The 57,671-nt window shown below is 73.2% G+C and carries 42 protein-coding genes and 1 pseudogene (1 of these 43 running past the window's edge); 21 read left to right on the top strand and 22 right to left on the bottom strand.

The genetic code is table 11. The annotated features are described in order from the left end of the window. Nucleotides 1-83: 83 nt before the first annotated feature. Together ACFY3N_RS18285 and rpmF are read right to left on the bottom strand one after the other, a co-directional pair. Nucleotides 84-515 carry a Fur family transcriptional regulator gene (locus ACFY3N_RS18285; protein ID WP_390817698.1) on the bottom strand — a complete coding sequence of 144 codons (432 nt, stop codon included), beginning with the start codon at nucleotides 513-515 and terminating at the stop codon, nucleotides 84-86. Between the two features lie 226 nt (nucleotides 516-741). Continuing rightward, nucleotides 742-912, bottom strand: coding sequence for a 50S ribosomal protein L32 (gene rpmF, locus ACFY3N_RS18290; RefSeq protein WP_390817699.1), 171 nt, complete (start codon nucleotides 910-912; stop codon nucleotides 742-744). 321 nt (nucleotides 913-1,233) lie between these two features. On the opposite strand from rpmF, the gene ACFY3N_RS18295 reads away from it, so the two are divergent. From ACFY3N_RS18295 to ACFY3N_RS18310, 4 genes are all read left to right on the top strand, one after another. Then, nucleotides 1,234-3,153: an ABC transporter ATP-binding protein gene (locus ACFY3N_RS18295; RefSeq protein ID WP_390817700.1), complete on the top strand. Its 1,920-nt coding sequence runs from the start codon at nucleotides 1,234-1,236 to the stop codon at nucleotides 3,151-3,153. A 214-nt stretch (nucleotides 3,154-3,367) separates the two neighbouring features. Continuing rightward, nucleotides 3,368-5,752 (top strand): phosphoketolase, encoded by a 2,385-nt coding sequence (locus tag ACFY3N_RS18300; RefSeq protein ID WP_390817701.1) that lies wholly within the window; start codon nucleotides 3,368-3,370, stop codon nucleotides 5,750-5,752. Nucleotides 5,753-6,269: 517 nt separating this feature from the next. Beyond that, on the top strand, nucleotides 6,270-6,479 hold the full coding sequence (locus ACFY3N_RS18305) for a pyridoxamine 5'-phosphate oxidase family protein (RefSeq protein ID WP_390817702.1): 210 nt from the start codon (nucleotides 6,270-6,272) through the stop codon (nucleotides 6,477-6,479). Between the two features lie 147 nt (nucleotides 6,480-6,626). Further along, nucleotides 6,627-7,322 (top strand): response regulator, encoded by a 696-nt coding sequence (locus ACFY3N_RS18310; protein WP_390817703.1) that lies wholly within the window; start codon nucleotides 6,627-6,629, stop codon nucleotides 7,320-7,322. A gap of 215 nt (nucleotides 7,323-7,537) precedes the next feature. Here ACFY3N_RS18310 and ACFY3N_RS18315 read toward each other — a convergent pair whose 3' ends face one another. The 5 genes from ACFY3N_RS18315 to ppdK all read right to left on the bottom strand — a co-directional run bounded on the left by ACFY3N_RS18315 (nucleotide 7,538) and on the right by ppdK (nucleotide 15,513). After that, complete coding sequence (locus tag ACFY3N_RS18315; RefSeq protein WP_390817704.1) at nucleotides 7,538-8,203, bottom strand: DUF4389 domain-containing protein; 666 nt, start codon at nucleotides 8,201-8,203, stop codon at nucleotides 7,538-7,540. A 540-nt stretch (nucleotides 8,204-8,743) separates the two neighbouring features. After that, a complete protein-coding gene (adhE, locus tag ACFY3N_RS18320; RefSeq protein ID WP_390817705.1) occupies nucleotides 8,744-11,386 on the bottom strand; it encodes a bifunctional acetaldehyde-CoA/alcohol dehydrogenase in 2,643 nt (880 codons plus the stop codon). Between the two features lie 151 nt (nucleotides 11,387-11,537). Next, nucleotides 11,538-12,251, bottom strand: coding sequence for a CBS domain-containing protein (locus tag ACFY3N_RS18325; protein ID WP_390817706.1), 714 nt, complete (start codon nucleotides 12,249-12,251; stop codon nucleotides 11,538-11,540). 78 nt (nucleotides 12,252-12,329) lie between these two features. Beyond that, on the bottom strand, nucleotides 12,330-12,713 hold the full coding sequence (locus ACFY3N_RS18330) for a hypothetical protein (RefSeq protein WP_390817707.1): 384 nt from the start codon (nucleotides 12,711-12,713) through the stop codon (nucleotides 12,330-12,332). 103 nt (nucleotides 12,714-12,816) lie between these two features. Continuing rightward, nucleotides 12,817-15,513, bottom strand: a complete 2,697-nt coding sequence (gene ppdK, locus ACFY3N_RS18335; RefSeq protein WP_390817708.1) for a pyruvate, phosphate dikinase — start codon at nucleotides 15,511-15,513, stop codon at nucleotides 12,817-12,819. A 594-nt stretch (nucleotides 15,514-16,107) separates the two neighbouring features. Between ppdK and pflB the strand changes: the two genes are divergently transcribed. From pflB to ACFY3N_RS18350, 3 genes are all read left to right on the top strand, one after another. Next, nucleotides 16,108-18,366: a formate C-acetyltransferase gene (pflB, locus tag ACFY3N_RS18340; RefSeq protein WP_390817709.1), complete on the top strand. Its 2,259-nt coding sequence runs from the start codon at nucleotides 16,108-16,110 to the stop codon at nucleotides 18,364-18,366. Beyond that, nucleotides 18,363-19,118 (top strand): pyruvate formate-lyase-activating protein, encoded by a 756-nt coding sequence (pflA, locus tag ACFY3N_RS18345; protein ID WP_390817710.1) that lies wholly within the window; start codon nucleotides 18,363-18,365, stop codon nucleotides 19,116-19,118. The genes pflB and pflA overlap by 4 nt, the downstream gene beginning before the upstream one ends. 186 nt (nucleotides 19,119-19,304) lie before the next feature. Next, nucleotides 19,305-21,041, top strand: coding sequence for a GAF domain-containing protein (locus ACFY3N_RS18350; protein WP_390817711.1), 1,737 nt, complete (start codon nucleotides 19,305-19,307; stop codon nucleotides 21,039-21,041). A 15-nt stretch (nucleotides 21,042-21,056) separates the two neighbouring features. Here ACFY3N_RS18350 and ACFY3N_RS18355 read toward each other — a convergent pair whose 3' ends face one another. Then, the gene (locus ACFY3N_RS18355; protein WP_390817712.1) at nucleotides 21,057-22,040 is read right to left on the bottom strand and encodes an Acg family FMN-binding oxidoreductase; all 984 of its coding nucleotides are present in this window, start codon (nucleotides 22,038-22,040) and stop codon (nucleotides 21,057-21,059) included. Between the two features lie 498 nt (nucleotides 22,041-22,538). Between ACFY3N_RS18355 and ACFY3N_RS18360 the strand changes: the two genes are divergently transcribed. The 3 genes from ACFY3N_RS18360 (at nucleotide 22,539) to ACFY3N_RS18370 (ending at nucleotide 25,531) form a co-directional block, all read left to right on the top strand. Continuing rightward, complete coding sequence (locus tag ACFY3N_RS18360) at nucleotides 22,539-23,438, top strand: universal stress protein (protein WP_390817714.1); 900 nt, start codon at nucleotides 22,539-22,541, stop codon at nucleotides 23,436-23,438. Between the two features lie 33 nt (nucleotides 23,439-23,471). Next, the gene (locus ACFY3N_RS18365) at nucleotides 23,472-24,494 is read left to right on the top strand and encodes a zinc-dependent alcohol dehydrogenase (protein ID WP_390817716.1); all 1,023 of its coding nucleotides are present in this window, start codon (nucleotides 23,472-23,474) and stop codon (nucleotides 24,492-24,494) included. Nucleotides 24,495-24,799: 305 nt separating this feature from the next. After that, entirely contained in the window at nucleotides 24,800-25,531 is a 732-nt protein-coding gene (locus ACFY3N_RS18370) for a CBS domain-containing protein (RefSeq protein WP_390817800.1), read from the top strand. Between the two features lie 227 nt (nucleotides 25,532-25,758). On the opposite strand, the gene ACFY3N_RS18375 is transcribed toward ACFY3N_RS18370, so the two are convergent. Next, entirely contained in the window at nucleotides 25,759-26,655 is an 897-nt protein-coding gene (locus ACFY3N_RS18375; RefSeq protein WP_390817717.1) for a universal stress protein, read from the bottom strand. A 318-nt stretch (nucleotides 26,656-26,973) separates the two neighbouring features. Between ACFY3N_RS18375 and ACFY3N_RS18380 the strand changes: the two genes are divergently transcribed. Continuing rightward, nucleotides 26,974-27,726: an N-acetyltransferase gene (locus ACFY3N_RS18380; protein WP_390817718.1), complete on the top strand. Its 753-nt coding sequence runs from the start codon at nucleotides 26,974-26,976 to the stop codon at nucleotides 27,724-27,726. Between the two features lie 167 nt (nucleotides 27,727-27,893). Continuing rightward, nucleotides 27,894-29,210, top strand: coding sequence for an ABC transporter substrate-binding protein (locus ACFY3N_RS18385; RefSeq protein WP_390817719.1), 1,317 nt, complete (start codon nucleotides 27,894-27,896; stop codon nucleotides 29,208-29,210). A gap of 38 nt (nucleotides 29,211-29,248) precedes the next feature. Here ACFY3N_RS18385 and ACFY3N_RS18390 read toward each other — a convergent pair whose 3' ends face one another. From ACFY3N_RS18390 to ACFY3N_RS18400, 3 genes are all read right to left on the bottom strand, one after another. Continuing rightward, nucleotides 29,249-30,481, bottom strand: coding sequence for an ABC transporter substrate-binding protein (locus ACFY3N_RS18390; protein ID WP_390817720.1), 1,233 nt, complete (start codon nucleotides 30,479-30,481; stop codon nucleotides 29,249-29,251). Between the two features lie 153 nt (nucleotides 30,482-30,634). After that, nucleotides 30,635-31,204: a DUF6328 family protein gene (locus ACFY3N_RS18395; RefSeq protein ID WP_390817721.1), complete on the bottom strand. Its 570-nt coding sequence runs from the start codon at nucleotides 31,202-31,204 to the stop codon at nucleotides 30,635-30,637. A gap of 404 nt (nucleotides 31,205-31,608) precedes the next feature. Continuing rightward, nucleotides 31,609-31,905: a heavy-metal-associated domain-containing protein gene (locus tag ACFY3N_RS18400; RefSeq protein ID WP_390817722.1), complete on the bottom strand. Its 297-nt coding sequence runs from the start codon at nucleotides 31,903-31,905 to the stop codon at nucleotides 31,609-31,611. A 201-nt stretch (nucleotides 31,906-32,106) separates the two neighbouring features. Here ACFY3N_RS18400 and ACFY3N_RS18405 point away from each other — a divergent pair, with 201 nt between their 5' ends. Then, a complete protein-coding gene (locus ACFY3N_RS18405) occupies nucleotides 32,107-32,349 on the top strand; it encodes a DUF5302 domain-containing protein (RefSeq protein WP_390817723.1) in 243 nt (80 codons plus the stop codon). Between the two features lie 30 nt (nucleotides 32,350-32,379). Here the strand turns inward: ACFY3N_RS18405 and ACFY3N_RS18410 are convergent, their stop codons facing one another. Then, nucleotides 32,380-32,688 carry a hypothetical protein gene (locus ACFY3N_RS18410; RefSeq protein WP_390817724.1) on the bottom strand — a complete coding sequence of 103 codons (309 nt, stop codon included), beginning with the start codon at nucleotides 32,686-32,688 and terminating at the stop codon, nucleotides 32,380-32,382. A 195-nt stretch (nucleotides 32,689-32,883) separates the two neighbouring features. Continuing rightward, a complete protein-coding gene (locus ACFY3N_RS18415) occupies nucleotides 32,884-33,654 on the bottom strand; it encodes an ANTAR domain-containing protein (protein WP_390817725.1) in 771 nt (256 codons plus the stop codon). A 381-nt stretch (nucleotides 33,655-34,035) separates the two neighbouring features. Between ACFY3N_RS18415 and ACFY3N_RS18420 the strand changes: the two genes are divergently transcribed. Both ACFY3N_RS18420 and ACFY3N_RS18425 read left to right on the top strand, forming a co-directional pair. Further along, entirely contained in the window at nucleotides 34,036-35,115 is a 1,080-nt protein-coding gene (locus ACFY3N_RS18420) for an MFS transporter (RefSeq protein WP_390817726.1), read from the top strand. 9 nt (nucleotides 35,116-35,124) lie between these two features. After that, nucleotides 35,125-35,682 (top strand): GNAT family N-acetyltransferase, encoded by a 558-nt coding sequence (locus tag ACFY3N_RS18425; protein ID WP_390817727.1) that lies wholly within the window; start codon nucleotides 35,125-35,127, stop codon nucleotides 35,680-35,682. Between the two features lie 116 nt (nucleotides 35,683-35,798). Here the strand turns inward: ACFY3N_RS18425 and ACFY3N_RS18430 are convergent, their stop codons facing one another. Beyond that, a complete protein-coding gene (locus tag ACFY3N_RS18430; protein WP_390817728.1) occupies nucleotides 35,799-37,265 on the bottom strand; it encodes a non-reducing end alpha-L-arabinofuranosidase family hydrolase in 1,467 nt (488 codons plus the stop codon). A 781-nt stretch (nucleotides 37,266-38,046) separates the two neighbouring features. On the opposite strand from ACFY3N_RS18430, the gene ACFY3N_RS18435 reads away from it, so the two are divergent. The 5 genes from ACFY3N_RS18435 (at nucleotide 38,047) to ACFY3N_RS18455 (ending at nucleotide 47,695) form a co-directional block, all read left to right on the top strand. Then, on the top strand, nucleotides 38,047-39,480 hold the full coding sequence (locus ACFY3N_RS18435; protein WP_390817729.1) for an endo-1,4-beta-xylanase: 1,434 nt from the start codon (nucleotides 38,047-38,049) through the stop codon (nucleotides 39,478-39,480). Nucleotides 39,481-40,368: 888 nt separating this feature from the next. Continuing rightward, on the top strand, nucleotides 40,369-42,360 hold the full coding sequence (locus ACFY3N_RS18440) for a rhamnogalacturonan lyase (protein WP_390817730.1): 1,992 nt from the start codon (nucleotides 40,369-40,371) through the stop codon (nucleotides 42,358-42,360). Nucleotides 42,361-42,508: 148 nt separating this feature from the next. Continuing rightward, entirely contained in the window at nucleotides 42,509-44,059 is a 1,551-nt protein-coding gene (locus ACFY3N_RS18445; protein ID WP_390817731.1) for a GDSL-type esterase/lipase family protein, read from the top strand. 650 nt (nucleotides 44,060-44,709) lie between these two features. Then, nucleotides 44,710-46,254, top strand: coding sequence for an NAD(P)-binding domain-containing protein (locus tag ACFY3N_RS18450; RefSeq protein WP_390817732.1), 1,545 nt, complete (start codon nucleotides 44,710-44,712; stop codon nucleotides 46,252-46,254). Continuing rightward, on the top strand, nucleotides 46,247-47,695 hold the full coding sequence (locus ACFY3N_RS18455) for a class I adenylate-forming enzyme family protein (RefSeq protein ID WP_390817733.1): 1,449 nt from the start codon (nucleotides 46,247-46,249) through the stop codon (nucleotides 47,693-47,695). The genes ACFY3N_RS18450 and ACFY3N_RS18455 overlap by 8 nt, the downstream gene beginning before the upstream one ends. Nucleotides 47,696-47,739: 44 nt before the next feature. Here the strand turns inward: ACFY3N_RS18455 and ACFY3N_RS18460 are convergent, their stop codons facing one another. Genes ACFY3N_RS18460 through ACFY3N_RS18475 form a run of 4 tightly spaced genes read right to left on the bottom strand, consistent with a single transcriptional unit; the run spans nucleotide 47,740 to nucleotide 53,043 of the window. Then, complete coding sequence (locus ACFY3N_RS18460; RefSeq protein ID WP_390817734.1) at nucleotides 47,740-49,044, bottom strand: cation:proton antiporter; 1,305 nt, start codon at nucleotides 49,042-49,044, stop codon at nucleotides 47,740-47,742. Then, nucleotides 49,041-50,408: a cytochrome P450 gene (locus ACFY3N_RS18465; protein ID WP_390817735.1), complete on the bottom strand. Its 1,368-nt coding sequence runs from the start codon at nucleotides 50,406-50,408 to the stop codon at nucleotides 49,041-49,043. Before ACFY3N_RS18465 ends, ACFY3N_RS18460 begins: the two co-directional genes overlap by 4 nt. After that, nucleotides 50,402-51,472, bottom strand: a complete 1,071-nt coding sequence (locus ACFY3N_RS18470; RefSeq protein WP_390817736.1) for an alpha-hydroxy acid oxidase — start codon at nucleotides 51,470-51,472, stop codon at nucleotides 50,402-50,404. The genes ACFY3N_RS18465 and ACFY3N_RS18470 overlap by 7 nt, the downstream gene beginning before the upstream one ends. Beyond that, entirely contained in the window at nucleotides 51,469-53,043 is a 1,575-nt protein-coding gene (locus ACFY3N_RS18475) for an FAD-dependent oxidoreductase (RefSeq protein WP_390817737.1), read from the bottom strand. The genes ACFY3N_RS18470 and ACFY3N_RS18475 overlap by 4 nt, the downstream gene beginning before the upstream one ends. Before the next feature lie 62 nt (nucleotides 53,044-53,105). Between ACFY3N_RS18475 and ACFY3N_RS18480 the strand changes: the two genes are divergently transcribed. Further along, nucleotides 53,106-54,647, top strand: a complete 1,542-nt coding sequence (locus tag ACFY3N_RS18480; RefSeq protein ID WP_390817738.1) for an aromatic amino acid ammonia-lyase — start codon at nucleotides 53,106-53,108, stop codon at nucleotides 54,645-54,647. On the opposite strand, the gene ACFY3N_RS18485 is transcribed toward ACFY3N_RS18480, so the two are convergent. From ACFY3N_RS18485 to ACFY3N_RS18495, 3 genes and pseudogenes are all read right to left on the bottom strand, one after another. Then, nucleotides 54,553-55,881 (bottom strand): sensor histidine kinase, encoded by a 1,329-nt coding sequence (locus ACFY3N_RS18485; RefSeq protein ID WP_390817739.1) that lies wholly within the window; start codon nucleotides 55,879-55,881, stop codon nucleotides 54,553-54,555. The two genes, ACFY3N_RS18480 and ACFY3N_RS18485, sit on opposite strands and share 95 nt — an antisense overlap. Continuing rightward, nucleotides 55,878-56,558, bottom strand: a complete 681-nt coding sequence (locus tag ACFY3N_RS18490) for a response regulator transcription factor (RefSeq protein ID WP_390817740.1) — start codon at nucleotides 56,556-56,558, stop codon at nucleotides 55,878-55,880. The genes ACFY3N_RS18485 and ACFY3N_RS18490 overlap by 4 nt, the downstream gene beginning before the upstream one ends. Before the next feature lie 451 nt (nucleotides 56,559-57,009). Then, nucleotides 57,010-57,671: pseudogene (locus ACFY3N_RS18495) on the bottom strand (transposase); its annotated part runs 166 nt beyond the window's last position; the annotation flags it as partial.

Consider the following 57,671-nt stretch of genomic DNA (forward strand, 5'->3'; position numbering starts at 1 on the left):
GCGGGGGGGGGGGGGGGGGGGGGGCCCCCGCGGGGGGCCCCCCCGGGCCCCCCGGGGGGGGGCGGGGGGGCCCCACCGGCGGGTCAGGCGCCCGTCCGGCGGTCCGCCGGCCCGGGGCGGCAGCCGTCGCACACACCCGTGAGTTCGACGGTGTGGTCCACGGAGTGGAATCCGATGTCGCGCGCGGTCCTCACCACCCACTCCTCGACCTCCTCGGAGTCGACGGCCAGGCTGAGGCCGCACTCCCGGCAGACGAGGTAGTGGCGGTGGCCCTCGTCCGGCCTGGGCCGGTAGAGGCGTTCGCCGTCGCTGTCGCGCACCACGTCGACGTGCCCGGCCGCCTCCAGCAGCCGGAGGGTGCGGTAGACGGTGGACAGTCCCACCGCCGTGCCGTCCGTGACCAGGGCCGTGTGCAGGCTCTGCGCCGAGACGAAGACGTCGCGGGCGCGCAGGGCCTGGAGGACTGCGGCTCGCTGCGGGGTCGTGCGCCACGCGCCGCGGGCCCTTCCGTGCATGAGTGTGTCTCCCGTCGCTCGTGAGGGCCGTCCGGGCACCGCCGGGTCCGTGCCCGGACGGCCGCTGTCACGCCCTCGGGGCCGTGCCCCGGAACACCGGCCCGGCCGGTGTTCCGGGGAGGGAGGGGACCGGCGGCGGACTCCTGCTCGCCGCCTGCCGTCAACCGTGCGGAGAGGGCCGTGCGCGGGTCCGGCCGCCGCGGGCCGGCACCGATGGGCGCCGGGGTCAGTCCTCCGGGCGCAGCAGGCCGCGTCGGTAGGCGGGTACGAGGTGCTGGGGCACCCGGTGGGTCACCCCGTCCACCGTGACCGGCACCAGGTTCGGCGCACTCGCCTTCCACTGGGCGCGGCGGTGGCGGGTGTTGCTGCGGGACATCTTGCGCTTGGGCACGGCCATGGGGGTTCCTCTCGGTCGGGACGGTCCTGCGGCGCCGGACGCGCCGCCGGTGGACAGGGGGAGCGCCCCGACCGGGCCGGAGGCCGTCGGCCGTGATGCCGCGTCGGGGCGCCCTCAGCATACGACAACGGTTTTCATGTGCGATAGCTGTGGAGGGTCCCGCCCTCCCGGGCCGGCCGCCGGACCCGGACGGTCGGCACGGCGGAGAAGGTCCCGATGACGACGGCGCGGGTGTCCGGTTGTCGCCCGTACGTGGTAAATGCCTGGACCGGCGGCACCGTTCGACGGAAGACTTCCGAGTTCCGACCTCCGGGGGGTGTGATGGCGACGACAGAGACGCAGGGGCCGACGCCGGGCAGGAGCGCGGTCGTTCTCGCGCTGCGCCTCTACGGGCGGGAGATGCTGCGACTGCGACGGATGACCCTGCCCGCGCTGCTGCTGCCGGCCGTGGGCAACATCGGCATCCGCTACGTCGCCCCCCTGCTGGTGGCGAAACTGGCGGGGCAGGCCGCCGACGACGGTGGCCTCGCCCTCGCCCCGGCGCTGCCGTACGTGCTGGGCTTCGGCGCGGCGCTGCTGCTCGCCGAGACCGTGTGGCGGATCGGACAGCACTGCCTGAACCGTGTGGGCGCCCTCGGCATGGAGCACCTCTACGTGCTCGGCATGGACGAACTCCTCGCCAAGGACGCCGCGTTCTTCCACGACAACTTCGCCGGCTCCCTCACCAAGCGGGTGCTGAGCTTCGGCAGGCGCTTCGAGGACTTCGTCGACACGCTGACGTACCGGATCGTGGGCAGCCTCGTGCCCCTGGTGTTCGGCGCCGTCGTGCTCTGGCACTACGAACCGCTGCTCGTCGCCGGCCTCCTCCTGATGATCGCGCTGACCGTGCTGGGCGCCGCGCCCCTCATCCGTCGCCGTCAGGCGCTCGTCCACGCCCGTGAGGCGGCGGTCGCCCGGGTCTCCGGCCACGTGGCCGACAGCCTCACGAACATGGAGACCATCCGGGCGTTCGCGGCCGAGCGGCGGGAGGCCGACGAGCACCGCAGCCGGGTCGCGGACTCCCGGCGCCTGACGCTGAGGTCGTGGGACTACGGCAACCTGCGCGTCGACACCCTGGTCGCCCCCATGTCCGTGCTGACCAACGTGCTGGGCCTGCTGGTCGCCGTCGCCCTCGGCGGCCCGGGCCAGGGAGTGGAAGAGATCGTCGTCGCTTTCACCTACTACTCCAACGCGACCCAGATCATGTTCGAGTTCAACCAGATCTACCGGCGTCTGGAGAGCTCGATGACCGAGGCCGCGCAGTTCACGGAGCTGCTGCTGGACCCGCCCACCGTGCTGGACCCGGCGGAACCCGAACCGCTCGCGCCGCGGGACACCGGCATCCGCTTCGAGGCGGTGACCTTCGCCCACGCGGGCGCGAAGCCGATCTTCGAGGGCCTCGACCTGGACGTACCCGGCGGCGCGCGGATCGGCCTGGTCGGCAGGTCCGGCGGCGGCAAGACCACACTCACCCGGCTCCTGCTGCGGATGTCGGACCTCGACGGCGGACGCCTCCTGATCGGAGGTCAGGACATCAGCCGGCTGCGCCAGGCCGACCTGCGCTCACTGATCGCCTACGTCCCGCAGGAACCCGCGATGTTCCACCGCAGCCTGCGGGACAACATCGCCTTCGCCCGGCCCGGCGCCACCGACGAGGAGATCCACGCGGCGGCCGCGGCCGCACACGTCACGGAGTTCGCCGGTCAGCTGCCCGAGGGCTTCGCCACCCTGGTGGGGGAGCGGGGGGTGAAACTGTCGGGCGGTCAGCGCCAGCGGGTCGCCCTGGCCAGGGCGGTCCTGCGCGACGCCCCCATCCTGCTGCTCGACGAGGCGACCAGCGCACTGGACTCGGAGAGCGAGATCCTCGTCCAGGACGCCCTGTGGCGGCTGATGGACGGACGCACGGCCCTCGTCGTCGCCCACCGTCTGAGCACCGTCGCCGGCATGGACCGGCTCGTCGTCCTCGACCGGGGACGCGTCGTCGAGCAGGGCACCCACGGGGAACTGCTCGCCGCGGACGGCGCCTACGCCAAGCTGTGGCGGCACCAGTCGGGCGGTTTCCTCGGCGGGGCCGTCGGGCAGGCCCCCGGCGGCGGCCCCCCGGGAACCGGTCCCACCGCGCTGCCGGCACCGGCCGGCCCCGCGCCGGACCGGGACCGGAAGGCGCCCCCGCAGCCCCGTACGGGCACCGGGCCCGCATGACCGGCAGGCCCTCGCCGGGCCGCCGCGCGGCCGACGCCCCGGCGCGGCGTCGGCCGCCCGCGCGTACGTCGGCGCCGGTGGCCCGGTGACGGGCCCGGTGGCACGTCGGAGGGGCCGGCCCGGTCCCGTCGGGTACCCGACGGGCGGAGGCGGGCGCGGACGTGCGGATCCGCGAGCGTCCCCGGCCGAACCCCGATCCGCGAAGGAGCCCACGATGTCCGTCGACACGCGGCAGGCGTCCGCCCCGCTCACCGGCGACGAGCTGAGGACGCTGGACGCGCACTGGCGCGCCGCGAACTACCTGTCCGTCGGCCAGATCTACCTCATGGCCAACCCCCTGCTGACCGAGCCGCTGCTCCCGGAGCACGTCAAGCCGAGGCTGCTGGGTCACTGGGGCACCTCGCCCGGTCTGAACCTCGTGCACACCCACCTCAACCGGGTCATCAAAAGCCGTGGCCTGGACGCCCTGTGCATCTGGGGACCCGGGCACGGCGGTCCCGCGGTGGTCGCCAACTCCTGGCTGGAGGGGTCGTACACCGAGACCTACCCCGACGTCACGCGGGACGCGGCCGGAATGGCGCGGCTGTTCAAACAGTTCTCCTTCCCCGGCGGGGTACCCAGTCACGTCGCGCCCGAGACGCCCGGCTCCATCCACGAGGGCGGCGAACTCGGATACTCCCTGTCCCACGCCTACGGCGCCGCCTACGACAACCCCAACCTGCTCGTCGCCTGCGTGATCGGCGACGGCGAGGCCGAGACCGGGCCGCTGGCCGCGTCCTGGCACTCCAACAAGTTCCTCGACCCGGTCCACGACGGCGCGGTCCTGCCGATCCTCCACCTCAACGGCTACAAGATCGCCAATCCGGCCGTCCTCGCCCGGCTGCCCGAGTCCGAACTCGACGAGCTGCTCAAGGGGTACGGCCACGACCCGGTCCACGTCACCGGCGACGATCCGGACGCCGTCCACCGGGCCATGGCCCGGGCCATGGACACCGCGCTCGACCGCATCGCCGCGATCCGGCGCGCGGCCCGCGAGGAGGGCGCCGGCGAACGCCCCCGCTGGCCGGTGATCGTGCTGCGCACCCCGAAGGGCTGGACCGGCCCGGCCGAGGTCGACGGACTTCCCGTCGAGGGCACCTGGCGCGCCCACCAGGTCCCGCTGGCCGCCGTCCGGGACGACCCCGACCACCTGCGGCAATTGGAGGCGTGGCTGCGCTCCTACCGGCCCGAGGAACTGTTCGACGAGCACGGCGCGCCGCGGCCGGACGTGCTGGCCTGCGTCCCCGACGGCGCCCGGCGGCTCGGCTCCACCCCGCACGCCAACGGCGGACTGCTGCTGCGCGAACTGCCCCTGCCGCCGCTGGAGCGGTACGCCGTCCCCGTCGACGAGCCCGGCGTGACCCTGCACGAGCCCACCCGCGTCCTGGGCGGCCTGCTGGAGGACGTCATGCGGGGCACCGCCGACCGGCGGGACTTCCGTCTCGTCGGTCCCGACGAGACCGCCTCCAACCGCCTCCAGGCCGTCTACGCGGCCAGCGGCAAGGCGTGGCAGGCCGGCACCCTCGACGTGGACGAGCATCTCGACCGGCACGGTCGCGTGCTGGAGATCCTTTCCGAGCACACCTGCCAGGGCTGGCTGGAGGGCTACCTGCTCACCGGCCGGCACGGGCTCTTCTCCTGCTACGAGGCGTTCGTGCACATCGTCGACTCGATGGTCAACCAGCACATCAAGTGGCTGCGGGTCACCCGCCGGCTGCCCTGGCGCGTGCCCATCTCCTCCCTCAACTACCTGCTGACCTCCCACGTGTGGCGCCAGGACCACAACGGCTTCTCCCACCAGGACCCCGGCTTCGTCGACCACGTCCTCAACAAGAGCCCCGAGGTGGTGCGGGTCTACCTGCCGCCGGACGCCAACACCCTCCTGTCGGTCGCCGACCACGCGCTGCGCAGCCGCGACTACGTGAACGTGATCGTGGCAGGCAAGCAGCCCTGCTTCGACTGGCTGACGATGGACCAGGCGAAGGCGCACTGCGCGCGGGGCGCCGGGATCTGGGAGTGGGCCGGCACGGAGAACGGTGGGCGGGAGCCCGACGTGGTGCTCGCGGCAGCCGGTGACGTCCCCACGCAGGAGGTGCTCGCGGCCGCCCGGCTGCTGCGCGCACATCTCCCGGAGCTGACGGTGCGGGTGGTGAACGTGGTCGACATCGCCCGGCTGCTGCCCGCCGAGGAACACCCGCACGGGATGACCGACTTCGAGTACGACGGCCTGTTCACGCCGGACAGGCCGGTCGTCTTCGCCTACCACGGCTACCCCTGGCTGATCCACCGCCTCGCCTACCGCCGTACGGGCCACAAGAACCTGCACGTGCGCGGCTACAAGGAGATGGGCACGACCACCACGCCGTTCGACATGGTCGTCCGCAACGACCTCGACCGCTACCGCCTGGTCATGGACGTCATCGACCGCGTCCCGGGCCTGGCGGTGCGCGCAGCGGCCGTGCGCCAGCGGATGGAGGACACCCGGCTGCGCCACCACGACTGGATCCGCGTCCACGGCACCGACCTGCCGGAGGTCGCCGACTGGTCCTGGGACGGCTGACCCGCGCCGACGGGAGGCCCCGCGAGGGCGGGGCACCCGGCGCGGGGCCGGGGACCGGTGTCCGCACAAGGGCCGGACGGCACCGGCCCGGGGCGTCCGGCCCGTGGCGCGGCGGAGCGCGCGGGGACGATCGCCTCCGGCACGGTCCGCGGTCCGGCCGTACCGCCTCACCCCGCCGTACGGCCGGCCGCAGCGGGCCGGAGGCGTCGGGCGGGAGAGGACGGCCGGACGTGAGCGCTCCCGCAGTGCGACCCGCCGACCGGGCGTGGCCGTACGGAGGATGTCCGGTGACCCCGCGCGAGGAGGCGCCATGAGCGCCGGCCGGGGCGCGCATGGTCGAAGTGGGCCGGAAGGAAGCGCCGGAACTGCCGGCGAGCGTGTCCCCGGGACGGGTCGGCTTCACCGAGCGGGCGCTGCCGGCCATCCGGCCCGTCGACCACCTGGTGGACGCGGGAGCCGTCATCTGCGCACCCACCCGGGATCCGCTCTGCCGAGGCACTCGCTGAGCCCGGAGGCGGTGGCCCACCGGGCGGACGGCATCGACCGGGTGACGCACACCGGCTGGAGCGTGGCGGTGACGGGAGCCGCCACCCGCGTGACGGCCCCGGAGGAACCGGACCGCTGCCGGAGCCTCCTGGTGCCCTGGACCGGCGGCGGGACGGCGCACGTGGTGCGTGTCGTCCCGGAACTCGTCACCGGCTACCGTCCGGAGCGGTCACACGTGTGACCGACGGGCGGCGGCGCGCCGCCGTGCCGGTGCGGCCGGTCTCCTCCGTGGCGGGAACGCGTGCACAGGGCCGGGCGCTCCTGGCCTTTCGTCCCCGGGCCGGGGAAGGATGGCCGGTGGAGCCCGAGAGAGCATGAGGAGTCTTTGATGGCGGTCGGTGGGCAGGGCGGTCGTGCGGGTGGCCCGATCCGGGTGTTTCTGCTGGACGATCACGAGGTGGTGCGCCGGGGAGTGCACGACCTGCTGGACGACGAGGCGGACATCACCGTGGTCGGTGAGGCGGCGACGGCGGAGCAGGCCCTGGTGCGGGTCCCGGCGCTGCGTCCGGACGTGGCGGTTCTGGATGTGCGGCTGCCGGACGGCGACGGGGTGAGCGTGTGCCGTGAGCTGCGTTCGGCGATGCCGGAACTGGTGTGCCTGATGCTGACCTCGTTCGACGACGAGGAGGCGTTGCTGGACTCGATCATGGCGGGGGCGTCGGGGTATGTGCTGAAGCAGATCCAGGGTTCCGATCTGGTGTCGGCGGTGCGGACGGTGGCCGGTGGCCAGTCGCTGCTGGACGCGAGTGCGACGACCCGGTTGATGGCGCGGTTGCGGGGCGGCGGGCAGGCGGCCGAGGAGCCCGACGTCCTGCCGGGCCTGACCGACCGGGAGCGGGAGATCCTGGACCTGATCGGGGAGGGGCTGACGAACCGGCAGATCGGTCAGCGGCTGTACCTGGCGGAGAAGACGGTGAAGAACCACATCTCCCGTCTGCTGGCCAAGCTGGGGGTGGAGCGGCGCGTCCAGGCGGCGGTCATCGCCACCCAGGCCCGCGACCGGAAGCGCGACCAGGGACACTGACGCGACGCGCCGTGCGGGACCGCACCTCCCGCACGGCTCCGCGCGGGCGTCCGACGCGCGTGGACGTGACGCGGCCCGCCCACCCGGTGCGGGGAGGCCGGCCGCCGGGCACCGCGGTGAGGACGCCCGCGCCGCGCAGCACCCGGCGGCCGGCCACGGATCGACCCCGGCACCCTCGCGCGGCGGACCGGCGCGAGCCGCGACGAGAGCGGCGGTCACGGCTTCGGCCCCTCCCTCCCGGGCTCCGCGCCCCCCTGGTCGAGCCGGAAGGGCGGGTACACGTCGGTCATCAGGGCCGCGTAGGCCGCCACGCGCAGCACCCAGCGGTCGAGGCCGAGGAGGAGGTCGAAGACGCCGCGCGGGTAGCGGCCCGTGACGGCCAGGGCGACCCCGGCGAACAGGGCGAGCAGGCCGATGAGCCCGCCCGCGGTCCAGGCCGCGTCGGGGCTGCCCAGCAGGATCCCCAGGACCAGGTAGTGGGGAATGGCCAGCAGCCACCACTTCACCAGCACGAGGCCCCGGGACAGCTCGTGGGGGTACGCCAGGTCCCAGTGCGCCGGGTAGTCGGGGACGTCGGCGAGCGTGAACGGCGGATAGCGGTCGGTGGCCAGGGCGCCGTAGCCGTAGTACGCCACGCGCCACGACCAGCGCAGCACCCCGGAGTTGAAGTCGAACAGGGGGCGCGGGTAGCGGCCGGTGAAGAGGATCGCGAAGAAGGCCACCACGCTCACTCCCACGAACGCCACCCACAGGAAGCACAGGACGACGTAGTGGGGGAGGGCGAGCAGCCACTTGACCAGCCACAGCCAGCGGGACAGCGGCGCATCGAGCACCGCCGTCAGCCGGGCGGGATGGACCGGGCGCGTGAGGTGCGTGTTCATGGGAGCCGTTCCTTTCTGGATTCCGGGCGGTCACGGTCCGAAGCGGCGGGGCCGGCGTCGTGCCGCCGGCCGTCCCCGCCCGCCGGGGCGGAGGATCCGCCTCGGAGACCGCGCCGACGGCCCGCCGACGAGGCGCCGTCCGAGCCTGCGCACCCCTTCCTCGAACGGAGTGCCGGACTCGCCCGGAGCCGGAACGATGGGTTCCCTGCCGGGTCCTTCTGTGTCCAGCGTCCCCTGGACACCCCGGCCCCGCAGGGGCTGAGCGACCCCGGTGACGGGCCGAGGGGCCCCACCGCCCGTAAACAGCCGGACAGACGGCCGGCCCGCCGGCCACTGCCGTCCCCCGCGCCACCGATGCCCCGCCCCGTGCCGACAGGGCCCGGGGGACCTTGCCGGAGGCCCGCCGGTGCGCCGTGAGGGAAGCCGGGGCCGGCCCCCGCGGGAGTCCCGCCGGGTCCCGTGGGACGGCTCGGAGCCGGAGGGGCGAGGGGCTCGGCGGCCCCTCGCCCCTCCGGCTCCGCGGCCCGCCGGGGACCGTGCTCAGCCGTAGTAGGCGGTGCGCATGAGCTCCTGCATGTCGTCGAGCATCGGCATGCGGGGGTTGGCCGGTGCGCACTGGTCCTCGTAGGCGTTGAGGGCCTGCCGGGGCAGGGCGTCCAGGAAGGCCCGCTCGTCGATTCCCAGAGCCGCGAACGTCGGCTCGATGCCGACGGCGTCGCGCAGCCGTTCGACGGCCAGGGCGAGGGACTCCACGCCCTCGGCCGGGGTGGCGGCGGGCAGTCCCAGGGTGCGGGCGATGTCCTGGAAGCGTTCGGGGGCGCGGTAGCTCTCGTACTTGGGCCAGCCGGTGAGCTTCGTGGGCACGGTGCCGTTGTAGCGGACGACGTGCGGGAGCAGCACGGCGTTGGTGCGGCCGTGCGCGACGTGGAAGGTGGCGCCGAGGGTGTGGGACATGGCGTGGACGATGCCGAGGAAGGCGTTGCCGAAGGCCATGCCCGCGATGGTGCCGGCGTTGTGCATCTTCTCCCGTGCCTCCGCCGAGCCGTCGCGGTCGTTGACCGCTGCCTCCAGGTGGCCGAAGACCAGGCGGATCGCGTGCAGCGCGAGGCCGTCGGTGAAGTCGTTGGCGTACACGGACACGTACGCCTCGATGGCGTGGGTGAGGGCGTCGAAGCCGCTGTCGGCGGCCAGCGCCGGGGGCAGGGCGGTGGTGAGGAGGGGATCGACGATGGCCACGCTGGGGGTGAGCGCGTAGTCGGCCAGCGGGTACTTCTTGCCGCTGGCGGGGTCGGAGATGACGGCGAAGGGGGTGACCTCGGCGCCGGTTCCGGAGGTGGTGGGCACGCACACCAGGCGGGCCAGGGCGCCCAGGGTCGGGAAGCGGAAGGCGCGCTTGCGGATGTCGGAGAACTTCTGCCGCATGTCGGCGAAGTCGATGTCGGGCTGCTCGTACAGCAGCCACATCACCTTCGCCGCGTCCATGGGCGACCCGCCGCCCAGCGCGATGATCGTGTCCGGGCGGAAGTCCCGCATCAGGCCGGCGCCGCGCTGCACGGAGTCGATGCTGGGCTCCGGTTCGACGTTGTCGATGATCTGGACGGTCACCGGCTCACGACGCCGCTGCAGCACCCGCGTGATCCGGTCGACGAAGCCGAGGCGGGTCATGGTGGCGTCGGTGACGACCGTGACGCGGTGGACGTCCGGCATGGAGGTCAGGTAGCGGATGGCCTGCGGCTCGAAGTAGATCTTCGGCGGGACCTTGAACCACTGCAGGTTGTTGCGGCGGGTGCCGACCCGCTTGACGTTCAGCAACTGGGCGGCGGAGACGTTGTTGGACACCGAGGTGCTCCCCCAGGAGCCGCAGCCGAGGGTCAGCGACGGCAGCAGGCCGTTGTAGACGCCGCCGATCGCGCCCTGCGAGGACGGGGCGTTGACGATGACCCGCACGGTCTTCATGCGCGTGCCGTACGCCTCCGCGAGCTCACGGTCCTCGGTGTGGATGACGGCGCTGTGGCCCTGGCCGTGGAACGCGACCATGTCCGCGGCCAGGCCGAAGCCCTGCCGTTCGTCCTCGGCCCGCAGCACGGCCAGCACGGGGCAGAGCTTCTCCCGGGTCAGCGGCTCGTCCGGGCCGACGCGTCCGGCCTCGACGAGGATGACCGAGGTGTCCTCCGGAACGGAGAATCCGGCCCGCTCCGCGATCCAGGCCGGGCTCTGGCCGACGGCCGCCGCGTTGACCTTGGGTTCGCAGCCGGCGCCCGAGCCGCCGGCGGCGGGGAACAGGAAGGACTCCAGCTTCTCCTTCTCCTGCGGGGTGGCCAGGTGGGCGTGGAGGGCGCGGAACTCGGCGAGCGCCGCGTCGTAGATCCCGGCGTCGAGGATGACGGCCTGTTCGGAGGCGCAGATCATGCCGTTGTCGAACGACTTGGACAGGACCAGGTCGTTGACGGCCCGGCGCAGCTTCGCGCTCTTGTGGACGTAGGCGGGGACGTTGCCGGCGCCCACGCCGAGGGCGGGCTTGCCGGCCGAGTAGGCGGCCTTGACCATGGCGTTGCCGCCGGTGGCGAGGATCAGCGAGACGCCCGGGTGCCGCATCAGCGTGTCGGTGGCCTCGACCGACGGCTGCTCGATCCACTGCACGCAGTGCTCCGGCGCTCCCGCGGCGACGGCCGCGTCACGCACCACGCGGGCGGCCTCGGCGCTGCACCGCTGGGCGGAGGGGTGGAAGGCGAACACGACCGGGTTGCGGGTCTTCAGCGCCATCAGCGCCTTGAAGATCGTGGTGGAGGTCGGGTTGGTGACGGGGGTGATCGCGCACACGACGCCCACCGGTTCGGCGATCTCGACCATGTCCTCGATGTCGTCGCGGGCGATGACCCCGACGGTCTTCATGCCGCCCATGCTGTGCGTGACGTGCTCGCACGCGAACATGTTCTTGGCCGCCTTGTCCTCGAACACACCCCGTCCGGTCTCCTCCACCGCCAGGAGGGCCAGCGCGGTGTGCTGGTCCAGGGCGGCGACCGACGCCTTCTTCACGATGTGGTCGACCTGCTCCTGGGTGAGCCCCTCGTAGTCGGCGAGTGCCTTGAGGCCGGCCGTGACCAGACGGTCCACGGCGACCGCGGTGTCGGACGGGGCCTCGGTGCCGGTCGTGGCGGCGGTCCGCGAGTCCTGTCGGGTCATGGTGGTCTGCCTCCGTCGTCAGGGACCGCCGCGCACATACGGCGGTCTCGATGCGGGAGGGGCACCGCGGGGGACCGGCGCCCCTCCCTGACTCCACTGTGCTGCGCGCCCTGGTGCCGCGGCAGGCTCCGAAGGTCCCCCTCCGAGCCCGTCAGGCCCGGGGCGGCAGGGCCTGTCGGCCCGGGCCCCGGACGGGCCCGCCCGTCGGCCGGGCGGGGCACCGGGCTTCCGCGCGGCCGGCCGCGACGGGCGGGGCGCAGTCGTCGACGCGGAACGTCAGGGCGTTCATCACGCCGACGACGCCCTCCAGCCGCCATACGGCGTGGACGGCCTCCGGCACCTGGCTGCGCAGCTCCACCCGGCCGTCGAGGGTGACGACACCGTCGCGGACGAGGACGCGGACGGCGCCGGCCGGCAGCCCCAGGGCGCCGGCGAGGACCTCCCCGGTCACCTGGCGGCGGATGTCGTCGTCCGTGCGCAGGAAGACCCGGAGCAGATCCCGGCGGGTGGCGATGCCGATGAGCCGGTCCTCCTCGTCGACCACGGGAAGCCGCTCGACGCCACGGCGTTCCATCAGCCGGGCCGCGTCCGGGACCGTCTGCTCCGGGTGCACGGTGACCGCGGGACTCGACATCACGTCCGCCGCCGTGACGGCGGAAGCCGGGTCGCGGCCGGCCCGGTGCGCCCGCGCGCGGGCGAGGTCGGTCCCGGAGACCACACCGAGCACCTTGTCGTCGTCGTCGAGCACCGGCACTCCGCTGATCCGGTGGTGATCGAGCAGCCGGACGACCTCCTCGACCGGTGTCGCCGGGCGGGCCCGTACGACGTTCCCGGTCATCACTTCACCGACGGTACGCGTGGGCACGGTGGTTCCTCCTTCACGAGCACGGCGGGGAGGGGCCCCAGGGCCCCGGCTCCCCGCCGGGCCGGGCGCCGAGTGCGCCTATCGCTGCGGACCGCCGCGCCACGGGGGCGGCGTGGCCGCCTTGCGGGTGGCGTCCCCACGGTGCGCGACACGGTCCGTGGTGCCGCGCAGCCGGTCCTGCAGCCGGTCGGCGAGCTCCCGGGCGCTCGCCTCGCGGGCGTGGACGACCACGAGGTGGTTCCCCACCCGGACCTCCGCGCCGGCGGACCAGGGCAGCTCCACGTGGTGGGCCGCGGCCCTGACGACGCGCACCTCGCCGCTCGCGGGCGGCAGGCCGGGACGGTCCAGGGCGGCGCCGACCTTCTCACGGATGTAGGCGAGGGACTCCTCGTCCACGTCGCCCTCGGCGCGCACCCGGACGGTGGTGGCGAGGCCACGGGTACCGATGTCCTTGGCAGTCATGTGCTCCACTCCTCGTGATCGTTCCGGCACGTCCCCAGACTGCCGCGCGGCCCGCCCCGGCCCCAGGGGCGGTCGGCCCCTGGGCCGGGGCCGAGAGTCCTGCTCACCTGCTGTCGCTCACCTCGGTGTCCTCCAGTGCGGCCCGCCCCGCCTCCAGCCGTGCCACGGGGACCCGGAAGGGGGAGCAGGAGACGTAGTCGAGGCCGGCGGTGTGGAAGAAGTGCACCGATTCGGGATCCCCGCCGTGTTCGCCGCAGACGCCGATCTTGAGCTCCGGCCGGGTGGCGCGGCCCTCCGCGACGGCCATCCGGACGAGCCGGCCCACGCCGTCCCGGTCGAGCGTCTCGAACGGGGAGGCGGGGAAGACGCCCTTGTCGAGGTAGGCGGAGAAGAACTCCGCCTCGACGTCGTCGCGGGAGAAGCCCCAGGTGGTCTGGGTCAGGTCGTTGGTGCCGAAGGAGAAGAACTCGGCCTCCTCGGCGATCCGGCCCGCCGTCAGCGCCGCCCTGGGCAGCTCGATCATGGTGCCGACGGGGCACGCGACCGGTACGCCCGACGTCTCGGAGACCTCGGCCAGCACGCGCCGCACCTCGTCCCGGACGATCCGCAGTTCGCGGACGTCCCCGACGAGCGGGACCATGATCTCCGCCCGCGGAGCGCCACCGGCCAGAAGGCGCTGCGCGACGGCCTCGCCGATCGCCCGCACCTGCATGGCGACCAGGCCGGGGACCACCAGGCCGAGGCGTACGCCCCGCAGCCCGAGCATCGGGTTCTCCTCGTGCATGCGGTTCACCGCGGTCAGCAGTTCGACGTCGTGTGCGTCCGGCAGGTCGCCGCGCGCCTCGGCCGCGGCGATCCGCACCGCGAGGTCGGTGCGGTCGGGCAGGAACTCGTGCAGCGGCGGGTCCAGCAGGCGGATGGTGACCGGCAGGCCGTCCATCGCCTCCAGGATGCCCGTGAAGTCCTCCCGCTGGAGCGGCAGGAGGGCTGCCAGCGCCCGGTCGCGCTGCGGATCCGTACCGGCCAGGATCATCTCCTCGACCAGCTTGCGGCGCTCGCCGAGGAACATGTGCTCGGTGCGGCACAGGCCGATGCCCTGCGCGCCGAACCGGCGCGCGCGGGCGGCGTCCCCGGGGGTGTCGGCATTGGCCCGCACCTCCAGCCGCCGCACGGTGTCGGCCCTGGTCAGCGCACGGGCCACCGCGTCGACCACACCGGCCGCCCCCTCGCCGGCGCCGCCGTTCTCCAGGAACCGCATGACCGCCGAGTCGACGAGGGGCACCGTTCCCGGATACACGGCGCCCGCGGTGCCGTCCACGGACAGGACCGTGCCCTCCTCGACGACGGTGCCGTCCGCCGCGGTGAAGCGCCGCGCCCCGGTGTCCACGGAGAGCTCCTCGGCGCCGCAGACGCAGACCTTGCCCATGCCGCGCGCCACCACGGCGGCGTGGCTCGTCTTGCCGCCGCGGCTGGTGAGCACCGCCTGCGCGGCGATCATGCCGGGCAGGTCGTCGGGAGTGGTCTCCTGCCGGACGAGGACCACCTGTTCGCCGGCCGCGGCACGCCGTACCGCCTCCGCCGAGGAGAAGACGGCCGCTCCGACCGCGGCACCCGGAGACGCCGGGAGGCCGCGGGCGAGCGGATCGCCGTGCCGCGAGGCGTCGAAGCGCGGGAACATCAGCCGGGCCAGACCCTCCCCGCTCACCCGGGCGAGGCCCTCGTCCGCCGTGATGAGCCCTTCGTCGGCGAGTGCGGCGGCGAGGGCGAAGGCCGCCTCGGCGGTGCGCTTGCCGACGCGGGTCTGGAGCATCCACAGGGTGCCGCGCTCGATCGTGAACTCGATGTCGCACAGGTCCCGGTAGTGCCGCTCCAGCGTCTCCATGTGCGCCCGCAGCCGGGCGTACGACTCGGGGTCCAGGTGTTCCAGCTCGGTCAGGGGCACGGTGTTGCGGATGCCGGCGACGACGTCCTCGCCCTGGGCGTTGGGCAGGTAGTCGCCGTACAGGCCGGGGCGCCCGGTGGCCGGGTCGCGGGTGAAGGCGACGCCGCTGCCGGAGTCGGGTCCGAGGTTGCCGAACACCATGCGCTGCACGCTGACCGCGGTGCCCAGGTCGTCGGGGATGTGCTCGCGCCGCCGGTACAGACGCGCCCGCTCCCCGTTCCAGGACGCGAAGACGGCCAGGATCGCCCGGCGCAGCTGCTCGGCCGGGGACTGCGGGAAGTCCTCGCCCGTCTCCCGGCGGATCACGGACTTGTACGTCTCCACCAGCCCGGCCAGGTCGGCGGCGTCCAGGTGCACGTCGTCCGGGGCGCCCCGCAGCTCCTTGAGCCCGGCCATCTCCCGCTCGAACAGGCCGGCGTCGACCCCCATGACCGTACTGCCGAACATCTGCACGAGACGGCGGTAGGAGTCCCACGCGAAGCGTTCACTGCCGGAGGCCTCGGCCAGTCCGAGGACGGAATCGTCGTTGAGCCCGATGTCGAGGACCGTCTCCATCATGCCGGGCATGGAGAAGCGGGCCCCCGAGCGGACGGACAGCAGCAGCGGGTCGTCCCGCTGCCCGAGCCGCCGGCCCGCGGCCTCCTCGACGGCCGTCAGGTGGTCGGAGACCTCCCGCGACATGCCCTCGGGCTCTCCGCCGGTGGTGAGGAAGGCGCGGCAGGCCTCGGTGGTGATGACGAAACCGGGCGGGACCGGCAGCCCGAGCCGGGTCATCTCGGCCAGGTTCGAGCCCTTGCCGCCGAGCAGGCCGGCCATCTCGCGGCCGCCCTCGGCGAAGTCGTACACGTAACGGACCATGACACCGTGCTCCTCCACTAGGGGCCTGGTACCTCCAGCGTCGAACACCGGCGTCCTTCCCGCGAGGTGCCGGCGGTCCCGGCCGGGGGGCCGGCCGACCCGGCGTCGCCCTCCGCCCCGCAGGGCCGGAAGGACCCGGAAGAGGGCTGCACGGCCCCTGGGGATCCGCCTTCGCGCGGAGGAGGCCCGAAGACGTCCGCAAGCCGGTCGACCAGGGAGGGGACGCGTCATGCCGCACGACGTCGTGGCGGGAGTCGACGGATCGTCCGCGAGCCTCGCGGCCGCGCACCGGGCGGCCCGGGAGGCCCGGGAGGCCCGGCGGCGGGGGACCGGGTGGGCCGGCGGCCGTCCGCCCCGGACCGCCGCAGCGGCGGCCGCTCCCGGCGCCGACGAGCGCCGGGCCCGCCGCGGTCCTTGCCCGGTCCCCGCCCCGGGCCGGCTCCCGCGCCCAGGTGCGTGCCCCGAGGGCCGAAGGTCCCGGTGGTCCGGGGCCGGAGGGGACTCGGACCGTGCCCTGTCCGGCACTGCCCGCCCCCGGCCCGGACGACGAGCATCGTCGATGAGAAGACCGTTGATTCGACGAGAGGACCTGTGATGACCGCGACGGTGACAGCCGGCCCCCGGACCGCCGACGCCTGGCGGCAGTTCGCCGGAAGCGGATGGCGCGAGCGCATCGACGTGCGCGATTTCATCCAGGCCAACTACACGCCCTACGAGGGCGACGCGGCCTTCCTGGCCGGCCCCACCGACCGCACGCGCGCGGTCTGGGAGAAGGTCGGCGCGCTGTTCCCCGAGGAGCGGCGCCGGGGCATCCTCGACGTGGACACCGCCACCCCTTCCACGATCACCTCGCACGCCCCCGGCTTCATCGACCGCGATCGCGAGCTGATCGTCGGCCTGCAGACGGACGCCCCGCTGAAGCGGGCGATCATGCCGGGCGGCGGCCTGCGCATGGTGGAGAACGGTCTGCGGGCGTACGGCTACGAGGCCGACCCCTTCGTGTCGAAGGTCTTCGGGACCTACCGCAAGACCCACAACGACGGCGTCTTCGACGCCTACACCCCGGAGATGCGGGCCGCCCGCAAGGTGGGCATCATCACCGGGCTGCCGGACGCCTACGGCCGCGGCCGCATCATCGGCGACTACCGGCGCGTCGCGCTCTACGGCACCGACCGGCTCGTCGAGGCCAAGCGCGCCGAGCGCGCCCTGCTGGACGCCCGGCCGTCCACCGCGGACGTCGTCCGCGACCGCGAGGAACTGGCCGAACAGATCCGCGCGCTGGGCGAGCTGACCCGCATGGCCGCGGCCTACGGCTGCGACGTCACCCGGCCCGCGGCCACCGCGCACGAGGCGGTCCAGTGGCTCTACCTCGGCTTCCTCGCCGCGGTGAAGGAGCAGAACGGCGCGGCGATGTCGCTGGGCCGTACCTCCACCTTCCTGGACGTCTACCTCCAGCGGGACCTGGACGAAGGGCTCCTCGACGAGAGCCGCGCCCAGGAGCTGATCGACGACTTCGTCATCAAGCTCCGCATCGTGCGGTTCCTGCGCACCCCCGAGTACGACGCGCTGTTCTCCGGCGACCCGACGTGGGTGACGGAGTCCATCGGCGGCATCGGCGCCGACGGCCGGACGCTGGTCACCCGCACCTCCTTCCGCTTCCTGCAGACCCTGTACAACCTCGGGCCGGCCCCCGAGCCCAACCTGACCGTGCTGTGGTCGCCCCGGCTCCCGGACGGCTTCAAGGAGTTCTGCGCGCAGGTGTCCATCGACACCAGCGCCGTCCAGTACGAGTCGGACGACCTGATGCGCCCGCGCACCGGCGACGACACCGCGATCGCCTGCTGCGTCTCCGCGATGGCGGTCGGGAAGCAGATGCAGTTCTTCGGCGCCCGCGTCAACCTCGCCAAGGCACTGCTGTACGCCGTCAACGGCGGCCGCGACGAGATGACCGGCGACCAGATCACCCCCGAGATGCCGCCGCTGACCGGCGAGTACCTCGACTACGACGAACTGTCGGCCGCGTACGACCGGGTCCTGGACTGGCTCGCCCGGACGTACGTGGACGCGCTCAACGTCATCCACTACATGCACGACAAGTACGCCTACGAGCGCATCGAGATGGCCCTGCACGACCACCCCGTGCACCGCTTCATGGCGTGCGGCATCGCCGGCCTCTCGGTCGCCGTGGACAGTCTGTCCGCCGTCAGGCACGCCCGGGTCAAGGTGTTCCGCGACGCGACCGGACTGGCCGTGGACTTCAAGACCGAGGGCGAGTTCCCGGCCTACGGCAACAACGACGACCGCGCCGACGCGCTCGCCGTCGGCCTGGTGGAGTCCTTCATGGCGAAGGTGCGCGAGCACCCCACCTACCGCGACGCCGAGCACACCCAGTCGGTGCTGACCATCACCTCCAACGTCGTGTACGGCAAGCACACCGGCAACACCCCCGACGGCCGCCGTTCCGGACAGCCCTTCGCCCCGGGCGCCAACCCGATGAACGGCCGCGACCGGCACGGTGTGGCCGCCTCGGCCCTGTCGGTGGCCAAGCTGCCGTACGAGGCGGCCCGCGACGGCATCTCGCTGACCACCACGATCACCCCGGAGGGACTCGGGCACGTCCCCGGGGAACGCGCCGGTCACCTGGTCGGCATCCTCGACGCCTACATCGCCTCCGGCGGCTTCCACATGAACGTCAACGTCCTGGACCGGGCGACCCTGGAGGACGCCATGGAGCACCCGGAGAAGTACCCGGAGCTGACGGTCCGGGTCTCCGGATACGCCGTCAACTTCGTCCGCCTGACGCGCGAACAGCAGCTCGACGTGATCAGCCGCACCTTCCACGGATCGCTGTGAACACCACGGGCACCACGGCCGAGCCGGTGACGGGCCGGATCCACTCCTGGGACCTGTCCACGGGAGTGGACGGTCCCGGGACCCGGTTCGTGCTGTTCCTCAGCGGCTGCCCCCTGCGCTGCCTGTACTGCGCCAACCCGGACACCTGGCACATGCGGGACGGCAGACCGGCCACCGTCGACGAGGTGATGGCCGAGATCGGGAAGTACCGGGCCTTCGTCACCACCGCCGGCGGGGGAGTGACCCTCACCGGCGGCGAGGCCCTCCTGCAGCCGGCGTTCACGGCCGCGGTCCTCCGCCGCTGCAAGGAACTCGGTCTGCACACCGCCCTCGACACCTCCGGCTTCCTCGGCGCCCGCGCGAGCGACGCCCTGCTCGCCGACACCGACCTGGTCCTGCTGGACGTCAAGTCCTTCGACGTACGCACCTACCGGAAGCTGACCGGCGGCGACCTCGCTCCCACCCTCAACTTCGCCACCCGCCTCGACCGGCTGGGCAGGCGCGTGTGGATCAGGTACGTGCTGGTGCCCGGCTGGACCGACGACCCGGAGGCGGTCGACGGACTCGCCGCCTTCCTCGCGGGCCTCGGCAGCGTCGAGCGGGTCGACGTCCTGCCGTTCCACAAGCTCGGCGCCCACAAGTACGACGCGTTGGGCGTCCCCTTCCCCCTGCGGAACACGCCGGTCCCCGACGCGGCGCTGGTGGACCGGGTCCGCGGGCAGTTCCGGGAGCGGGGTCTGATGGCCCACTGAGGCGGTCGTCCCCGCCCGCCCGCACCGGGACGGGGGCCGCCGTCGGCGAGGACCCGGCCGCCGGACCGGAGCGGCGTTCCCTCCCGGCCTCGGCCGGTGATCCCGTACCGTCCGCCCGGCCGAGCCGCTACCGTGACAGGCGAGCGGCAGTTCGCCGACGGCTCGACGGGGTGTGGAGGACCAGCGTTGGGAAGCGCCGAGGGTGCCGGGGAGGCCCGGGTACGGCTGCCTCAGTTGCGGTTGGACGAGCTGCTGGAGGAACTGCAGGCCCGGCTGGACGCGGCCCGCGGAACCCGCGACCGGGTGCACAGCCTGCTGGAGGCGGTGCTGTCGGTCGGCCGTGAGCTGGACCTCGAGCAGGCGCTCCACAGCATCGTGGAGGCGGCGGCGGCACTGGTCGACGCGGAGTACGCGGCCCTCGGCGTGATCGGTCCGGACGGCAAGCGCCTGTCCGCCTTCCACACGGTGGGTGTCGACGACGAGCAGATCGCCCGGATCGGCCCCTACCCGGAGGGGCACGGCATCCTCGGCGAGCTGATCCGCCGTCCGGAGCCGCTGCGGCTGACGAAGCTCTCCGAGCACCCCGCCTCGTACGGCTTCCCGGCCCACCATCCGCCGATGAACAGCTTCCTCGGTGTCCCCATCCGGGTGCGGGACCACGTCTTCGGCAATCTGTACCTGACCGAGAAGCGCGGCGGCCAGCAGTTCGACGAGGACGACGAGTCGGTGCTGGCGACCCTGGCCGTGGCGGCCGGCGTGGCGATCGACAACGCCCGCCTGTACGAGGAGTCCCGGCTGCGCGAACGCTGGCTCCAGGTGAACGCCGAGATCACGCACACCCTCATGTCCGGCGCGGACCAGGGCGGGGTACTGCCGCTGATCGCCGAACGGGCCAGGGAGATCACCGCCTCCGCCCTGGGCGTGGTGGCCATGCCGGTGAGCGGGACGGACACCCTCGCCGTGGAACTGGCGATAGGCCAGGAGGCCGACGTGTGGCGCGGGATCGTCCTGCCCGCGGAGGGAACTCTCATCGGGCAGGCGTTCGTCCGGCGGGTGTCCGTCAGCAGCCCGGACGTCTCGCGCGACTCCCGGATCACGGCCGGTCCTGCGCGCTTCGACGGGCTCGGACCGGCCGTCGCCGTACCGATCGGCTCGGGCGACGGTGTCCGCGGTGTGGTCCTGCTGGCCCGGCGGTCGGGCGGCCGTGAGTTCTCCGAGAAGGAGACCGAACCGCTCCAGGTCTTCGCCGCCCAGGCCGCCGTCGCCATGGAGCTGGCGGAGCGCCGCGCGGACGCCGAGCAGATCGCCCTGCTGGAGGACCGCGACCGGATCGCCCGCGACCTGCACGACCTGGCGATCCAGCGGCTCTTCGCCACCGGCATGACGTTGCAGAGCGCCGACCGGTTCATCCAGCACGAAGGGGCCTCGGACCGGGTCCAGCGGGCCGTGAACGACCTCGACGAGACCATCAAGATCATCAGGTCGACGATCTTCGGCCTGCGCTCCCGCGAGGACGACGCGGCTCCCGGCCTGCGCTCCCGCGCGGTGCGCGCGGTCGGCGAGGCCGCTCCGCTGCTGGGTTTCGCCCCCAGTGTCCGCATGGAGGGCCTGCTCGACACGCACGTGCCCGCGGAGACCGCCGACCACGTCCTGGCGGTCCTCTCCGAGTCCCTGACCAACATCGCCCGGCACGCCCGCGCGGACCGCGCCGACGTGGTGCTGGAGACCGACGGCAGGGACGTGCGGCTGTCGGTCACCGACAACGGCGTCGGCATACCGTCCGGCGGCCGGCGCAGCGGTCTGGGCAACATGGCGGAGCGGGCGCGCAAACTCGGCGGGGACATGGAGCTGAGCAGTCCGGAGGGCGGCGGCGCGCGGATCGTGTGGCACGCACCGGTGGGACCGGCCCCGGACGCGGTGTGAGGGACGCCGGGGCGGTCAGGCGTCCTGCGCCGTGACGTCCCGGGCCGTGCGGCGCGGCGAGGCGGGCCCCTCGGGACCGTAGCCCAGCCGCAGCACCATCTGGACGCGGCCCGACGGTCCGTGGTCCGCCGGGTTCTCCAGGCGCCTCCGCAGGTCGGGCCATTCCAGCGCCTGGTGGAGCAGGGACGCCCGCAGTCCGTGGGCGGTCGCCACCAGCAGGACCCGTTCCAGTGCCTGGCCGGCGCGCAGCCAGTCCGCGCGCCGGTCGTGCGCCGTGTGGAGCAGGGCGAGCGCCGGGTGCCTCTCGTAGGCGCGGGCGGGCAGGACGGCGGGGTGCCGGTGGGCGCCGAAGTCCCTCATGGGGATCCGGTCCAGCGCGTCCTGAGGCCCCACGGCCTCCGCGGGCACCCCCAGTGACGAGCGCGCCGGACTCCCCGCCCAGCGGCGGCTCTCGGCGGCCCGGTCGGCGTCCGTCCTGTTGCGTTCCTCGGCCTCCCGGGTCACGCGCAGCAGCCGCTCGGTCCACAGCGGTCCGGGAAAGGACAGCGCAGCCCCTTCGGCGCGGGCCGCTTCGGCCAGCTCGGTGCGCACACGCGCGGGCAGCGGCCGGTCGGAGAAGGGGAAGCGGCTGCTGTGCCGGCGCCACAGGGCCTCGTACAGATCGGGCACCGTGGTCCTCCGGGCCGCCTCGGCGAGCCGGACCGTGGCGAGGAGACCGGGACGGGCGGGGCAGGGGAGCAGCCGTGTCACCGGCTCCAGGCCGAAGTGGGCCGCGGCGGTCCTCAGATTGAGGACCGCGCAGCCCACGGACAGGTGCACGGCGCGTCCGGCCGGGTCGGTGTGACGCAGCCCCCGGTCGACGGCGGCCAGGATCCGCACGGTGCGGGCCTCCGGATCCAGCCGGAACCGCCAGGGCTGGGTGTTGTGCAGGGACGGAGCGGCCACGGCCGCGTCGACCAGATGCTCCAGGTCCACGGCGTCGAGTGTCGCGGTGCTCATGGGAACCGCCTTCCCGCCCCACGCCGCGCGACGGGTGGGGCTGGTGGATGACCCCCTCAGCCTCCTCTCCCGGCCACCGGGCGGGGGAGGGGCCGCACGGCCCCTCCGCGCTCCGGACGGCCCCCGCCCCGGCCCGCCGCCGAACGTCCCCGCACGGAGAGGGCCGGCGGGCACCGGGGCCGCGGCCCGCCGGCATCCGGCCCGGGCCGGCCCCTCCACCGGGGCGAGTGGCCTCGGGAACCGGCCGGACCGTCCCCCGAAGGACCACCGCCACGGCCGTGCGCGAGCACCCCCGCCACACCGCGGGCCTCCCCCCGCCGTCCTCCCGCGGGAACCGGACCGCCGGCGCACCCGGGTCCGCCGGACGGACGGCAGCGCCGGACACCGGCGGTACCCGATGGGGCCGGTCGGTCCCGGCCGGGGACCAGCGGCCCCTGCCCCGGGAACGTACCGGCCGGGACGCTGGAACCAGACCACCCGATGCAGGAGGAGGCCACCATGGCCCGCACGATCACCGTAGGACTCGACGGCTCCGCCGAGAGCCGGGCCGCCGCCGAGTGGGCGGCCCGTGAGGCGAGGCTGCGCGGCCTGCCGGTCACGCTGGTCCACGTGTGGCAGCCGGTGCCGGAGCCGATGGCCCAGGACCCGCTGCCGGGCGCGCCGACGCACCGGCACCGGGCCGAGCGGATCCCCCGCGAGACCGCGGAGGGCCTGCGCCTGCGCCACCCCCGGATCGAGGTGGGCACCGAGCACCGCTCCGGCACGCCCTCCGACGTCCTCGTGGAAGCGGCCCGCGACGCGGAACTGCTGGTCCTCGGGTCCCGCGCGCTGAGCGGGCTGGGTGGTTTCCTGGTCGGTTCCGTCGGCCAGTCCGTGGTCGCGCGGACCGAGGTGCCCGTGGTCCTGGTCCGGGCCGGGGAACGGGCCGCCGACGAACACGTCATGGACCCGACCGGCGTCCCGTCCGCCGCGACCGCGTTCCGGCCCGTCGTCCTCGGCCTCGGCAGCCCCGACGACACCGTCATCGCCTTCGCCTTCGAGGAGGCACAGCGCCGCGGGAGCGCCCTGTACGCGGTCCAGGGCTGGAACCTGCCGGCGTACTACGCGTACAGCCTGGCCGCCGGCGTCGACACCACCGACGCGCTCGCCCGGCAGTACGCCGCCGGGCTCACCGAAGCCCTGCGCCCCTGGCGGCAGAAGTACCCGGACGTCGAGGTCGTCGAGACCTCCCGCCTCGGCAGCCCCGCCGGCCTCCTGATCGACGCCTCCCGCGACGCCTCCCTCGTCGTCGTGGGCCGGCGCGTGCGCCGCACCCCCTTCGGCACCCACATCGGTGCCGTCACCCACGCGGTGCTGCACCACTCCACCGCACCCGTGGCCGTCGTCGCGCACGACTGACGCGCCCCACCACGGAAGAGAAGCGAGGACATCATGAAGGCAGCGGTCGTACGGGAATTCGGCAAGCCCCTGGTCATCGAGGAGCGCCCCGATCCCGAGCCCGGCCCCGGTCAGGTCCGCGTCCGCGTGGAGGCGTCGGGGCTGTGCCACACCGACATCCACGCCGCGCACGGCGACTGGCCCGTCAGGCCCACCCCGCCGTTCGTGCCCGGCCACGAAGGCGTCGGCCTCGTCGAGAAGCTCGGCGAAGGCGTCACCCACCTCGCCGTCGGCCAACGGGTCGCCGTGCCGTGGCTCGGCAGCGCGTGCGGGCGGTGCGAGCACTGCCTGTCCGGCTGGGAGACGCTGTGCGAGAGCCAGGTCAACACCGGCTACGGCTGTGACGGCGGCCACGCCGAGAAGATGCTGGCCCGGGCCGACTTCGCCCAGCCCGTGCCCGAGGGCGTCAGCGCCGTCGACGCCGCCCCGCTGACCTGCGCGGGCGTCACCACGTACAAGGCCCTGAAGGTCGCCGGCGTCCGGCCCGCCCAGCTCGTCGCCGTCTCCGGCGTGGGCGGACTCGGCCACCTGGCGGTGCAGTACGCGAAGATCGCCGGCGCCACCGTCGCCGCCGTCGACGTCACCGACGACAAGCTCGAACTCGCCCGGGAACTCGGCGCGGACATCCTCATCGACGCCCGCACCCAGGACGTCGGCGCGGAGCTCAAGCGGCACGGAGGCGCCCACGCCGCCCTCGCCCTCGCCGTGAACCCCGCCGCCTTCGAAGCCGTCAACTCCGGCCTGCGACGCGGCGGAAAGCTCGTCATGGTCGCCCTGCCCGCCCACGGGACCATCCAGGTCCCCATCTTCGACACCGTGCTGGGCGGCACCTCGGTGATCGGCTCCATCGTCGGCACCCGGCAGGACCTCGCCGAGGTCTTCCAGCTCCACGCGGCCGGCCGGACCAGGGTCATCCAGGAGACCCGCCCGCTCACCGCCGTCAACGAGTCCATCGACGAGGTCCTGCGCGGTCAGGTCAAGGCCCGCATCGTCTTCGACCTCGGCGCGGAAGGCTGAGCACGATGCGCCCGCCCCCGGTCGTCGGAGTCGACGGGCCCGGCCCGCGGGCCGTCGACCCGGCGGGCCGGGAGCGGGCGCTCCACCGGCTGTCCCGGACGGGCGGCGCCCCGCCGCAGCCCGCCGGAACCGGCTTCCACCCGGTTCTCGCCGCGCCCGGCGGCTTCACCGCGCCCGGCGGCGTCACCGCGCCCGGCGGCGTCACCGCGCCCGGCGGCGTCACCGCGCCCGGCGCGCGGACGCGCCGGCCGCCGCGCCGGCCCGAGGACCCCTGTCCGCGGCGACCGCGCCGAGGAGGAACGGACATGAGGAACACGAAGGTCGGCTCCGTCATGACCACCGAGGTCGTGAGGGCCGAGTACGGCACCCCGTTCAAGGAGGTCGCCCGGCTGCTCGCCGACCACCGGATCGGCGGACTGCCCGTCGTCGACGAGGACGAGCACGTCATCGGCGTCGTCTCCGAGACGGACCTGATGGCCCACCAGGCCGGGACGCCGCTCCCGTACGATTCGCCGCCGCGGTTCCGGCTCGCGGCGCTGATGCCGGGCGCCCGCCGGCGGGCGGCCAGGGCCGGGGCCCGTACGGCCGGCGGCCTGATGACCGCTGAGCCGGTCACCGCGCACGCCGAGGACACCGTCGTGGAGGCGGCCCGTGTCATGGTCCGGCGCGGTGTGCAGCGGCTGCCGGTGCTGGACGAGGAGGACCGCCTGGTCGGCGTCGTCACCCGGCGCGACCTGCTGCGGGTCTTCCTGCGCACGGACGCCGACATCCGTGAGGAGGTGATCCACGAGGTGCTGGAGCGCGGGCTGTGGCTGGTTCCCGGCAGCGTCGACGTCACCGTGGTCGAAGGTGTCGTCACGTTGCGGGGCCGGACGGAACGGAGGAGCGAGGCCGAGACGGCCGTCTCCATGACCCGGAGGATCGACGGGGTCGTGGACGTCGTGGACGGGCTCACCCATCAGTTCGACGACTCGCGGTTCCAGCCCGACGCACGGATGCCGCACGGTGTCGCGGACGGCCGGCTGCGCCGGCTGTGACGGGAGGCGGACCACCACGCGGAAGAAGGCGCCGGCCGCGCACGGAACGACCGGCGGATCGCCGGAAGCGGACCGCCGGGACCAAGGCGGGCGCCCCGCGCACGGAGGGGCCGGCGGCCGAGGCCCTGCCCGGCCGGCCCATGACCGGTCCGGTCCTCCTGCGACGCGGTGCCGGCCGGCGGCCCGCGGTACGCGGTACGCCGGCTCGGTTCCGCCGCCGCACCCCGTCACTCGTGCGGGACCACCGCGACCGGCGCCGTGGCGTGGTGCAGCACCGCGTGCGCGACGGGCCCGATGCGGACACCGAGCGAGGTGTGCCGGGTGCGCCGCCCGATGACGATCAAGGACGCGTCGGCCGCCGCGTCCACCAGGTGGGCGCCGGGGTTCCCGACCGCGCTCTGTTCGACGACCCGCACGCCGGGGAACTTCTCCCGCCAGGGAGCCAGGACCCCCTCGACGGCACCCGCCTCCCGACGGGCCGTTTCGTCGTCGGGAGCGGTGTCCCCGGTGAGGCCGTAGGCGAGGTAGGACGGCATGCTCCAGCCGTGCACGACCCGGAGCCCGGCCGCGCGCCGTGCCGCGGCCTCGAACGCGAAGGCGATGACCGCTTCGGCGGGGCGCTCCGGGTCCAGGCCCAGGACGACGTCCCGGTAGGGCGTGCCGGCCGACGGACGGCCGTCCGCGTCCGGCCGGTGCCCGTCCTCGACGCGCGCGCCGGAGCGCACGAGAACGACGGGCCGGTCGGTTTCGGCGGTGAGCGCGAGTCCCACCGAACCGACCAGGAACCCCGCGACGCCGCTCAGCCCCCTGGACCCGATGACCAGCGGATCGGCCTCGGCGGACGCCGCGAGCAGCGCCGTCACGGGGGGCCGTCGCACCTGTTCCGAGGTGATCTCCAGACCGGGGTGACGGTCGTGCAGTCGCTCGGTCGCCTCGCGCAGGACACGCCCGCCCCACTGCCGCTGCGCCGTGTCGGAGGGCACCGCCCGGATGTACGGCTGCCAGTCCCAGGCGTGCACCAGGTGCAGGGGAAGGCCGCGGAGTTCCGCTTCGGCGGCGGCCCACTCCGCCGCGGCCAGACTCTCGGATGAGCCGTCCAGTCCGACGGTCACGGTACGGGGCATGGCGAGGACCTCCTGAGGGCTGTGGTGGCCTGTGGCGACCTGTCCCCACGGTGCCACCGGGCCACACGCGGGGGCAGGGCCGAGTGGCCCGGGGCCGTGCCGGCACACGGCCCCGACGGCAGGGCGGACCGGACCGGAGAAGAGAGGGTCCGGCGCCGGCGTGACGACACGCGGTGCGCGGGCGACGGGTTCGAGGCCGAACGTCCGCTTCTCCCGGTCCGGTCCGGGGTCACCGAAGCGAGGGAGCCGCTCGGGCGGACACGCCCCGGACGAGCGCGGACAAGGAAAAATGTCCTCTTTGTGATTAATCTGCCCGGAATGAACGGTGACCTGGTGATCACGACCCTGACGGAGCGGCCGGAGCTGCGCGCATCGCTGTGGAGCATGCCGCACACCTGGCCGGCGTTCATGCGGCACGAACTCGTCGGGGGCGAGAACCCCGAGTGGATCGCCGCCGAGTTCCCGCAGCACGTCCTGGTCGCCATCGGACCCGAAGGCGACCTGGTGGCCAGGGCGTTGAGCGTCCCGTTCGTCCTCGGCGCCGAGGGACGGCGGGAACTGCCCGCCACCGGATGGGACCAGACGCTGCGGTGGGCGCTGACGGACCTGCGGCACGGCCGTACGCCGGACACGGTGAGCGCGATCGAGATGACCGTCGCGACGGGGGCCCAGCGCAGGGGGATCGCCGGTCGCATGGTGTCCGCCATGCGGGACAACGCCCGCGCGGGCGGATTCAAGGAACTCGTCGCGCCCTCGCGGCCGACCGCCAAGCACCTGGAACCGGACACGCCGATGGCCGCGTACGCCGTCCGCGACCGCCGGGAGGACGGGCTGCCGCACGATCCCTGGCTGCGGGTGCACGTCCGGGCAGGCGGCGTCGTCGAGTCGGTCGCCCCCGCGTCCAGGACGGTCGTCGGCTCGCTCGGCCAGTGGCGTCGCTGGACCGGGCTGCCGTTCGACTCCGAGGGGCCGGTCACGGTTCCCGGTGCGCTGGTGCCGGTGCACTGCTCCCTCCGGCACGAGCACGCCGTGTACTGCGAGCCCAACGTATGGGTCCGGTACCGGCTCTGAGCGCGCGTACGGACAGGTCCAGCCGGGCGGACGGAGCGGCCCGGGCCGAGGTAACCCGGTCGGTGCCGTCCCGTGGCGGTACCGGCGGGGCGGTACCAGCATGGACCGCACACGACCGGCGGACGGCCGCCGATCGCACCGGTCACGTGGTTCGAGAGGAGGCTGCCATGCGCGGCACGCTGCGGGCCCTGGCCCTCCTGCTGGCCCTCACCCCCCTCCCGGCACTCACCGTGGCCTGTGCCGACCGCAGCGCGGAAACACAGGCCGAGCAGGTGAGGATCGGGGTTCTGGAACCGGTCTCGGGCCCGGATGCCTCGGCAGGCAGGGACGCGCGCAACGGCGCACAACTCGCCGCGGACATCGTCAACGGGGAATTCCCCGGACTGGCCGTCCCGTTGGCCGGCGAGTCCGGCCTGCCGGACCTGGGAGGGGCCAGGCTCGAGCTCGTCCACGCCGACACCGAGGGCGACCCGCGGACCGGGGCGAGCCAGGCGCAGCGGCTGGTGGCCGACCGGGGGGCGGTCGCCCTGACGGGCGCCTACCACTCGTCCGTCACCAGGACCGCCAGTGAACGCGCCGAGCGGCTCGGGATTCCCTTCGTCAACGGCGACTCCTCCTCGCCCGAACTGACCCGACGCGGCCTGCGGTACTTCTTCCGCACCGGCCCCAGTGACCTGACCTACGGCCGGGCCTTCTTCTCCCTGATCGAGGACCGCAGGGCCGCCGGCGCACCGATCTCGACCGTCGGGATCCTGCACGTCGACAACCAGTACGGCAACGACGGCGCCGCGATCACCCGGCAGCTCGCCCGGCAACACGGTCTGACCGTGGCCGCCGACGTCGGGTACGACGCCGACTCCTTCGACCTGGTGCCGTCTGTGCGGCAGATCCGCGCCGGGAAACCGGACGCGCTCTTCGTCCTGTCCTACACCAGGGACGCGTTGCTGCTCCAGAAGGCGTTCACCCGGCTCGGCTACCTGCCGCCGGCGGTGCTCGGTTACGGCGGCGGCTTCTCCGACCCCGAGTTCGTGGCCGGCCCGTCCCGGGCGGCCGACGCCCGGGGCTTCCTCCGCCGCACCGCGTGGTCGGCCGACTCGGCCGAACGCGACCCGACGGCCAGGAAGGTCGCCCGGAGGTTCGCGGCGGAGTTCGGCGCGCCCATGACCGAGAACTCCGCGCGCGCCTTCACCGCCGTGATGACCCTGGCCGTGGCGATCAACGGGGCGCGCTCCACCGATCCGGAGCGGATCCGCTCGGCGCTGCGCACCGTCAGCCTGCCGGGCCGGGACCTGATCATGGACTTCTGGGACTACGTCCGGTTCGACGCCAGTGGGCAGAACACCGGTGCCCGCGGGGTCGTCGAGCAGTTCCTCGACGGCCGTTGGCGCGTCGTCCACCCGAACGGTCTCCGGAGCCGGCAGGTCGTCTGGCCGATCTCCGCGGCGCGTGACCGTGCGCCGGCGGCGTCCACCGCGGGCAAATGACCGCGGTCCCCGGCTCGCTGGTCGGCCGGCGACCGGGTCTAGCGGCCGACCAGGCCGCGGGCCCGCCACTTGGCGAAGATCTTCTCCACCTCCGCCTCCGCCTGGGCCGCCGACTCCGCGGGCGACTGCCTGCCCTGGGCGGCGCGGGCCATCATGTGCGGCAGGACGAAGCCGGTGACCACCTCGCCGACGGCCGGGCTGGGCGGCCCCGGATAGCCGATGTCCGCGGTCCACGTTCCCGAGCCCCGCAGCAGTTCGAGCTTGCCGGACGGGCGTGACCCGAACGGGTCGGCGGACAGCCAGGAGTCGAGTTGCGGCACCCGGGTGGGGAAGGCGGGAAGGTTGTACAGCTCCGACTGGTACGTACTGGCAGCGTCGTTGGCCGACAGGTTGAGGAGGAACTCCTCGGCGGCGTCCACGTTCCCGGAGAACCGGGGGACGACGTGGACGAACACGGCGTGCTGGCAGGCGATCCCGAGCCCCGTCGGGCCCCTGAGCGCGGGGGTGAAGAAGACGTCGTCCGCGGTCCCGGGGGCGTCGGACTGGGCGGTGCGGTACGCGGAGACCGCGTTGAGGATGTAGGACAGACGCCCGGCGACGAGCCCCTTGTTGTGGGAGGCGGAGTTCCAGGAGAACACCTCCGGGGTCATCGTCTCCTGGTAGAGCCGGGCCATGTACGTGACGGCGGCGACCGTCTCCGGGGAGTCGAGCACCACCCGCTCGAGCTCGTTCTGCACGGAGGCGCCGTACGACCACAGGAGCGCGAGGGCGGCCATGGTGGAGTCGAGCTCGTCCGACATGCCGAGACCGAGGGGGATGCCGGACCTCTGCCTGACCGCCTTGCCACCCTCGAGCAGTTCTTCCCAGGTCGACGGCCCGTCGCCCATCCCGGCCCGGCGCCACAGGCTCTTGCGGTAGTTGCCCGGATCGGGCGTCCAGGCGTGGCTGCAGCCGTAGTACGTGTCCGTCGACGGGTTGTGGCCGGCCTTCTTGCAGAAGGGCTGCTCGAGGCCGAAGCGCTTGACCGCCTCGTCGTGCAGGTCGGAGAGGTCGACGACGTCCGGCTCCAGCTGGGAGGGAGGGCTGATCCATTCGATGAGGTCGTGGCCGGAGTCCGCCGAGATCTCCGCCGTCGTGCGCGCGACCAGGCTCTCCGGGGCTACGTGGTCGACCCGGACGTCCACGCCCACCCGTCTTCCCCACTCCTCGGCAAAGGTGTCGAACCACCGGTCGTAGCGGGGCACGTAGTGGCTCAGCTGGAGGATCGACAACGTGCCGCCGAGCCGGAGGAACCGGCCGTGCGCGGTGGGACGACGAGCGCGCAGGCCGGGGACCGGCGTGCGCGTGCGGGTGGGACGCCGAGCCGTGCGGCCCGCTCGGGCGCGGACGGCCCGGCCTGCGTCCGTGCCCCCCGCTCCGGGCGCCTACGCGCCGCCGGCGGGGGAGCGCCGGGCGGCACGGCGGCGCAGGCGCAGCGGCAGCACGTACCAGCAGAGGCCGAACCACAGCATGACCCCGCCGACGAGCACTTCGGCGAGGACGCCGGGAACCACGAAACGCAGGATCAGCAGCAGCGTGCAGCCGATGGTCAGCGCGAGCAGGACCATGCCGCACATCATCAGGCGGCCGGCGGCCTCCACCACTTCGTCCTTCATGCGCTGGCCGGACAGGAAGCGGTGGATGGAGACGGGCGCTATGAGCGATCCCGTGGCCGAAGCGCCCAGGACCACGGTGGTCACGTAGATGACGCGGTCCACCGTCCCCAGTTCCCGGAACAACGGGGTGAAGGCCACGCTCAGCAGGAAGCCGAAGAGGATCTGCACGCCGGTCTGGGTGACCCGAGTCTCCTGGAGGATCTCGTTCCAGCGCCGGTTGACCCGCTCACGCGGGGACTCCGGCGCTTCGGCACCGGACCCCGGGCCGTGGCCGTCGCGGTGCGCGCAGCAAGCGCCGGCCTCCTTCGCCGGCTCGGCGGACTGCTCCGTCATCGTCATGGTGCCTCCCCATTTCCCAGGCCGACCGTCTGCCCCGTCTCCGCGGTCTTCATGCAGGTCATGGGCTCGGAGGGCCGAACGCGGAGCGCGCCGCGCACGACGACGGCTTCGCGGCCGGGACGAGGCGCCCTGCCGGCGCGCGGCGGACGGACGTGTCGTGGGCATGAGCACGTACGGCATCCGACACCTGATCGGAGGCCGGCCACCCGGCACGGTGGAGGGCGTCCGCCGGGTGGCTCGGCGCGGCGGATGCGCCTGAAGCCCCGGGCGGGGACGTGATGCAGGAGGGGCCCTGCCGTCCGGCAGGGCCCCTCCTGGTCGGCGCGGGTCTCCTCGGGCCTGCGTGAAGAACCTCAGGGGCAGGCCGTTCGCCATGACGAACGCCGAAGAGACCGGGCCGGCCGTCAGCCCCGGCCGACGAGTTCGTAGCCGGCCTCGTCGACGGCGGCGCGGACGGCCTCCTCGTCGAGCGGGGCGGCGGACGTGACGGTGACCTCGCCGGTCCTGGCCACGGCCGTGACCGCGGTCACGCCGTCCAGAGCGGATATCTCCTGCGAGACCGCCCCCTCGCAGTGGCCGCAGGTCATACCGGACACCTTGTAGACGGTCGTGACGCCGAGGCCCTGGACGTCGGTCGTGGCGCCGGAGCCGCAGGAGCCGCCGGAGGAGCAGCAGGATCCGGAGTTCGTCTGGGTGGTCATGGGTGCTCCCTCGGGTGTGGATGCGTGGGTCTGCCGTCGGCGGGGCGCACCTGCGCGGCCCGCCCTCCGACGATGTCGATACTATACCCCCTGGGGGTATGAGGTCGACCGAGTTGCCGATGCCGAGGCTCCCTACGGCACCCCGTACGGCGCCCGGCATGACAAGCTGTGCCTGCCCACCCCCGAACCCAGGAGGCCGCCATGACCGCAGAGCCCGTACCCACGGAAGGCTCGGAGCCGACCGCCCCCGAGACGTCCCCTCCGGAGCCGGACGGCGACGGCACCCACGACCTCAAGCGCAAGTTCCGTGAGGCCCTGGCGCGCAAGCGCGGTGCGCAGGCGGACGCCGCCGACGGTGCCGCCAACCCGGGTGCGTCGAAGGTGCGCGCGGCGCACGGCCCGGCTGCGGGCCGGCGGTCGTTCAGGCGTAAGAGCGGCGGCTGAGCCGACGGACGAAGCCGCTTGCCCGGGCGCTCACGGCCTGGGATTCGTCCGGTGCCACCGGGGACGGGCGTCGCCGCCGCGGCGTCCTGCGACAGCGGCGCAGCGGGGGCACACGCGCCGGACGCGGTCCGCCGCGCCTCCGGATTCGGGGAAGGTGTCCTGCCAGGTCACATGCGGGAAGCGAACCAGTTCCGAGCGGCTCAGGGACAACCCGCAGACGGTCTGGTTCATACCCGGCTCCCAGGCGTGCACCTCGCCCGAGGGCAGCCGGCGGCGGCCCTCCTCCTGGTCCTTCCACTGCCCGCTGGCGGCTACGGCGTACTGCTTCACACGTGTCATGACGTTCCCTCCTGGCCCTCCGCAGTACCCGAACCGCCGGGCATCACGCCGAGCGCACGCCGTCCGCCGGTGCCGGCCGGGCGCGCCCCGGCGTGCCGTGCGAGGAGGTGTGAGCGGCCCCGGGCGCCGCGGAGGCCCGGACGAGTCCTGCCCGGTCGTCCTCGCCGGCCACGTATCCGTGGGCGGGAGGCGACGTCACCACGTCGACGGCAGCAGCGGAGCGGAATCCGCGGCGGCCGCCTGCCGCACGAGCGCGGCCGCGATCTCGCGGAGTTTGACGTTGGTCCGCTGGGAGATCCCGACCAGGATCTGGAAGGCGTCGTCCGGAGCGCAGCGGCGCTCGGCCTGAACGATGCCGATGGCCTGGTCGATCACCGCGCGCGAGGCGAGTGCCTGGCGCAGCTGGCCGACCTCGTTCTCCAGGCGTTCCAGCCGGTCGCGTTCCTCGTCCGCGTGGGCGAGGTAACGGACGAAGCGGCTCTGTGCCTCGGCGTCGTGGGCAGTGGGTGTCTCCATGCGTTCGTAGACCCGGCGGATCCGCCGCAGCTCCCTGTGGACGTCGGTCACGTCCTCCACGTGGTGCACGACCCCCACCAGGGCGCCCCCGGGATCGAGGATCGGGCTGTTGACCGGGCTCCAGAACTTCTCCGTGAAACCGGTGGGAGAGTTCTTCCACGGTATGTCGTACTTCTGGACGTGCATGGTGTCGGGCGTGCGGTCGTGTGTGACGCGCCGCAGCGACGCACCGAGCTTCGCCACGCCGTCCGCACGGGGATCGTGCGGGTTGTCCGGGAACGCCTCGAACATGTGCATGCCTGTCAGCTCGTCCCGTTCCCGCCGTGTGACGTGCGCGTAGGCGTGATTGACGTTCTGGATCCGCAGGTCGGTGCCCAGGATCACCATGGGGGCGGGCGAGTTGAAGAACGCGGCCTCGAAATCGACGGAGGGGGATGTGGGCGTCGGCATGGCGCCGCTTGTACCCAATGTCGAGATGTCGATACTTGGCGAAGCGTACGAGCATCGTCACAGCGGCCCGCGGCGCACGGCCCGGGGAACGCTCGCTCGGCGGAGACCCGCTGTGCCGCGCCGTTCGGGCGCCGGCGGGCGAGGAGGCCGGCGAGGAGGGAACGCCCGGGTCGGAGGGTGAGGGCCCGATGGCCCCCGCGGGCCGGGCCGTGCACCGCTCGGCTTCGAAGACCCTCCGATGGCCCAGGCGCGGTGGCCGTCGGCGGCGGGCAGGGCTCATGGTCGACAGGGCGACCCCCCACCGAGAACGGAGCGAGTCCGTGCGGGAAGCCGCACACGTCCCACCCCGGGTGATGGAGTCGATCTCGACTCCCGTGCGGTATGCAGGACCACTCCGGGAACGTCGCCGGCAACGTGGCGCTGGTCCCCCTCGTGCTCACCGTCCCGGTGCTGTCCCTCGCCCTGCTCGCTCCCTTCGCGGGGGTCGTCGTCGACCGGCTCGGCCGCAAGCGCCTGCTGGTCGCGGCGGCCGTCCTGTACGCGCTGTTCGGCACCGCCCCGCTGTGGCTCGACTCGCTGTACGCCGTCCTGGTCAGCCGGGTCCTGCTGGGGGTCGCCGAGGCGGCCGTCATGACCGCCTGCACCACGCTGATCGGCGACTACTGCACCGGACGGGTCCGCGACCGGTACCTCGCACCACAGACGATGTGCGCGTCGGCGTCCGCCACGGTCTTCTTCGCGGTCGGCGGGGCGCTGGGCACGGCGGGCTGGCGCGCGCCCTTCTGGCTCTACGCGGTCGGGCTGCCGCTCGCCCTCGCCACGGCCCGGGCACTGCCGGACCCGCAGCCGTCGGCCGCGGACGGGCAGCCCCATGCCGGGGCGGAGCCCCGTCCGTTCCCCGTGCGCCGGATGGCCGGCATCTGCCTGCTGACCGTGTTCGGCGCCGTCGTCTTCTGCACCGTGCCCGTGGAGATGTCCTACCTCCTCGACGACCTGGGCGTCGGCCTCGACGACCTGGGCGTCGGCTCCACCGGCGTCATCGGGGCCGCCACCGCGATCGCCGGCGCGGCCACCGTCGCCGGCTCCGTCGTCTTCCCCCGGCTCACCGACGGCCCGCGCCGCCGGCTCCCCGCCGTACTCCTGCTGTGCGGCACCGGGTTCCTCCTGATGGGGTTCGCCGACAGCGTGCCCCTGCTGGTCGCCGGCGCCGTGGTCAACTGCGTCGGCACCGGGCTGCTGCTGACCCGCTGTACCCCTGTGACGCTGCCGCCCCCGTCTCCGAGCGGCCCTGACACCGTGGGACCGGTCGCCGCCGCCGGGCGGACGCCGGCGGCGACCGGCCGGTGTCCGGGCCGCTCCCTCGGGCCGTCGTACGGGGCAGCGCCCCGTGAGCCCGGGCCGGGTCCGGGGCGCGGGCGCGGTCGGCCGAAAGCCGTCCTGTCGTGGTCCGGGCGGCCCTAACGTCGTACCGTGGCCACTGCTGACGACACCGCTTACCGGTACCGCACCGCCGTCCCCGAGGACGCCGGGGCCATCAGGGCCCTGGACGGCTCCTTCACCACCGGCACGGTCTTCCGGGTGATCGTCGCCGACGACGGGTTCGCCCTGCGGGAGACCGCGGTGGACCCGCCCCTGACCAAGGTGTTCCCCGAGGACGAGTATGACGGCGACGGCGGTGACGACGCGGACTCCCGTACCTTCGTCGCCCACGGGGCCGCCGGCGACCTGGCCGGGTTCGTCGCCGTCTCGTACGCCGGGTGGAACCGCCGACTGACCGTCGAGGACATCGAGATCGCCCCGGAGCACCGGGGGCGGGGGGTCGGCCGTGCGCTGATGGGGCTCGCGGTGGAGTTCGCCCGCGAGCGGGGCGCCGGGCACCTCTGGCTGGAGGTCACCAACATCAACGCGCCCGCGATCCACGCGTACCGGCGCATGGGCTTCGCCTTCTGCGGGCTGGACACCGCCCTCTACGACGGCACCCCCTCCGAGGGCGAGCAGGCGCTCTACATGAGCATGCCCTGCCCCTGAGCGGACAGCGGGCGGCACACGGACGGAGCGCCCCGCTGCCCGGCGGGTGGCGGGCCCGGCCTCGCGCCGAGCCCGCCACGCGGGCTCCCCACCGGAGCCGGACCCGCGTCGTGCCGTCAGCGCTGCAGTGTCAGCAGACCCGGACGGTAGGGCAGGAGGCCGTAGTCGCCGCCGGAGCTGGGGCTGCGTCCCTGGTAGAGCAACTGCAGATGGCAGGGATCGACGGTCATGGTCTGATCGGGACCGGTGCGGATCAGTTCGCCGTGGCTGATGTCGTTGGTCCAGGTGGCGCCACTGTTGGCCTTGCCGGCGAAGGGGTTGCTCTCGGTCGCGGCCTGGGGCGTCCACGCGCCGTTCAGGCTGGTGGCCGTGAACGAGCGGAAGTAGCGGCCCTGCGAGCCGATCGCCTCGACGATCATGAGGTAGCGGTTCTGGCCCTGCAGCTTGTAGACCTGCGGGGCTTCGAACAGGTTGTTCGTCGTATCGCTCATGACCACGGTCGAGGTCGAGCCGAAGCTGCCCGGGAAGTTCCCGATCGGCATGCTGGCCCGGTAGATCTTGCCGTTGTCGCCGGCGAAGAACAGGTACATGTTCGTGCCGTCACCGATGAGCGTCTGGTCGATGGGGCCTGTTCCGGAGCCGGAGATGCTTCCCGAGAAGAGCACCTGCTCGGACGACCAGCCGTTCGGGTTGGTGGGGTCGCTCGACGTCCGGTAGGAGAAGGCGGTCCCGCCCCACTGGTAGGCGAGTACCCAGATGTTCTTCGGCGCGAAGTAGAAGAGCGTGGGCGCGACGGTGGAACTGGACATCGTGTTCTGGCCGGCCGAGGCCATCTCCGACCAGTTGGTGAACAGGCCGAAGTTCATCGAGCCCCACCTGGTCCCCGTATCGTGCGTGGTCGCGTAGACGAGTTGTCTGCCGTTGTAGGGGGCGACGGTGAAGTCCTTGAGCGAGACCCACCCCTGCTTGGGCTGCGCCAGCGCGCCCGTCGAGGTCCAGCGGTAGGCCGACGGAAGATCGCACGAGCCGGGGGTGTCGGCGCCGACCTTGACGAGCTGCCACTGCTGGTTGGCGCCGCCCCAGTCGTCGTACTGGACGATGTTCGCGTTGTCGGCGGTGGAGGCGCCCTGCACTTCGAGGGCCTTGTTGCTGTGGCGCGAGATGAGCCTCACGTAGCCGTCCGAGCTGTCGGCCAGCCGCCACTGCTGGTTGGTGCCGTTCAGGTCGGACCACTGGACGATCGAGCCACCGTTCGCGGTGGACCAGTTGTGGACGTCCAGCACCTTGCCCGAGTGGCGGGACTTGATGCGGTAGTAGCCGTCCCCGGAGTCGACGAACTGCCACTGCTGCTGGTTCTGGTTGTTCCTGGTCCACTGGGTGATGCGGGCGCCGTCGTCGGTCGCCATGTTGTAGACGTCCAGGGCTTTGCCGCTGTTGCGGTTGACCAGCACATACGAGGCGTTGGGGTCCACGGTCGCGGCCTCGGCGGGCTGGGCACCGAGGAAGGCGGCCACCAGCAGCAAGGGCGCGAGGACGCCGAGTAAGCGTCTTGGACGGACCGGGGACGGGTGGCGAAACCACATGAGAGGGCCTCCTTGGAGAGCCGGGCGAGGTGACGCCGATGAACCGCGGAGCGGCCGCGCCGGCTGCGGGAACAAGTCCGAAAGTTTCGAAGTGATTCCGGTTCTGTGACGCCACAAGCTAGGAAGGCGAGGCCCTCCGGTCAAGGCCTGTCGCCGATCTGCCCACAAACAATTTCTCCTCCTCGGGCATGGCGAGCTGTCGGGTCGGCTGGAAATCCCAGCAAGCTCGCGATGCGGCTCGTCGACCCAAGGGTCTGCCCGGTTCGACGGAGCTGCGAAAGTTTCGAATTGAGGTCGGAAACTTTTCTCGTCACGAGGGTTGACGAGTCACTGTCAACGCCTCAATCATCCTGTCTGGTAAACCGACCGCAGACCGAGATTTCGAACCACATGGGCCCTGGGTGGACCGTGTTGCACGGCAGATCCGGGCGCCAGAGCACCCGCGCCACCCCGTTTTCGTTCCGGTGAGGTTCGCGTCGGCGCATCCTTGCTCTCCGCGCAGTCGGAGAGGTGTGCGACGCCGCGTGACGCCCCCGACTGAGCCGCGATGGAGTACCCCCGTGCCTGTGCCGAAGGACCGCCGCAGCCCGGCGCGCGTCACCCGGCGGCCGACCGGGCGCCATCCGTGCCGGTCGGGATCGTCCCGGGCCCCGTGACCGCGGTGTCCGGTGACTCCGTGCCGTCCGGGTTCCGGCCCGCCCGTCCGTCCGCCGAGCGGAAGCGGACGACGCTTTCTCCTGCGCTTCGGTCATTCCGTCGTTTCTACCTTGGAGGCACAACCATGGGCTCCTATGCCCTTTCCGGACCCGTCGTCCGACGGAAGGCCCGCGGTCTGCTGTGGGCGCTGGTCGCCGGCGTCCTCGGCGTGGTCGCCGCACTGGCCGCGCCGCCGACCGCACACGCCGCCGAGAGCACGCTCGGCGCCGCGGCGGCGCAGAGCGGCCGCTACTTCGGCGTCGCCATCGCCTCGGGCAGGCTGGGCGACTCGATGTACACGACGATCGCAAACCGCGAGTTCAACTCGGTGACGGCCGAGAACGAGATGAAGATCGACGCCACCGAACCGCAGCGGGGCCAGTTCAACTTCACCGCCGCCGACCGCGTCTACAACTGGGCGGTGCAGAACGGCAAGCAGGTACGCGGCCACACCCTGGCCTGGCACTCCCAGCAGCCCGGCTGGATGCAGAACCTCAGCGGCAGCGCACTGCGCCAGGCGATGATCGACCACATCAACGGCGTGATGGCCCACTACAAGGGCAAGATCGCGCAGTGGGACGTCGTGAACGAGGCCTTCGCCGACGGCAGTTCGGGAGCCCGGCGCGACTCCAACCTGCAGCGCACCGGCAACGACTGGATCGAGGTCGCCTTCCGCACCGCGCGCGCCGCCGACCCGTCCGCCAAGCTCTGCTACAACGACTACAACGTCGAGAACTGGACCTGGGCCAAGACCCAGGCCATGTACAACATGGTGCGGGACTTCAAGCAGCGCGGCGTGCCGATCGACTGCGTCGGCTTCCAGTCGCACTTCAACAGCGGCAGCCCCTACAACAGCAACTTCCGCACCACCCTGCAGAACTTCGCCGCCCTCGGCGTCGACGTGGCCGTCACCGAACTCGACATCCAGGGCGCCTCGTCCTCGACCTACGCCAACGTGGTCAACGACTGCCTGGCCGTCTCGCGCTGCCTCGGCATCACCGTCTGGGGCGTGCGCGACAGCGACTCCTGGCGCTCGGGGGACACGCCGCTGCTGTTCAACAACGACGGCAGCAAGAAGCCGGCCTACACCGCCGTCCTCAACGCGCTCAACGGCGGCACCACCACGCCTCCTCCGACCGACGGCGGACAGATCAAGGGCGTCGGCTCGGGCCGCTGCCTGGACGTGCCCAACGCCGGCACCACCGACGGCACCCAGGTCCAGCTGTGGGACTGCCACAGCAACAGCAACCAGCAGTGGACGTACACCGACGCCGGTGAACTCCGGGTCTACGGCAACAAGTGCCTGGACGCCGCCGGCACCGGCAACGGCGCCAAGGTCCAGATCTACAGCTGCTGGGGCGGCGACAACCAGAAGTGGCGCCTGAACTCCGACGGATCCATCGTCGGCGTCCAGTCCGGTCTCTGCCTCGACGCCGCCGGAGCCGGCACCGCCAACGGCACCCTGATCCAGCTCTACTCCTGCTCGAACGGCAGCAACCAGCGCTGGACCCGCACCTGACAAGGCCGCCCGCGAACGAAAGGGTGAACCGGTGACGGCCTGCGGCGCGGCTTCCCCCGCCCCTCCCCGAGGACGTCGCTGACGGTTCCGGGCCGCCGCCGTGACGGCGGCGGCCCTCGCGACCGGCATGCCCGCCGGGGTGAATCCGGCGGCCGCCGAGGCGGCGACAGTGGACACCGATGCCGGTCGGCATCGGTGTCCGTGTGCGTACGGGATCCGTTTCGGGGATCCGCTCGGCGAGCAGCGCAAGGACGGGGTGCTCCAAGGGTGCCCCGGTGAAGGACGCGGCGGAGCCTGTCGGAGCCCCGCGGGGCCGAGGGCGGCGCGGGTGACGCGGGATTCCCTGCCGAAGTCCCCGTGAAGACCGGTGAGGCCCGCAGGCGGTGCATGATCGCCCGGCAGGACGAGGCAGGACGAGGCAGGGCAAGGCGAGGCGGTCACCCGGGCGCCCGGGTGCGTGATGCGGTTCGGACGCGGTTCGAAGGCCGACTCCGGTCCTGCCGCTCGCATGCGGATCCGCACCGGCTCCGGCCTCGAGATCCGCGTCGAGGTCCCCGGAGGGCGAGGCCGACGTGCTCCTTCCCGACGGCACCGTGCGCACCGTCATCGGCGGCACGCACACGTTCCGCCCGGCGCCGTGAGCGGGCGCGCACCGTCACGCGGCGGGCAGGTGCGGAGCACGGCCGCCGCGGCCGGGTGACCGGACGGCATCACACACGGCCGCACCGCGACGTCCGGCGCCTGGGCACCGTTCGCAATGTTTCGCAACTACCGGCACCCACCCGAGTGTTGACCCTGTCGATCAGCCGTTGCCAGACTCGGACGGCCGGTTGATGAATCGATTCAATCCCGCAGAGCCTCTTGTCCTGCGAGCAAAGGAGCACCCGTATGGGCAGGGAATCCACCGTTCCCGGAAGTCGGCACACCGGACGCACCGCGGTCACCGCGACCGGCCCGTCCCGCTTCCGGCCGGCCGCCGTCTGCCTCGCCGTCCTGTCCCTGGCCGCCACCGCGTTCACCGGTCCCGCCTCCGCCTCCGGCGACGACCGGCCCGACCGCCCGGTGCGCCAGATGGAGAACCTCGACCGGGCGCCGGTCGCCGTGCGGACCGGGGACGGGGTCTTCGTCGGCTGGCGGATGCTCGGCCTGGACCCGGAGGGCGTCGCCTTCCACGTCTACCGGGACGGCCGCCGCGTCACCCGCACCCCGGTCCGCGGCGCGACCAGCCTCACCGACCCGCGCGGCACCGCCGACTCGGTGTACCGGGTCGAGGTCCTGCGCGGCGGCCGGGTCACCGAGCGCACCGACAGGTTCGGCGTCTGGTCCCGGCAGTACCGGGAGATCCCGGTCAACCGGCCCGCCGGCGGTGTCACGCCGGCCGGGCAGTCGTACACCTACCACCTCAACGACGCGAGCGTCGGCGACCTCGACGGCGACGGCCGGTACGAGATCGTCCAGAAGTGGGACCCGAGCAACTCCCAGGACAACTCCCGCAGCGGCTACACCGGCAACGTCTACCTGGACGCGTACACCCTGGACGGCGAGCAGCTGTGGCGCATCGACCTCGGCCGCAACATCCGCGCCGGGGCGCACTACACCCAGCTGATGGTCTACGACCTCGACGGCGACGGCCGGTCCGAGGTGACGGTGAAGACGGCCGACGGCACGGTGGACGGTACCGGCGCCGTGATCGGCGACCCGGCGGCCGACCACCGCAACAGCAGCGGCTACGTGCTGTCCGGCCCGGAGTACCTGACGGTCTTCGACGGGAGGACCGGCGCGGCGGTCGACACCGTGGACTACGTCCCGGGGCGGGGCGACACCTGCGCCTGGGGCGACTGCTACGGCAACCGAGTCGACCGCTTCCTGGCCGGCGTCGCCTACCTGGACGGCGAACGCCCCTCGGTCGTCTTCGCCCGCGGCTACTACACCCGCTCCACCCTGACCGCCTTCGACTTCGACGGCGAGAGGCTGAAGCAGCGCTGGGCGTTCGACTCCGACGCGCTGGGCGCCGAGTACAAGGGCCAGGGCAACCACAACCTGGCGGTCGCGGACGTGGACGGCGACGCGAAGGACGAGATCGTCTACGGCTCGCTCACCGTGGACGACGACGGATCGCCGCTGTACAACACCGAGCTGGGCCACGGCGACTCCCTGCACGTCTCCGACCTCGACCCGAGCCGCCCCGGCCAGGAGGTCTTCGCCGCCCACGAGTCGATGTCGGCCTCCGGCAACCGCGGAGCGACGTTCCGGGACGCGGCCACCGGCGAGATCCTCTACGACATGCCCGCGACCAGGGACATCGGACGTGCGGCGGCCGGCGACATCGACCCCGCCCACCCGGGCGCGGAGGCCTGGGCGGTCACCGCGACCGGCGCCTGGAACTCGCGCGAGGGCGAACTGCGGGCGGCCGACGGCACGCTGCTCGGCAGGTCCATCCCGTCGGCCAACCACATGATCTGGTGGGACGGCGACCCCCTGCGGGAGATCCTCGACCACGACTTCAACGAGTCGACCGACCCGGCGGGCCGGCCGTACGTCGCCAAGTGGGACGCGAAGACCGGCACCCAGCACACCGTGTTCCAGCCCGAGGGCGTCCACACCAACAACTGGACCAAGGGCAATCCCGTGCTCCAGGCCGACCTGTACGGCGACTGGCGCGAGGAAGTCGTCTACCGCGCCCAGGACGAGTCGGCGCTGCGGATCTACACCACGACCGCCGAGACGGAGCTGCGGCTGCGCACCCTGATGCACGACCCGCAGTACCGCCTCGGGGTGGCCTGGCAGAACGTGGCCTACAACCAGCCGCCGTGGACCGGCTACTTCATCGGACAGGACATGAAGCGGCCGGCCCGGCCGGCCATCCGCTACACCCGCTGACCGGCATGCGCCACGCGTCATGACACACGGCTGAACGCCCGTCCGGCGGCCGGACTCCCGGCCGCCGGACGGGCGAAGAAGGCGGCGCATCTGCGCCGACCGGAAGCCACTTCGGGCACACCCCGTCCTCGGCACGAAGGAGTCACTGATGAAGCGAACAAGGCACACGCCGGCCGGATCACCCGGACGGCCCCGACGCAGGGCGTCACTCGCCGCACTGGCCGCCGCGGCGTGCGCGGCGGCCGGGCTGCCGGCGCCTCCCGCCTCGGCCGCGGCGGACGACGGGATCACGGTCCACCTCGCCGGTGACTCCACGGTGCAGAGCTACGACCCGTACTACGTCCCCCAGGCGGGCTGGGGCCAGATGATCGACCGCTACCTGTCCGACGACGTGACGGTGGAGAACCACGCCATCGGCGGCCGCAGTTCACGCACCTTCGTCGAGCAGGGACGGCTCGACGCGATCCTGGACCAGATCGAGCCGGGCGACTACCTCTTCGTCCAGTTCGGTCACAACGACGCCTCGGTCGCCATCCCCGAGCGCTACACCTCGCCCGAGGACTACAAGGAGTTCCTCCGCACCGACTACATCGGCGGCGCGCGGGAACGCGGCGCCGTCCCGGTCGTCGTCACACCCGTCTCGCGACGCTCCTACAACAGCACGACGGGCCGGTTCAACGTCTCCTTCCCCGAGTACGTCGAGGCGGCGAAGGCGGTGGCCGCCGAGGAACACGTACCCCTGGTCGACCTCTCGGCCTCCAGCCGCGCCTACCTCGACACCATCGGCCCGGAGGAGGCGAAGTCCGTCTTCCTGCACGTCCCGGCCGGTGTCTACCCGAACCGCCCCAACGGCACGGCGGACGACACCCACTTCCAGGAGTACGGCGCGATCCAGATGGCCCGGCTGGTCGCCCAGGACGTCTCCGAGCTGGACACACCGCTGGCCCGGCACGTCGTCAACGCGGCGCCGCCCGCCAGAGTCCCGAAGAGGCCGGCCGCCCTGAAGGCGCGGACCGTGACCAACGAGGGGGCACGGCTGACCTGGAAGGCGGTCCGGGGCGCCGACGTCTACCGGATCCACAGGAGGGAGAAGCACATCAAGGGCGCCGGGTTCACCCTGGCGACGACCTCCACCGTCCCGGTGGCCGACGTATCCGGCCTGAAGGAGGGAACCGCGTACGAGCTGCGGGTGACCGCCGTCAACGGCGCGGGCGAGTCGGCGCCTTCGCGCGCACTGCGGGTCACCACCCGGGTGCCCGACCGGCGCTACGACTTCGGCCCGGCCGGCAGTCCGGTCCAGGAGGGGTTCACCGAGGTCACCCCGCAGACGCTCCATACCGCCGAACGCGGCTACGGCTTCACCGACACCACCGGCATGATCGGCCGCGACCGCGGCAGCGCCCTGGACGCCCTGCAACGGGACTTCGTGGCCCTGTTCGGCGGGCGGTACGAGTTCTCCGCGGACGTTCCCGACGGCGTGTACGCGGTCACCGCGCATGTCGGTGACCTGCTCGGCTCGGCGCGGACGAACCTGTCCCTCGAGGGCCAGGACCGCGGCGGACTGGCCGGCAGCCGTTCCGTGGTCAAGCACACCTTCGGCGACGTCGTGGTGAACGACGGGCGGCTCGACGTCGTGGTCTCCGGACAGACGGCCCACCTCAACGGCCTGGAACTCACCAGGACCGGCGACCTCCCCTGACCGTACGGCTGGGGAAGGCCGCCCAGCCCGGGGGAGAGGGCTCGCCGCCGGCCGCGGACGTCCTCTTCCCGGAAGGCCTCACCCGAGCTGTTCGAGGCCCGGCTCGTCGACGGTCACCGGCAGACCGGCTCCTCGGTCCGGTGCCAGTGCCGCTGGACGGTCAGGCGCCCGCCCTCCGGCCGCAGCGGGTCGTGTGCCGCGGCGCCGGGGTGGCCGAGGGGCCGAGCACGGCGTCGCCGTCCGCGTCGCGCTCGGCGAAGCCGCGCTCGACGACCTCCGGCTCGGCCCTCGGCCCCGTTCACGGTGACCCGGTAACCCTCCCGGGGGCCGCGCACGTTGAGGGAGCAGGAGAGGGTGGTGCCGCCCCGGTAGTCGACGAGGACGGCCATGTTGCCCTCAATGGTGACGCCGGGCGCGAACGGGTCCTGATCGCGGCGGTACCCGCCATGTACTTCGGCCCGCAGGCGGAGGGATTCCAGCCGGGGGTCGGCCCGCGGGTCCAGCGAGAACGGGTCCCCGGAGTGGCCGGTGCCGCCCGGTCCCCCCGGCCCCGCGCCGCTGCACCTCTCCCACGGGCGCGGCCCCCCACCTCGGGTCCCGGCGTCCGCAATCTCAGAGTCCTCTGATCCGGGCCCGCTAGCGTCCGCCCCATGGTGCGCGACTACCTCATCATCGGGGCCGGACCGGCCGGACTCCAACTCGCCGCTCTGCTGGAACGCGAGGGACGCGACTACGTCGTCCTGGAGCGGGGGAGCGGGCCCGGAACGTTCTTCACCCGATTCCCCCGGCATCGACAGCTCATATCGATCAACAAGGTCAACACCGGTTACACGGACCCGGAACTCGACCTCCGCATGGACTGGAACTCGCTGCTCACCGACGATCCCGAACTACGGTTCACCCGGTACAGCGAGCGCTACTTCCCGGCCGCCGACGACCTGGTGCGTTACCTGGGCGATTTCGCCCGGCGCAGCGGCGTCCGTGTCGAGTACGGCGTCCGGGCCACTCTCATCTCCCGCGACGGCGACGGCTTCCTGGTGCGCGACGACACGGACCGGACCTTCAGGGCCCGGCACCTCGTCGTCGCCACCGGTGTCTCCCTCCCCAACATCCCGGACATCCCCGGCATCGAAAGCGCCGAAAGCTACAACGACTTCGGCACCGACCCGACCTCCTTCACCAACCAGCGGGTGCTCGTCCTCGGCAAGGGGAACTCCGCGTTCGAGACCGCGGACGCCCTCATGGAGAAGGCCGCCGTCATCCACGTCGCCGGACCGCACTCGCTGAAAATGGCCTGGAAGACCCACTTCGTGGGTCATCTGCGCGCGGTGAACAACAACTTCCTCGACAGCTACCAGCTCAAATCGCAGAACGCCGTCCTGGACGGCACCGTCGAGCGGATCGAACAGCGGGCCGACGGCGGCTACCGGGTGGAGTTCCGGTACGCCCGGACCACCGAACGGCTCCGCGAACTCCACTACGACCGTATCGTGGTCTGCACGGGATTCCGCTTCGACGTCTCGCCCTTCGACACCGGCTGCCGGCCGGCCCTCGCCATCGACGACCGGTTCCCCGCCCAGACCTCCGCCTACGAGTCGGTGAACGTCCCAGGCCTGTACTTCGCCGGTACGCTCACGCAGCAGCGCGACTTCAAACGGTCCACGAACGGCTTCATCCACGGCTTCCGCTACGGCACGCGCGCCCTGCACCGCATCCTCGGTGCCCGCCACCACGCGACGCCCTGGCCGGCCCGCACCCTGCCCGCCGCACCGGAGGCCGTCGCCGACGCCCTCGTGGAGCGCGTCAACCGCTCCTCCGGCCTGTGGCAGCAGTTCGGCTTCCTGGGCGACGTGGTCACCGTCCATGACGACCGCGCCCTGTACCAGGAGGAGGTCCCGCTCGACTACGTCACCGACGGCGGACTCGGCCCCGCCGCACACCGGTTCGTCGTCGACCTGGAGTACGGGCCCGACCACGACCACGTCGACCCGTTCGACGTCACCGTGCCCCGCGTCCGCGAGAACGACCCCGAACACGCCGTGGACTCCACCTACCTCCACCCCGTGGTGCGCCACTACCGCGAGGGCGACCTCGCCGGCACCCACCACCTGGCGGAGAACCTGGAGAACGACTGGGACATCCCGGCCGTCCACCGGCAGCCGCTCGCCGCGTTCGTGAAGTCCTGCCTTGGCTGAGCAGTTCCCCGGCGCCGTCCTCGACCTCCTCGACGCGGCGGGCGACCGCCCCGTCTTCGAGCACGGCGACCGGGTCGTCACCGGATTCCAGCTTCTCGCTCTGGTGAGGCGGGTGACGAACGGCCTGCGCGCCCAGGGCGTCCGCCCCGGCGACGGCGTCGCCCTGCTGCTCGGAGTCAGTCCCGAGGCGTTCGCCGCCGTCCTCGCCGCCCACGCCGTGGGCGCCCGCGTCGTCGGCGTACGACCGGGACTCACGGCACGCCAGCGGCACCACCTGCTCACCGGCACCGCCTTCCGCGTCACCGACCGTCCGGACGGCACGGCCGACGGCCCGCACGGTACCGTCCTCGCCCTGGCCGGCCTGCTCGCCGCCGAGGACGACGGCGGCCGCCCGCGGATCTCGGCCCGCCCGCAGGACGTCGCCCGGCTCCTCCACACCAGCGGCAGCACCGGCGTCCCCAAGGCATGCGCCCAGACCTACGCCGCGATGACCGCGGCCTGGGCGGCACACCCCGACCGCTGGCCCCCCGCCATCCGTGAACTCGCCCCACGCCTGCAGCGGTTCCTCGTCTTCGGTACCCTGGCCAGCCAGGTCATGATGGAGTACGGGCTGCTCGCCCTCGCCGCCGGCGGCACCCTCGTCACCGCTGACACCCCGGCCTTCCCCGACAGCCTGGTGCGCCACCGGGCCACCGGCAGCGTCATCACCGTGGCCCGCCTGACGAAGCTCGTCGCGAGCGTCCGGGCCCGGCCCGTCGACCTCGCCGCACTGCGCGCCCTGATGGTCTCCGGCTCCCCCCTCGACGCCGCTCGGCTGCGCGAGGCCACCGACGTGCTCGGACCGGTCGTCTTCCACGGATACGGCCAGACGGAGACCGGCATGATCTCCATGGCCACCCCGTACGACGAACCGGGCTCGCTGGGCGTCCCCCCGGTCGAGCTGGAGGTGAGGGACGCCGATGGGCGGCCCCTGCCACCCGGCACGGACGGCGAACTCTTCGTCCGCACCCCCTCCCAGGGGTGCGGCTACTGGGGCGAACCCGCCCTGAGCGCAGAGGTGTTCACCGACGGCTGGGTCCGCACCCGCGACATCGGGCACCTCGACCGCGAGGGCCGGCTCCGGCTGACCGGGCGCGCCCGCGACGTGATCATCGTCAACGCCCACGTGTACTACGCCGGACCCGTCGAGCGGGTGCTCGCCACCCACCCGGCGGTGGGGGAGGCGTACGTCGTCGCCGTCCCCGACGACAGCACCGGCGAGGCCGTCCACGCTTTCGTGGTGCCTGCACCGGGCCGGGTCCCCCGTCTCGGGGAACTGCGCGCCCTGGTGGCGGCCGAGCTGGGCGAGGCCACCGCCCCGACCCGGCTCACCCTGCTCGACGAGGTCCCGCTCACCCCCGCCGGGAAACCCGACAAAAGCATCCTGGCGGCCGGAGGCTAGCCGCCCCCGCCGGACCCGTCCACCGGGCTCCGCCGACGCGCGGGTCACGCGTCGGTGGAGCCCGGCCCTGCCTCAGCGGCCCAGGGGGCTCGGGGTGCCATCGCCACCGGGTGGGACGGGCCGCCGCCCCGTGCCCGCTCCCGCCGGTCGATCCACGTCAGCAGCGGTGTCGCCATCACGGTGGTGACGACGGCGACCACCACCAGCGCGCTGAACAGCGCCTGCGTCACGATGCCCGCCGCCAGGCCCAGGTTGAGCGCGATGAGCTGCATCAGCCCCCGCGCGTTCATCAGCGCCCCCACCCGCAGCGCCACCGCCCCCGGCTCCCCGGCCAGCCGCGCTGCGAGCCAGCACGCGCCGAACTTCCCCGCCACCGCCACCAGGACGCACCCCAGGGTCAGCAGCAGCACCGGCCCGGAGGCCAGCAGCGTGAAGTCCGTGTTCAGCCCCGAATAGGTGAAGAACAGCGGCAGGAACACCGTGCCCACCGGCTTCAGCGTCTCCACCGTGTGATCCAGCCGCTCCGACCGCGGGAAGACCAGCCCGAGGCTGAACGCGCCGAACACCGCGTACAGCCCGATCTCGTCGGTGTACCAGGCCACCAGGAACAGCGCGCCGACCAGCACCGGCAGCAGGCTCTCGGGCGCCGCCCGCTCCGTGAGCCGCACGGTGCGGCCGTGCAGGCGCGTCACCACCGCCAGCACCACGACGAGCCCGAGGGCACCGGCGACGGCCAGCGACACCAGCCCCGCGCCGCCCCCGGAGATGCTGAAGACACCCGCGAGCAGCACCCACGCGACCGCGTCGTCCACGGCACCCGCACCGAGCGCCAGCGACCCGAACCGGGTCCCGGTCAGGCCCCGTTCGGAGATGATCCGCGCAAGCATCGGAAACGCCGTCACCGCCAGCGCCACTCCCACGAACAGCGCCGACACCACCAGCGGCACCCCCGGCGCCAGGGTGCCGGTCCGCTCGCCGACGGCGGCGACCAGCGCCGACCCGAGCACCACCGGCACCAGCACCCCGGCCGCGGAGACCAGCCCGGCCGGCCGGGCGACACCGCGCAGCCGGTCCACCCGGAAGTCCCAGCCGACGTGGAACATGAACGCGACGAGGCCGATCTGCCCCACCACGTAGAGGACCGGCCGCAACTCCTCGGGGAAAAGGCCCGCCTCGACACCCGGGAGGAGGGCGCCGAGCACCGAGGGCCCCAGCACCACACCCGCGAGCATCTCCCCGACCACGGGCGGCTGCCCCACTCGTTGCAGCAGCGCCCCGACAAGCCGGCAGACGGCCAGGATCACCACGACGGCGAGGAAGAACGCGGGGGAGAGGTCCGAGGGCGTCATGCGCTGTCTCCTGTGGAGTGGACGACCGGGCACCGGCCGGGCGGAAGCTGTTCGAAGTACCGTGCGGCCTGCCGCTGCCGGCGGGCGTGCAGCACCATCACCGTGCCGAGCACGAGTTGCCGCACACCCCGGGTGACGTCCTCCACGCCGTCGCGCACCCGCAGGAAGCCCCGCAGCGGCGCCAGGCGCGCCCCGGGCTCCAGCCCGCGCGGGATCAGCAGACACGGCGCGCGGTGCGGGATGGACCGGGTGTGCGAGACCGACGAGTCCAGACGGAAGCGGCGCAGCACCTCCCGCACGGCGGCCCGCAGTACCAGCGGCGACAATCGCCACGCCGGGCACGGGCGGTTGGCCGCCACACCGAACGGGATGTGGTGGGCGTTCCCGGCGGACAGCGACGCCCAGCGGTCCGGATCGAAGACGTCCGGCCGCTCGTAGCCCGTGGCGTGGTAGTCCGGGTAGCTGAAGCACACCACCGAGCCGGCCGGCAGCGTGGTGCGGTCGTCGAGCGGGATCTCGTCCGTGGTGATGCGGTGCGCGATGCCGAACAGCGGATACAGCCGCATCGTCTCGTCGAGCACGTGCGTCAGGTACCGGTCGTCACCCGGGTCGTCCGCGAGTCGCCGCTGCACCCGCGGGTGGCGGGCCAGGGCCAGCAGCAGGTGCGCGGTCGCCTCCGAGAGCTGCACGACGGCCGTGTTGAAGAACGTGCCCTGGAGGTAGAAGACCTGCTCCTCCGGCGACAGCGAGGCCGGCAGCCGGTGCGGCACGTCACCGGCCGCCAGCCGCTCGCGCACATACGCCGTCAGTCGCGCCCTGCGCCGCGTATGGCGCAGCCCCGTGCACTTCAGGGCGCTGATCACGTCGTCGGCGTGCGCGGTGATCAGCTTGCGGGCGCGCGGCGGGCACGGCTCGCGGAACACCAGCCCGTAGCAGAACTCCGCCCAGGCGGGCATCACCAGGTCGCGCAGCCGCACCAGGCTGATCCGGTCCGCGGGCAGCGTGTCCAGGACACCGGCGATCGCGCGGGTGGCCGCCGCCGCCAGGTCCGCCGAGCCGCCGGCGAGGATGCGCCGGGTCGCCCGGGCCACGTCCTCGTAGCGCGGGCCGGGTTCCAGATGCTCCTGGTGCACCTCGGGCCCCGGCGACAGCCAGTACCAGAACAGGTCGGACAGCCCCGCCCCGGCACTGCGGCCGTTCGCGGCCGGATGGGCGTACACCCGCTCGAACACCTCCGGCCCGTACACCGTATTGGGCAGCGTCACCACCCGGTCGCCGTTCACCTTCTCGAAGATGCGCGCCCGCAGCGCCACCACACCGCGCGGCAGCCACCACGTGTCCGGTTTCCGCCCGCCGCTCACCACGTCCCGCCTCTCCGGACCACCATGTCCCGCGTCAGATCGGCATTGCGACCGCCCCCGCACAGCGCCAGCGTGTGGTCGTAGCCGTCGCGCAGCTCCGCGAGGACCCGCCGCACCCCCGCCTCGCCGTCCGCGGCCAACCCCCACAGCACTGGACGGCCCACCCCGACCGCCGCCGCGCCCAGCGCGAGCGCGACGGCCACGTCCCCGCCCCGGCGCACCCCGCCGTCGAGCAGCACCGGCACCCGGCCATCGACCGCCTCGGCGACCGCCGGCAGGCAGTCCACGGCGGCCGGCACGGTGTCGCACTGGCGTCCGCCGTGGTTGGAGACGACGACCCCGGCCGCCCCGTGCGCGACGGCCAGCAGCGCGTCCGCCGGATGCAGGACCCCCTTCACCCACACGGGCAGCGCCGTCGCGGCCCGCAGCGCGTCGAAGTCCCTCCAGGACAGGGCCGGGGACATGGGAATGTCGGTGAGACCACCTGGCGGGGCGCCGGGCAGGTCCCGCATGTTCTCCGCGGCGTAGCCGGGCGGCAGGTCCGTGAACCCGTTGCGCAGGTCCCGGGGGCGCCGGCCGAACACCGGCGCGTCGGCGGTGACCACCAGCGCCGTGCAGCCCGCCTCCTCCGCCCGCCGCACCAGCGCCTCGGTGACCTCGCGGCGCGGGTGCATGGAGAGCTGGAACCACACGGCCGCGCCCGCCGCCCCCTCCCGGGCCGCTGCGACCACCTCGCCGACCGCGACGGTCGCGGCCGTGCCCGTCACCAGGACGGCGCCCTCCGCCGCCGCGGCCCGGGCCGTGGCCCGCTCGCCGTCCGGGTGCATCAGCCGGTGGAAGGCGGTCGGCGCGACCAGCACCGGACCCGCCCGGCGGGCGCCCGGCAGATCGACGGACGTGTCCCGCCGCTCGCTGCCGCGCAGCACCCGCGGCAGCAGCGCGTACCGGTCGAACGCACGCTCGTTGTCGGCCAGGACGCGCTCCTCGCCCGCGCCGCCCGCCGCATAGTCGTAGTGCACCGGGGCCAGGACCCGGCGGGCCCTCTCGTGCAGTGCGCGCAGCGTCACGGCGCCACCGGTGCGGCCGGGCCGCACCGGGCGGCGAGGAACGCGCGCAGCGGGGCCCGGTGCACGTCCTCGCTGTCCCACTCGTTCTCCAGGTTCTCCGTCAGGTGGTGCTCGGCGACGTACTCCCCGTCGCGGTACCAGCGCAGCACCGGATGCAGATAGCGGCCGTCCAGCCCCGACGTGTCCCGCTGCGAGGGGCGGCCCGCCGACACGTCGAACGGGTCCACCCTGTCGTGGTCGGCCCCGTACTCCAGGGTGATCACCGCGTGGGCGGCGACCTCCCCGAAGTCTCCGGCGCGCACCGCCCCCGGCAGGTGTCCGACCGGGACCTCCTCGGCGTAGCGCATCGTGCCGTCCGGGGAGAGCAGCAGGAGGTCTCCGAGGACACCGAACTGCTGCCACAGCGCGGAGGACCGGTTGACCCGCTCGATGATCCGGCCGACGGCCGTCTCGGTGTCCCCGCCCAGCTCCGCCACCGGCCAGGGCTCGCCGTGGTGGCGCCGGCGCAGCTCCCGGTGCAGGGCGCGGACCGAGTAGCGGAAGCCGTGCACGAAACCGGTGGTGGACTTCTTGAAGTCGCGGCCCTGCGTCAGTGTCCCGGCGAAGTACAGCTCCGGCACGTTCACCGACTCGCCGACGGGGGTCACGGCGGGGAACCGGCCGCCGACCACCGTCTCGGGCGCGCAATTGCCGTCGAACACCGACGCGTCGAAACGGAAACCGGTCGCGACGATCACCCGGTCGTAGCGCAGGTCCTTCACCACCTCGCCGACCCGTTCGAAGGCCACCGGCACGCGGAAGCCGTCCCCGTCCCGCCGGATCTCCAGCACCCGCCCGTCCAGCAGGGCGTTCTGGGACTTGAGCTGGTAGCTGTCCAGGAAGTTGTTGTTCACCGCCCGCAGATGGCCCACGTAGTGCGACTGCCAGGCCATGCGCAGCGAACCGGAGCCGACCAGGTGGATGACGGCCGCGGTCTCCATCAGGCCGTCGGCCGTCTCGAAGGCGGAGTTGCCCCGCCCGATCACCAGCACCCGCTGGTCGGTGAAGGCCTCCGGGTCGGGGTCGAACGTGTCGTAGCGTTCGGCCAGTTCGATGCCGGGAATCGCCGGCAGGTTCGGCAGCGGCACCCCGGTGGCCACCACCACGCGCCGCGCCCGCCAGGTTCCCCCGGCGGCGTCGGTCACGGTGAACCCGCCGGCGTCGCGGGAGACCCGCTCCACGGTGGTGTCGTACCGCACGCGGACGCCGGTGCGTTCCGCGAAGTCCGCCAGGTAGCGGACCATGTCGTCGGCCGCCGGGAAGTAGCGTCGGCTGTACCGGGTGAACAGCAGTTCGGGATCGTCGCTCAGCAGGGAGTTCCAGTCCATCCGCAGCCGCAGCTCCGGATCCTCGTATCCGGTGTGCACCTTGTTGATCGAGATGAGTGTGCGGTGCCGGGGGAACCGTGTGAAGAACGTGCCCGGACCGCTGCCGCGCTCCAGAACCACGTAATCCGCACCGTCGCGCTCCAGGAAGGCGGCGAGCTGAAGTCCCGCCGGCCCCGCTCCGATGATCAGGTAGTCGTGCGCCATGGACCGGAAGCTATCCAGCGGATTTCAGAGCGTTCTGAGATTCCCCGCCTACCGTCGCGGACGTGCTGACCACCACGGACACCGTCTCGCTCACCGAACCCCTCGAGCCCGCCGCCCTGCGCCGCGCGGCCGAGCCGCTGACCGTCACCGTGGACGACGCGGCCCGCGCCCGGCTGGACCGCGGGCGCCGCCTCTTCCGCGCCCTGCGCGACGGCGACGGTGGCGCCGGGGGACGGCCGATCTACGGCGCCACCACGGGCTTCGGCGCCCTCGTCGGCTTCGCCGGGCGGGCCGACGAGGCCGACCAGTGCGACAACACCCTCGCCCACCTCGGCGCCGGCCAGGGCCCCGACCTGCCGCACGGCATCGTCCGCGCCGCCCTGCTGGTGCGCACCCGGTCCCTCGCCCAGGGCCTGTCCGGGGTGTCCGTCGAGGTCGTCGAACGGCTGACGGAGATGTTCGCCACCACGTTCTCGCCCGCCGTGCCGCGCTACGGCTCCGTCGGTGCCAGCGGCGACCTCGTCCCGCTCGCCTACGCCGCCCAGGCGCTCCGCGGCCGGGGACACGCCTACGTGGACGGGCACCGCATGCCCGCCGCCGAGGCGCTCGCCGCCACCGGACTGCACCCCCTCGTCCTGGACGGCCGCGACGCCCTCGCCCTCGTCAACGGCACCTCCGTCACCACTGCGGCCCTGGCCCTGGCCCACGACACCGTCCGCGCCGCCCACCGGGCACTCACCGCCCTGACCTGCCTGCTGGCCGACCTGCTCGGCTGCGACCCCGGCTTCCTCGACGCCGACCTGCTGCGTGCCTACGGCCACCCCGGCGCGGTCGACACCGGCGCCCGCATGCGGCGCCACCTGGCCGGCACCGTGCCGTCCGGCGGACGCCCGTTGCAGGAGCCGTACAGCATCCGCTGCTCCCCGCAGTTGCTCGGCGCCGCCGAGGACGCGCTGCGGTACGTCGACGCGGTGACCGCTGCGGACCTGGACGGGGTCAGCGACAACCCGCTGTTCTTCCCCGGAGCGGAAGACGCCGTGGACCCGGACGCGGACCCGGGGGAGGGGAGGGCGGTGCACGGCGGGAACTTCTTCGGGCAGCCCGCGGCGTTCGCCGCCGACCTGCTCGCCTCCGTCACCGCACAGCTCGGCAACCTCGCCGAACGCCAGCTCGACCTGCTGGTGGACCCGGCCCGCAACGGCGGCCTCCCGCCCATGCTCGCCACCGAACCCGGCGCCCAGCACGGCCTCCAGGGCGTGCAACTGGCGGCCACCGCCTTCGTCGCGGAGATCCGCCGTTGCGCGACCCCCGCCGCCATGCAGAGCCTGCCGACGAACCTTCACAACCAGGACATCGTCCCGTTCGGCACCCAAGCCGCCCTGCGCGCCCACGACATGGCCGAACTGTTCGGCCTGCTGTGCGGCTCCCTCGCCCTCGGCCTGCGCCAGGCCGTCCACGTCGGCGCCAGGCGACCCACCGCGTCCCGGTGCGCCGCCCTCCTCGACACCCTCAGCGCCGCGATCGACCCGGTCGACCCGGACCGGCCGTTGGACGCGGACGTCCGGACAGCGGCACGGGTGCTCGCCACCCACGCCATGTCCTGACCGCGCGGTCCGCGACCGTCGGGGGCGACGACGCGCTCTGCGGCAGCCGGAGGGTGAACCGCGCACCGCGCCCCGGCCGGCTCGCCGCCACGACCGTGCCGCCGTGGCTCGTGACGACCTCCCGCAGCAGGGCCAGCCCCAGCCCGTACCGGCCGCCGCCGCCCCGGTGGAACCGACGGAACAGCCGCTCGGCCTCAGCGGCGTCGAAGCCGGCCCCGGTGTCCGTGACCGCCAGTACCACCGTCGTGCCCGAACGGGACAGCGCCACCTCGATCCGGCCGCCCGGCGAGGTGTGGGCGATGGCGTTGGCCAGCAGCTCCCCGACCGCCCGGCGCAGGGCGGACGCGACCCCGTCGACCCACAGCGGATGCGACGGCCCGTCCACGCGGACGGTCAGCCCGCGCTCCCGGACGCGTTCCGCCTCCTCTGCGGCCGCGGAACGGGCCAGGGCCACCAGATCCACCTGCCGCCGCATCGCCCGCCCCGCCGGCCCCGCCGCGAGGGTCGCCGACGACAGCAGATCGTCCAGCACCTCGCCGAGCCGGCCGAGGGAGGCGACCAGCAGGGTCAGGCCGTCCCGGTGCGCCGCCGGTAGCCCTTCGGCCGCCGCCCGGCGCGCCAGCACCTGCGCCCGCGTGTGCGCGTGGGTGATCGGCGTGCGCAGCTCGTGGCTGGCGTCCGCGACGAACCGCCGCTGCCGGGTCAGTGCCTCGGCCAGCGGCGCCACCGCCCGGCGCCCGAGGACCCCGCCGGTGACGGCCGCGGCGGCCAGCCCCACCGCCTCGGCCACGCCCAGCGCGAACCACAGGTTGCCGCGGTCGGCGAGCTGGAAACGCAGATCGAACACGGCCTGCACCACGTCGCCGTCGTCCCGGACCTGCGTCCGCACCAGATAGGCGGTGTCCTCGCGCCGCACCGTGCGCTCGACCGGCGTGCGGGTCAGCCGCACCCGGTCCAGATCGGCACGCAACGGGAACCCGGCCGGCGCGTTCGGTAACGTTGTCGCACCCGGCCCGTACAGCCACATGCACCCGGGAGGGCGTGACAGGTCGCCGTGCGCCGCGCCGTAGCGCACTTCACGGCGCACCTGGTCGTCCTGCGCCTGCGTCATCACGGCGTACGCGACCCCGCTGACGACGGTGATCAGCAGGGTGATGATGGCACCGGTGGTCCAGGTGATCCGCCGCCGGGCCCGGCGTACCGCCCCGTCCCCGGTCTGCCCCGGCTCCCTCACAACGCCCCCAGCCGGTAGCCGAGTCCGCGGACCGTGCGCACCGCCCTGCGGCCGAGCTTGCGGCGCAGGTAGTACACGTAGGTGTCGACGATGGACGGCGCGTGCGCCTCCTCGAAGACGATCCGGCGCAGTTCCGCCCGCGAGTACACCGCGTCGGGGCGGGCGGCCAGCGCCCACAGCAGCGTGAACTCCCGTGCGGCCAGGGCGATCCGCTCGCCGTCCGCCAGCACCACCTCCCGGCGTCCGACGTGCAGATGGCCGGAGCCGATCCGCAGCACATCGGCCGCGTCCAGCGAGCGCCGGCACAACGCCCGCAGGCGGGCGGTGAGTTCGTCCAGGTCGAAGGGTTTGACCAGATAGTCGTCGGCGCCGGCGTCCAGACCGTCCACCCGGTCGTGCACGCTGCTCATCCCGGTCAGCAGCAGCACCGGCGAACGCACCGGACGGGACCGCAGCCGGCGCAGCAGGTCGAGGCCGTCCAGCACCGGCAGCCGCCGGTCGATGACAAGTACGTCGTACATGCGGGTGAGGCCGAGGTGCAGGCCCCGCTGCCCGTCGGTCGCGACGTCCACCGCGTACCCCTCGTCCCGCAGTACCCCGGTGAGCAGCTCGACCAGCTCCCGGTCGTCCTCGACCAGCAGCAGTCGCCAGGGATCTCGCGTGTGCTCCTGAGCCACTGTGCCCTCCCTCGCCGCAGTCTCGCCAGTCAACGCCTGTGTGACGCACGTGAGTTCCGGGTCCGAGTCCCTGGGGAAAAGGGTGCCGCCGCGTCGGCCGCCGACCGGCGGGATCACGCCACCGCACATCCGTCCGCAAAACCCCGCAAGGCGGACTCACCTGGGGAAACGAGCGGCACGGCCCCTGGATGCGTACCTGCTCGGTCCGTAATTCCTGGACGTCGAGCACGACGGAGACGGATGAGCTCGTCGGCGTCCGTCTTCCGCGCTGCGATCGGTGCGGCCGTCACGACGGGCTGTGACCAGTGCGCTGGTCCGCGGGAGGTGCCGACCCCACTGGCCACCACCATCGGGCAGGACGGACCCTGTGCCGCTGCCTCCCATGCGATCTGTCGAGCAAGACGCGTGCTGAGATGGGGCATGCCTTGACGTACTCGTCGAATTGAAACCGTCAGCCAGCCTCGGACTCCTCGCCCATGTCTCGGGGGATACCTTCCAGTCTGGCCAGAACCCCTTCAGACAGCGCCTTGAACTCCTTGAAGCAGGTTTTAACGTACTGCTGGGTGCTGCCGAGTGCACCATCAGCCGGCCTCAGATCGAACATGGGCTTGCGTGCGTCGTGCGCGAGGGGCATCAAACTGCGGTAATTCCTCATGGTGGCAATGCGGTGGCTATCGTCCCCTCGCGAGGGCGGGGACTCACCAAGGACTGCTGAGGCGTAGACCCAGGGAATGCGCTGCCACGACGCGCCGGGCAGCACCGCGCCGATCGCGTCCACCAGGCCGGCGTGGGCGTCGGAGACGACGAGCTGGACGCCGGACAGGCCGCGGGCGATCAGCGAGCACAGGAAGGCCGGCCGGCCGGCGCCGTCCTCGGCGGTGGCCACGTCCAGGCCGAGGATCTCGCGGTGGCCGTCGGCGTTGACGCCGACCGCGATCAGTGCGTGGACGTTGATGATGCGGCCGCCCTCGCGGACCTTCTGCGTCAGGGCGTCCACTCGGACGAAGGGGTACGGGCCGGCGTCCAGGGGCCGGTTGCGGAAGGCGGTGACCTGCTCGTCCAGGCGCTTGGCCATCGCGCTGACCTGGGACTTCGACAGCTGGGTGACGCCGA

It is taken from the genome of Streptomyces sp. NPDC000348, from assembly GCF_042898795.1.
Taxonomy (GTDB): Bacteria; Actinomycetota; Actinomycetes; order Streptomycetales; family Streptomycetaceae; genus Streptomyces.

Bases quoted from the DNA above. Each gene is read 5' to 3' on its own strand.
- ACFY3N_RS18285 (WP_390817698.1), bottom strand. From the start codon at position 515: ATGCACGGAAGGGCCCGCGGCGCGTGGCGCACGACCCCGCAGCGAGCC.
- rpmF (WP_390817699.1), bottom strand. From the start codon at position 912: ATGGCCGTGCCCAAGCGCAAGATGTCCCGCAGCAACACCCGCCACCGC.
- ACFY3N_RS18295 (WP_390817700.1), top strand. From the start codon at position 1,234: ATGGCGACGACAGAGACGCAGGGGCCGACGCCGGGCAGGAGCGCGGTC.
- ACFY3N_RS18300 (WP_390817701.1), top strand. From the start codon at position 3,368: ATGTCCGTCGACACGCGGCAGGCGTCCGCCCCGCTCACCGGCGACGAG.
- ACFY3N_RS18310 (WP_390817703.1), top strand. From the start codon at position 6,627: ATGGCGGTCGGTGGGCAGGGCGGTCGTGCGGGTGGCCCGATCCGGGTG.
- ACFY3N_RS18315 (WP_390817704.1), bottom strand. From the start codon at position 8,203: ATGAACACGCACCTCACGCGCCCGGTCCATCCCGCCCGGCTGACGGCG.
- adhE (WP_390817705.1), bottom strand. From the start codon at position 11,386: ATGACCCGACAGGACTCGCGGACCGCCGCCACGACCGGCACCGAGGCC.
- ACFY3N_RS18330 (WP_390817707.1), bottom strand. From the start codon at position 12,713: ATGACTGCCAAGGACATCGGTACCCGTGGCCTCGCCACCACCGTCCGG.
- ppdK (WP_390817708.1), bottom strand. From the start codon at position 15,513: ATGGTCCGTTACGTGTACGACTTCGCCGAGGGCGGCCGCGAGATGGCC.
- pflB (WP_390817709.1), top strand. From the start codon at position 16,108: ATGACCGCGACGGTGACAGCCGGCCCCCGGACCGCCGACGCCTGGCGG.
- ACFY3N_RS18355 (WP_390817712.1), bottom strand. From the start codon at position 22,040: ATGAGCACCGCGACACTCGACGCCGTGGACCTGGAGCATCTGGTCGAC.
- ACFY3N_RS18360 (WP_390817714.1), top strand. From the start codon at position 22,539: ATGGCCCGCACGATCACCGTAGGACTCGACGGCTCCGCCGAGAGCCGG.
- ACFY3N_RS18365 (WP_390817716.1), top strand. From the start codon at position 23,472: ATGAAGGCAGCGGTCGTACGGGAATTCGGCAAGCCCCTGGTCATCGAG.
- ACFY3N_RS18370 (WP_390817800.1), top strand. From the start codon at position 24,800: ATGAGGAACACGAAGGTCGGCTCCGTCATGACCACCGAGGTCGTGAGG.
- ACFY3N_RS18375 (WP_390817717.1), bottom strand. From the start codon at position 26,655: ATGCCCCGTACCGTGACCGTCGGACTGGACGGCTCATCCGAGAGTCTG.
- ACFY3N_RS18380 (WP_390817718.1), top strand. From the start codon at position 26,974: ATGAACGGTGACCTGGTGATCACGACCCTGACGGAGCGGCCGGAGCTG.
- ACFY3N_RS18385 (WP_390817719.1), top strand. From the start codon at position 27,894: ATGCGCGGCACGCTGCGGGCCCTGGCCCTCCTGCTGGCCCTCACCCCC.
- ACFY3N_RS18395 (WP_390817721.1), bottom strand. From the start codon at position 31,204: ATGACGATGACGGAGCAGTCCGCCGAGCCGGCGAAGGAGGCCGGCGCT.
- ACFY3N_RS18400 (WP_390817722.1), bottom strand. From the start codon at position 31,905: ATGACCACCCAGACGAACTCCGGATCCTGCTGCTCCTCCGGCGGCTCC.
- ACFY3N_RS18405 (WP_390817723.1), top strand. From the start codon at position 32,107: ATGACCGCAGAGCCCGTACCCACGGAAGGCTCGGAGCCGACCGCCCCC.
- ACFY3N_RS18410 (WP_390817724.1), bottom strand. From the start codon at position 32,688: ATGACACGTGTGAAGCAGTACGCCGTAGCCGCCAGCGGGCAGTGGAAG.
- ACFY3N_RS18415 (WP_390817725.1), bottom strand. From the start codon at position 33,654: ATGCCGACGCCCACATCCCCCTCCGTCGATTTCGAGGCCGCGTTCTTC.
- ACFY3N_RS18420 (WP_390817726.1), top strand. From the start codon at position 34,036: ATGCAGGACCACTCCGGGAACGTCGCCGGCAACGTGGCGCTGGTCCCC.
- ACFY3N_RS18430 (WP_390817728.1), bottom strand. From the start codon at position 37,265: ATGTGGTTTCGCCACCCGTCCCCGGTCCGTCCAAGACGCTTACTCGGC.
- ACFY3N_RS18435 (WP_390817729.1), top strand. From the start codon at position 38,047: ATGGGCTCCTATGCCCTTTCCGGACCCGTCGTCCGACGGAAGGCCCGC.
- ACFY3N_RS18440 (WP_390817730.1), top strand. From the start codon at position 40,369: ATGGGCAGGGAATCCACCGTTCCCGGAAGTCGGCACACCGGACGCACC.
- ACFY3N_RS18445 (WP_390817731.1), top strand. From the start codon at position 42,509: ATGAAGCGAACAAGGCACACGCCGGCCGGATCACCCGGACGGCCCCGA.
- ACFY3N_RS18450 (WP_390817732.1), top strand. From the start codon at position 44,710: ATGGTGCGCGACTACCTCATCATCGGGGCCGGACCGGCCGGACTCCAA.
- ACFY3N_RS18460 (WP_390817734.1), bottom strand. From the start codon at position 49,044: ATGACGCCCTCGGACCTCTCCCCCGCGTTCTTCCTCGCCGTCGTGGTG.
- ACFY3N_RS18475 (WP_390817737.1), bottom strand. From the start codon at position 53,043: ATGGCGCACGACTACCTGATCATCGGAGCGGGGCCGGCGGGACTTCAG.